Annotated in this window: 43 protein-coding genes and 1 other RNA gene; 18 read left to right on the forward strand and 26 right to left on the reverse strand. The window is 61.1% G+C overall.

Annotated elements, in window-relative coordinates:
• Positions 1–35 precede the first annotated feature (35 nt).
• From ACTJLA_RS02185 to ACTJLA_RS02200, 4 genes are all read left to right on the forward strand, one after another.
• Entirely contained in the window at positions 36–1,010 is a 975-nt protein-coding gene (locus tag ACTJLA_RS02185) for a 2-hydroxyacid dehydrogenase (RefSeq protein ID WP_440840627.1), read from the forward strand.
• 176 nt (positions 1,011–1,186) lie between these two features.
• On the forward strand, positions 1,187–2,089 hold the full coding sequence (locus ACTJLA_RS02190) for a chemotaxis protein CheV (RefSeq protein ID WP_014716988.1): 903 nt from the start codon (positions 1,187–1,189) through the stop codon (positions 2,087–2,089).
• A gap of 3 nt (positions 2,090–2,092) precedes the next feature.
• A complete protein-coding gene (locus tag ACTJLA_RS02195) occupies positions 2,093–2,575 on the forward strand; it encodes a GNAT family N-acetyltransferase (RefSeq protein WP_440840628.1) in 483 nt (160 codons plus the stop codon).
• 108 nt (positions 2,576–2,683) lie between these two features.
• Positions 2,684–3,427 carry a YkgJ family cysteine cluster protein gene (locus ACTJLA_RS02200; protein ID WP_440840629.1) on the forward strand — a complete coding sequence of 248 codons (744 nt, stop codon included), beginning with the start codon at positions 2,684–2,686 and terminating at the stop codon, positions 3,425–3,427.
• 261 nt (positions 3,428–3,688) lie between these two features.
• On the opposite strand, the gene ACTJLA_RS02205 is transcribed toward ACTJLA_RS02200, so the two are convergent.
• Positions 3,689–4,471 (reverse strand): transporter substrate-binding domain-containing protein, encoded by a 783-nt coding sequence (locus tag ACTJLA_RS02205; protein WP_034126351.1) that lies wholly within the window; start codon positions 4,469–4,471, stop codon positions 3,689–3,691.
• A gap of 162 nt (positions 4,472–4,633) precedes the next feature.
• Complete coding sequence (locus ACTJLA_RS02210; protein WP_105225809.1) at positions 4,634–4,867, reverse strand: hypothetical protein; 234 nt, start codon at positions 4,865–4,867, stop codon at positions 4,634–4,636.
• Positions 4,868–5,081: 214 nt separating this feature from the next.
• On the opposite strand from ACTJLA_RS02210, the gene ACTJLA_RS02215 reads away from it, so the two are divergent.
• The 6 genes from ACTJLA_RS02215 to ACTJLA_RS02240 all read left to right on the forward strand — a co-directional run bounded on the left by ACTJLA_RS02215 (position 5,082) and on the right by ACTJLA_RS02240 (position 14,761).
• Positions 5,082–6,248 (forward strand): efflux RND transporter periplasmic adaptor subunit, encoded by a 1,167-nt coding sequence (locus tag ACTJLA_RS02215; RefSeq protein WP_197900827.1) that lies wholly within the window; start codon positions 5,082–5,084, stop codon positions 6,246–6,248.
• Positions 6,245–9,340 (forward strand): multidrug efflux RND transporter permease subunit, encoded by a 3,096-nt coding sequence (locus ACTJLA_RS02220; protein WP_440840630.1) that lies wholly within the window; start codon positions 6,245–6,247, stop codon positions 9,338–9,340. The genes ACTJLA_RS02215 and ACTJLA_RS02220 overlap by 4 nt, the downstream gene beginning before the upstream one ends.
• 7 nt (positions 9,341–9,347) lie before the next feature.
• Positions 9,348–10,040 carry a heavy metal response regulator transcription factor gene (locus ACTJLA_RS02225; protein WP_057976884.1) on the forward strand — a complete coding sequence of 231 codons (693 nt, stop codon included), beginning with the start codon at positions 9,348–9,350 and terminating at the stop codon, positions 10,038–10,040.
• A complete protein-coding gene (locus ACTJLA_RS02230) occupies positions 10,030–11,394 on the forward strand; it encodes a heavy metal sensor histidine kinase (protein ID WP_440840631.1) in 1,365 nt (454 codons plus the stop codon). The genes ACTJLA_RS02225 and ACTJLA_RS02230 overlap by 11 nt, the downstream gene beginning before the upstream one ends.
• A 386-nt stretch (positions 11,395–11,780) precedes the next feature.
• Entirely contained in the window at positions 11,781–13,103 is a 1,323-nt protein-coding gene (locus tag ACTJLA_RS02235; RefSeq protein WP_440840632.1) for an OprD family porin, read from the forward strand.
• Between the two features lie 161 nt (positions 13,104–13,264).
• The gene (locus ACTJLA_RS02240) at positions 13,265–14,761 is read left to right on the forward strand and encodes a GGDEF domain-containing protein (RefSeq protein WP_054898815.1); all 1,497 of its coding nucleotides are present in this window, start codon (positions 13,265–13,267) and stop codon (positions 14,759–14,761) included.
• A 145-nt stretch (positions 14,762–14,906) separates the two neighbouring features.
• Here the strand turns inward: ACTJLA_RS02240 and lpxC are convergent, their stop codons facing one another.
• From lpxC to rsmI, 18 genes are all read right to left on the reverse strand, one after another.
• A complete protein-coding gene (gene lpxC / locus ACTJLA_RS02245) occupies positions 14,907–15,818 on the reverse strand; it encodes a UDP-3-O-acyl-N-acetylglucosamine deacetylase (RefSeq protein WP_003171886.1) in 912 nt (303 codons plus the stop codon).
• Between the two features lie 112 nt (positions 15,819–15,930).
• A complete protein-coding gene (gene ftsZ / locus ACTJLA_RS02250) occupies positions 15,931–17,127 on the reverse strand; it encodes a cell division protein FtsZ (RefSeq protein WP_003188685.1) in 1,197 nt (398 codons plus the stop codon).
• 75 nt (positions 17,128–17,202) lie between these two features.
• Positions 17,203–18,465: a cell division protein FtsA gene (ftsA, locus tag ACTJLA_RS02255; RefSeq protein ID WP_003188682.1), complete on the reverse strand. Its 1,263-nt coding sequence runs from the start codon at positions 18,463–18,465 to the stop codon at positions 17,203–17,205.
• 15 nt (positions 18,466–18,480) lie between these two features.
• Positions 18,481–19,350 carry a cell division protein FtsQ/DivIB gene (locus ACTJLA_RS02260; RefSeq protein ID WP_019816943.1) on the reverse strand — a complete coding sequence of 290 codons (870 nt, stop codon included), beginning with the start codon at positions 19,348–19,350 and terminating at the stop codon, positions 18,481–18,483.
• 4 nt (positions 19,351–19,354) lie between these two features.
• Positions 19,355–20,311: a D-alanine--D-alanine ligase gene (locus tag ACTJLA_RS02265; RefSeq protein ID WP_072447110.1), complete on the reverse strand. Its 957-nt coding sequence runs from the start codon at positions 20,309–20,311 to the stop codon at positions 19,355–19,357.
• On the reverse strand, positions 20,308–21,756 hold the full coding sequence (murC, locus tag ACTJLA_RS02270; protein WP_003188677.1) for a UDP-N-acetylmuramate--L-alanine ligase: 1,449 nt from the start codon (positions 21,754–21,756) through the stop codon (positions 20,308–20,310). Before murC ends, ACTJLA_RS02265 begins: the two co-directional genes overlap by 4 nt.
• Complete coding sequence (murG, locus tag ACTJLA_RS02275) at positions 21,749–22,819, reverse strand: undecaprenyldiphospho-muramoylpentapeptide beta-N-acetylglucosaminyltransferase (RefSeq protein ID WP_200582730.1); 1,071 nt, start codon at positions 22,817–22,819, stop codon at positions 21,749–21,751. Before murG ends, murC begins: the two co-directional genes overlap by 8 nt.
• Complete coding sequence (gene ftsW, locus ACTJLA_RS02280) at positions 22,809–24,032, reverse strand: putative lipid II flippase FtsW (protein ID WP_003188673.1); 1,224 nt, start codon at positions 24,030–24,032, stop codon at positions 22,809–22,811. Before ftsW ends, murG begins: the two co-directional genes overlap by 11 nt.
• Complete coding sequence (gene murD / locus ACTJLA_RS02285) at positions 24,029–25,375, reverse strand: UDP-N-acetylmuramoyl-L-alanine--D-glutamate ligase (RefSeq protein ID WP_200582729.1); 1,347 nt, start codon at positions 25,373–25,375, stop codon at positions 24,029–24,031. Before murD ends, ftsW begins: the two co-directional genes overlap by 4 nt.
• A 6-nt stretch (positions 25,376–25,381) precedes the next feature.
• Complete coding sequence (mraY, locus tag ACTJLA_RS02290) at positions 25,382–26,464, reverse strand: phospho-N-acetylmuramoyl-pentapeptide-transferase (RefSeq protein WP_003188670.1); 1,083 nt, start codon at positions 26,462–26,464, stop codon at positions 25,382–25,384.
• On the reverse strand, positions 26,464–27,834 hold the full coding sequence (locus ACTJLA_RS02295) for a UDP-N-acetylmuramoyl-tripeptide--D-alanyl-D-alanine ligase (protein ID WP_057976881.1): 1,371 nt from the start codon (positions 27,832–27,834) through the stop codon (positions 26,464–26,466). Before ACTJLA_RS02295 ends, mraY begins: the two co-directional genes overlap by 1 nt.
• Positions 27,827–29,290: a UDP-N-acetylmuramoyl-L-alanyl-D-glutamate--2,6-diaminopimelate ligase gene (locus ACTJLA_RS02300; protein ID WP_054919287.1), complete on the reverse strand. Its 1,464-nt coding sequence runs from the start codon at positions 29,288–29,290 to the stop codon at positions 27,827–27,829. The genes ACTJLA_RS02295 and ACTJLA_RS02300 overlap by 8 nt, the downstream gene beginning before the upstream one ends.
• Complete coding sequence (locus ACTJLA_RS02305) at positions 29,290–31,032, reverse strand: peptidoglycan D,D-transpeptidase FtsI family protein (RefSeq protein ID WP_019816949.1); 1,743 nt, start codon at positions 31,030–31,032, stop codon at positions 29,290–29,292. Before ACTJLA_RS02305 ends, ACTJLA_RS02300 begins: the two co-directional genes overlap by 1 nt.
• Positions 31,032–31,325, reverse strand: coding sequence for a cell division protein FtsL (gene ftsL, locus ACTJLA_RS02310; protein WP_003188663.1), 294 nt, complete (start codon positions 31,323–31,325; stop codon positions 31,032–31,034). Before ftsL ends, ACTJLA_RS02305 begins: the two co-directional genes overlap by 1 nt.
• Complete coding sequence (gene rsmH / locus ACTJLA_RS02315; protein WP_440840633.1) at positions 31,322–32,269, reverse strand: 16S rRNA (cytosine(1402)-N(4))-methyltransferase RsmH; 948 nt, start codon at positions 32,267–32,269, stop codon at positions 31,322–31,324. The genes ftsL and rsmH overlap by 4 nt, the downstream gene beginning before the upstream one ends.
• Positions 32,266–32,721 carry a division/cell wall cluster transcriptional repressor MraZ gene (mraZ, locus tag ACTJLA_RS02320; RefSeq protein WP_440840634.1) on the reverse strand — a complete coding sequence of 152 codons (456 nt, stop codon included), beginning with the start codon at positions 32,719–32,721 and terminating at the stop codon, positions 32,266–32,268. Before mraZ ends, rsmH begins: the two co-directional genes overlap by 4 nt.
• Before the next feature lie 355 nt (positions 32,722–33,076).
• An RNA gene (gene rnpB / locus ACTJLA_RS02325) (RNase P RNA component class A) lies at positions 33,077–33,430 on the reverse strand.
• 96 nt (positions 33,431–33,526) lie between these two features.
• Positions 33,527–34,432, reverse strand: a complete 906-nt coding sequence (gene rsmI / locus ACTJLA_RS02330) for a 16S rRNA (cytidine(1402)-2'-O)-methyltransferase (protein ID WP_087149550.1) — start codon at positions 34,430–34,432, stop codon at positions 33,527–33,529.
• A 176-nt stretch (positions 34,433–34,608) separates the two neighbouring features.
• Between rsmI and ACTJLA_RS02335 the strand changes: the two genes are divergently transcribed.
• From ACTJLA_RS02335 to ACTJLA_RS02350, 4 genes are all read left to right on the forward strand, one after another.
• On the forward strand, positions 34,609–36,420 hold the full coding sequence (locus ACTJLA_RS02335; protein WP_054919296.1) for a penicillin-binding protein activator: 1,812 nt from the start codon (positions 34,609–34,611) through the stop codon (positions 36,418–36,420).
• Positions 36,420–36,791 (forward strand): YraN family protein, encoded by a 372-nt coding sequence (locus ACTJLA_RS02340; protein ID WP_440840635.1) that lies wholly within the window; start codon positions 36,420–36,422, stop codon positions 36,789–36,791. The genes ACTJLA_RS02335 and ACTJLA_RS02340 overlap by 1 nt, the downstream gene beginning before the upstream one ends.
• A gap of 93 nt (positions 36,792–36,884) precedes the next feature.
• Positions 36,885–37,478, forward strand: a complete 594-nt coding sequence (locus ACTJLA_RS02345; protein ID WP_007904374.1) for a phosphoheptose isomerase — start codon at positions 36,885–36,887, stop codon at positions 37,476–37,478.
• Positions 37,475–38,056 carry a BON domain-containing protein gene (locus ACTJLA_RS02350; protein ID WP_003188655.1) on the forward strand — a complete coding sequence of 194 codons (582 nt, stop codon included), beginning with the start codon at positions 37,475–37,477 and terminating at the stop codon, positions 38,054–38,056. Before ACTJLA_RS02345 ends, ACTJLA_RS02350 begins: the two co-directional genes overlap by 4 nt.
• Before the next feature lie 202 nt (positions 38,057–38,258).
• On the opposite strand, the gene ACTJLA_RS02355 is transcribed toward ACTJLA_RS02350, so the two are convergent.
• Both ACTJLA_RS02355 and ACTJLA_RS02360 read right to left on the reverse strand, forming a co-directional pair.
• The gene (locus tag ACTJLA_RS02355) at positions 38,259–39,029 is read right to left on the reverse strand and encodes an OmpA family lipoprotein (protein ID WP_019816951.1); all 771 of its coding nucleotides are present in this window, start codon (positions 39,027–39,029) and stop codon (positions 38,259–38,261) included.
• Between the two features lie 178 nt (positions 39,030–39,207).
• Positions 39,208–39,852 carry an MBL fold metallo-hydrolase gene (locus ACTJLA_RS02360; protein ID WP_034126333.1) on the reverse strand — a complete coding sequence of 215 codons (645 nt, stop codon included), beginning with the start codon at positions 39,850–39,852 and terminating at the stop codon, positions 39,208–39,210.
• Between the two features lie 155 nt (positions 39,853–40,007).
• On the opposite strand from ACTJLA_RS02360, the gene ACTJLA_RS02365 reads away from it, so the two are divergent.
• From ACTJLA_RS02365 to ACTJLA_RS02380, 4 genes are read left to right on the forward strand one after another with little or no spacing between them, the layout of a single operon-like run.
• On the forward strand, positions 40,008–40,598 hold the full coding sequence (locus tag ACTJLA_RS02365) for a paraquat-inducible protein A (RefSeq protein ID WP_057976879.1): 591 nt from the start codon (positions 40,008–40,010) through the stop codon (positions 40,596–40,598).
• Complete coding sequence (locus ACTJLA_RS02370) at positions 40,595–41,239, forward strand: paraquat-inducible protein A (protein ID WP_054919304.1); 645 nt, start codon at positions 40,595–40,597, stop codon at positions 41,237–41,239. The genes ACTJLA_RS02365 and ACTJLA_RS02370 overlap by 4 nt, the downstream gene beginning before the upstream one ends.
• Positions 41,220–42,869 carry a PqiB family protein gene (locus tag ACTJLA_RS02375; RefSeq protein WP_054897006.1) on the forward strand — a complete coding sequence of 550 codons (1,650 nt, stop codon included), beginning with the start codon at positions 41,220–41,222 and terminating at the stop codon, positions 42,867–42,869. Before ACTJLA_RS02370 ends, ACTJLA_RS02375 begins: the two co-directional genes overlap by 20 nt.
• A gap of 14 nt (positions 42,870–42,883) precedes the next feature.
• Positions 42,884–43,441, forward strand: a complete 558-nt coding sequence (locus ACTJLA_RS02380; RefSeq protein ID WP_057976877.1) for a PqiC family protein — start codon at positions 42,884–42,886, stop codon at positions 43,439–43,441.
• 9 nt (positions 43,442–43,450) lie between these two features.
• Here ACTJLA_RS02380 and ACTJLA_RS02385 read toward each other — a convergent pair whose 3' ends face one another.
• The 4 genes from ACTJLA_RS02385 to ACTJLA_RS02400 all read right to left on the reverse strand — a co-directional run bounded on the left by ACTJLA_RS02385 (position 43,451) and on the right by ACTJLA_RS02400 (position 51,768).
• Complete coding sequence (locus ACTJLA_RS02385) at positions 43,451–46,180, reverse strand: LuxR C-terminal-related transcriptional regulator (RefSeq protein WP_314547907.1); 2,730 nt, start codon at positions 46,178–46,180, stop codon at positions 43,451–43,453.
• Positions 46,181–46,491: 311 nt separating this feature from the next.
• Complete coding sequence (locus ACTJLA_RS02390; protein WP_034126328.1) at positions 46,492–47,856, reverse strand: DUF1329 domain-containing protein; 1,365 nt, start codon at positions 47,854–47,856, stop codon at positions 46,492–46,494.
• A gap of 42 nt (positions 47,857–47,898) precedes the next feature.
• Positions 47,899–49,758 carry a DUF1302 domain-containing protein gene (locus ACTJLA_RS02395; RefSeq protein WP_003188640.1) on the reverse strand — a complete coding sequence of 620 codons (1,860 nt, stop codon included), beginning with the start codon at positions 49,756–49,758 and terminating at the stop codon, positions 47,899–47,901.
• Between the two features lie 327 nt (positions 49,759–50,085).
• Positions 50,086–51,768, reverse strand: coding sequence for a fatty acid--CoA ligase (locus ACTJLA_RS02400; RefSeq protein ID WP_089041368.1), 1,683 nt, complete (start codon positions 51,766–51,768; stop codon positions 50,086–50,088).
• Between the last annotated feature and the right edge of the window lie 174 nt (positions 51,769–51,942).

Consider the following 51,942-nt stretch of genomic DNA (forward strand, 5'->3'; position numbering starts at 1 on the left):
CAAGCCAGCTCCCACATGTTGAGTGGAGTTCTGTCATGAAAAAGACTGTCCTGGCCTTCAGCCGTATCACCCCGCCGATGATCGAACGCCTGCAACAGGATTTCGAGGTGATCGCGCCCAACCCCAAGCTGGGTGACATCAATGCACAGTTCAACGAAGCCCTGCCCCACGTCCATGGTTTGATCGGTGTGGGTCGCAAGCTGGGCCGCGAGCAGCTTGAAAGCGCGAGCAAGCTGGAAGTGGTGTCCAGTGTGTCGGTGGGCTACGACAACTACGACGTGCCGTACTTCAATGAGCGCGGGATCCTGCTCACCAACACCCCCGATGTGCTCACCGAGAGCACTGCCGACCTGGCCTTTGCGTTGCTGATGAGCAGCGCCCGCCGCGTGGCCGAATTGGATGCCTGGACCAAGGCCGGCCAATGGAAAGCCAGCGTGGGCGCGCCTTTGTTTGGTTGCGATGTGCACGGCAAGACCCTGGGCATTGTCGGCATGGGCAATATCGGCGCGGCCGTGGCCCGGCGTGGGCGCCTGGGCTTCAATATGCCAATCCTTTACAGCGGCAATAGCCGCAAGACCGCGCTGGAGCAGGAACTGGGCGCGCAGTTTCGCAGCCTGGAGCAGTTGCTGGCCGAGGCGGATTTCGTCTGCCTGGTGGTGCCGTTGAGCGACAAGACCCATCACCTGATCAGCACTCGGGAGCTGGCGTTGATGAAGCCCAGCGCGATTCTGATCAATATTTCCCGTGGGCCGGTGGTGGATGAGCCAGCGCTGGTCGAAGCCCTGCAAACCCAACGCATTCGTGGCGCCGGGCTGGATGTGTATGAAAAGGAACCGCTGGCTGAATCGCCGTTGTTCCAGCTGAGCAATGCGGTGACCCTGCCGCATATTGGTTCGGCCACCGGTGAAACCCGCGAAGCCATGGCCAACCGCGCCGTGGACAACCTGCGCAGCGCCCTGCTGGGCCAACGCCCGCAGGATCTGGTGAACCCACAGGCCTGGAAGGGCTGACACCCCACCCCACTGTAGGAGCGAGCTTGCTCGCGAAAAACGTCAACGATAACGCGCAAAATCTGTTTTAACGCGGCGCTTTGAAGTTCTTCGCGAGCAAGCTCGCTCCTACAGTTTTCGAGGACAAGGTCGATAACGGTGTATAGATCGTCATCCCTGATCCACAGAAGGTTTTTATGTCCACCACCAAAGCCCGCGCAGACTCACTCTCGCTTCTGCTCTTTACCTTGCGCAGCGGCAAGCTGATGGCCATCAACCTGTTGAAAGTCAGCGAGATCATCCCCTGCCCGCCGTTGACCAAGCTGCCGGAGTCCCACCCGCACGTCAAAGGCATCGCCACCTTGCGCGGCGCCTCGTTGTCGGTGATCGACTTGAGCCGCGCCCTGGGTGAAATGCCCTTGCAAGACCCGGATGGCGGCTGCCTGATCGTCACCGATGTCAGCCGTTCCAAACAGGGCCTGCACGTGCAGGCGGTGAGCAAGATCGTGCATTGCCTGACCACCGATATCCGCCCGCCTCCCTACGGCTCCGGCGGCAATCGGGCGTTTATCACCGGGGTGACCCAGGTGGAAGGTGGGCTGGTGCAGGTGCTGGATATCGAGAAAGTCATCCATGGCATCGCCCCGGCACCGATTGAAGCGGCGCCGACCGACCTGACCATGGAAGAAGCCGAAGTGCTGGGCAACGCCCGCATCCTGGTGGTGGACGACAGCCAGGTGGCTTTGCAGCAATCGGTCCACACCCTGCGCAACCTCGGCCTGACCTGCCACACCGCACGCAGCGCCAAGGAAGCCATCGACGTGTTGCTGGAGCTGCAAGGCACGGTTGAACAGATCAACGTAGTGGTGTCGGACATCGAGATGTCTGAGATGGACGGCTACGCCCTCACCCGCACCCTGCGCGAAACCCCGGATTTCAAGGACCTCTACGTGCTGTTGCACACCTCCCTGGACAGCGCGATGAACAGCGAAAAAGCACGCCTGGCCGGTGCCGACTCAGTACTCACCAAATTCTCATCCCCAGAATTGACCAAATGCCTGGTCGTCGCCGCACAAACCGTGGCGCAAAAGGGCCTGTAAGCCTTGGGCGAGTATTACCAGCTGCTGCGTCGCGACCTCACCGGCAGCCTGCCCGCCCCGCAGTGGCCAGCGGATACCGGGCTGGATCATTATCGCGATGAACTGGCCCCGGCGATCCATGCCGTGCTGCGCATGACCCAGGACCAGGGCGGCGGCCGTGTCGGCCACCTGGAGGAGTGGCGCCAGCAGTTCGTCACCGATGCCGAGTACGACCCGACGCTGTGTCTGGTGGCCAGTAACCACGACGGTGTCCTCGCAGTGGCCCAATGCTGGACCAGCGCCTTTATCAAGAACCTGGCCGTACACCCCTGCGCCCAAGGCCAAGGGCTGGGCCGCGCCTTGCTGCTGCACAGCTTCCAGGTATTCAAGCAGCGCGGTGAACCCTATGTGGACCTCAAGGTGCTGGAGAGCAACCTGCGCGCCCGGCAACTGTATGAAAGTGCGGGCATGCGATTTGTGCTGCGCGACATCGTATCCAAGGGCTGATCCTCACTGGCGCATAACTTGCTTCCAGAGCCCTTGAGCGGTAGATAGAGGTAAAAACCCGTCACCCCTCAAGCGTGCCCTCTGACCTTGCCTGGTGACAGATCCGCCATGAACACACACTTTTCCTGCGTCGGTTGCGGTAAATGCTGCAGCGACCATCACGTACCCCTGACCCTCGAAGAAGCCCGCAACTGGGCGGCGGACGGCGGTAACGTCATCGTTCTGGTGGAGGGCTTTCTGGGTAACGGCCTGGGCCTGCCCCTGCAACAACGGGAACATGCCGAGCGCCGCTCAGTGATCGTGCCCAGCGGCAATACCGAGGCGTTTGTGGCAATTACCTTTGCCGCCTACAACGCCGGACGCTGCCGGAATCTTGACGAAGACAACCGCTGCCGCATCTACGAACGGCGCCCGCTGGTGTGCCGCATCTACCCGATGGAGATCAACCCGCATATCCCACTGAACCCAAGCGCCAAGGACTGCCCGCCGGAATCCTGGGAGCAAGGCCCTGCGCTGATCGTCGGTGGTGAGTTGATGGATGCGCAACTGGCCGAACTGATTCGCCGTTCACGCCAGGCCGACCGTGATGACGTGCAGACCAAAGAAGCGGTGTGCGCGTTGCTTGGCATTCGCACGACCGCACTCAAGGGCGATGGGTTTACCGCGTACCTGCCGGACATGCAGGCGTTTGCCCAGGCCATTGAGCAGGCGCTTGAACAGCCGGCAATGGCCAATGAATGGGTATTTCATGTGTCGGGGATGGACATCGCTGAACAGGTGCTGGATGCCGGGGCGCGCATTGCCACTGAGGTGCCGGCCAATTATGCGTTTATCTCGTTGAGGGCGGCTTAGGCTACTACAGCCTTATTTTGGCGTAGGTATCTACTCAACTTCAGCGCGACGCTGGACCTGTGGCGAGGGAGCTTGCTCCCGCGACGGCCTACCATTCGACGACAATTTCCCTGACGCCCCTCGATCCAACTGTGGGGTGTCAGCTAGATAGTCGCAGGCTGTCAGGCCGTCATCGCAGCAAGCCAGCTCCCACATTTGGAGCTCGGAGTGTCAGGTAGATAGGCGCCTCTCGGGAGCAGAGTTGCACTCACACAATAGCGCTCATGGATGGGCAGGCAACACATCGAGGCGATAGGGCTGGAGGATGCGTTGGTATTCGCCATTGTGCATCAGTTGCTCAAACGCGTGATTAAGCTCATTACGCAACGCGGTATCGGTTTTTCGCACCGCAATCGCCACGCTATTACCCAGCAGGCCAGACGACACAGGCGGCCCCATGAAATTGAAGTCCAAGCCCTGGGGCGTGTCTAGCAGGGCCTCTCGGATCTCCACGGCGCCTTGAAGGGTCGCATCAATATCGCCCGAAACCAGGCTCTGCACCAGTTGGTCGTTGAGCCAGAAACTCCTGATGATTACCCCTGCCGGCGCCCACTGCGACAGGGCAAAGGCTTCCCGATTACTGCGCACCAGCACCCCGACACGCTTGCCTCTGAGCGACCGTCGATTAGGGCGCAGGCCCGAGGTTTTACGCGCCACCAGCCGAGTGGTGATCGGGTAGAGATCACGGGTGAAACTCACCCGTCGCCGTCGACTGCAGGTGGGCGCCATGCCCATGATCGCGTCGAACTGCCTGGCTTCAAGGGCGGGGAAATTCTCCATGACGATCTGGTCAACCCAGGTACAGCGCACGTTGAGCTGCTCGCACAGGGCATTGCCCAGTTCGATGTTCAGCCCCACCAATTGCCCTTGGGAATTGCGGCTTTGAAAAGGCGGAAAATGCGCGGCGACGGCGAAACGGATTTCACGCCGCGGTTGAACGTCGGCGGCAACGACACTTGTCGAGAGCAAGAGGGCAAGCACCGCACAAAGGTGTATCAGGGCCACGGGAATGTCCTTTTCCGGAAAGCTGACTCACCACGCCCCGATGAGCGTCATCGGGACGAAGCAAACGCTGTGCAAGCTTTCAAGAATCGGTCGCGGACCTACAAGCAGAAATGTCCACGGGCGATGTAGGCAACTGCCTATAACGCACGCAACGCTTTAATCTCAGCGTTTACCCATGGAGCGGCGAGTGCCCGGAGGCGCCATGCCTGGCGTCTTGGTATGGCCGTTCTTGGCGCCGCCTTTGTACCAGGGCTGGCTGGCATTCTTGGCGCCAGCCAGCTCACCCGGTTTGAAGGGGAACTTGAACGCCGGGATCTCGGCTTTTTCAACGCCGTCGGCGGTGGCCGAATCGACGGGGTCAGCCGCGTCGACAGGGGGTTGGGTTGGGGAAGTCATAAGGGCTCCGGCGCAGCTATAGGTGTAAAAGCGCCAGTATACGGGGGCAAAGCGGCGAGCGGTAAGCTTCAAGCCACAAGTAAAAAGCGCTAGCTGTCGCGGCTGTCAGTTTGGCGTCACCGTGCTGACCGCATTACCGGGCTATAAAGCAGCTACCCAACCTTCAACTGGCAGCTTGCAGCTTAAAACGTGCAACTGCGCCCCGGCGCCTCCCATGCAGATAAAACGAAACACGGCCCTGATGGTGGGCATCCTCTTGGTATTGGCGGTGGCCGCCTGGGCAGTAACACGGCCTGCCAAGCCCCGCCTGGCAGCGCCCACGGCGATCCCGGTACGGGTGGTGAACGTCGCGCAACAGGACGTTCCCAGGTTTGTCAGCGGCATAGGCTCAGTGCTGTCGTTGCACAGCGTGGTGATTCGCCCGCAAATCGACGGCATCCTCACACAACTGCTGGTCAAGGAAGGCCAATCAGTGAAAGCGGGCGATCTGCTGGCCACCATCGACGACCGCTCGATCCGCGCCAGCCTCGACCAGGCCAAGGCGCAATTGGGCGAAAGCCAGGCACAGTTGCAAGTGGCGTTGGTCAATCTCAAGCGTTACAAGGCGCTGAGCATCGACGACGGTGTGTCGAAACAGACCTATGACCAGCAACAGGCACTGGTCAACCAGCTCAAGGCCACGGTGCAGGGCAATCAGGCGGCCATTGATGCGGCTCAAGTACAACTTTCCTATACCCAGATTCGCTCCCCGGTCAGCGGCCGCGTGGGGATCCGCAATGTGGACGAAGGCAACTTCCTGCGCATGAGCGACACCCAGGGGCTGTTTACCGTCACCCAACTCGACCCGATTGCCGTTGAGTTCTCGCTGCCACAGCAGATGCTGCCAACCTTGCAGGGCCTGATCGCCGCCCCCACCCGGGCCACCGTCGACGCCTACCTGGGCGCCGACACCGATGGCCAGACCGGCGACCTGCTCGGCGAAGGCCACCTGAGCCTGATCGACAACCAGATCAGTTCCACCACCGGCACCCTGCGGGCCAAGGCCGAGTTCAGCAACCCGGCGCATAAGCTATGGCCGGGACAACTGGTGACCATCAAAATCCAGACGGCCCTCGACAAGAACGCCCTGGTGGTACCGCCGACCGTGGTGCAGCGTGGGCTGGACTCACATTTCGTGTACCGCGTAAACGCTGACAAAGTCGAGGTGGTACCGGTGCAAGTCGCCTACCAGAACAGCGACATCAATATCATCAAAGGCGTGCGGGCCGGCGATGTGCTGGTCAGCGATGGGCAATCTCGGCTCAAGGCCGGTGCGCAGGTGGAGGTGCTCAAGGAGCCGCCGCAAGTGATCCACACCGCCGATGCCCAGGTGCAGCCATGAGCGCAAGCCGGTCGCCCTCAGCCTGGTGCGTTGATCACCCGGTCGCCACCCTGCTGTTGACCTTCGCGTTGGTGTTGCTGGGGATTATTGCCTTCCCGAACCTGGCCGTCGCGCCACTGCCGGAAGCGGAATTCCCGACAATACAGGTCACCGCGCAACTGCCCGGCGCCAGCCCGGACACCATGGCCTCATCGGTGGCCACGCCCCTGGAGGTGCAGTTCAGCGCCATCCCCGGCATGACCCAGATGACCTCCAGCAGCGCCTTGGGCTCCAGCCTCTTGACCCTGCAGTTCACCCTGGAAAAAAGCATCGACACCGCCGCCCAGGAAGTCCAGGCCGCGATCAACACCGCGTCCGGCAAGCTGCCCAGCGACATGCCGAGCTTGCCTACCTGGAGGAAGGTCAACCCGGCAGACAGCCCGGTGCTGATCCTCAGCGTCAGTTCCAGCAGCATGCCCAGCACCGAGCTGAGCGACTACGTGGAAACCCTGCTGGCGCGCCAGATCAGCCAGATCGACGGCGTCGGCCAGATCAACATCACCGGCCAGCAACGCCCGGCGATTCGCGTGCAGGCCTCCCCTGACAAGCTCGCGGCCATTGGCCTGACGCTCGCCGATATACGCCTGGTCATCCAGCAGTCGAGCCTCAACCTGGCCAAGGGCGCGATCTATGGCGAAAACAGCGTGTCCACCCTGTCGACCAACGACCAGCTGTTTCACCCGGAGGAATACGGCCAACTGATCGTTTCCTACAAGAACGGTGCGCCAGTTCAACTGCGCGATATCGCCAACGTCGTCAACGGCTCGGAAAACGCCTACGTACAAGCCTGGTCCGGCGATACGCCTGGGGTGAACCTGGTGATTTCGCGCCAGCCCGGCGCCAACATCGTCGACACCGTCGACCGCATTCAAGCCGAGCTGCCGCGCCTGCAAGGCATGTTGCCGGCCTCGGTGCAGGTCAGCGTGTTGACCGATCGCACCAAGACTATCCGCGCCTCACTGCACGAAGTGGAAATGACCCTGCTGATCGCCATCCTGCTGGTGGTGGCGGTGATGGCGTTGTTCCTGCGTCAACTGTCGGCGACGCTGATTGTGTCTGCGGTGCTGGGTGTCTCGCTGGTGGCCAGTTTCGCCCTGATGTATGTGATGGGGTTCAGCCTGAACAACCTGACTCTAGTGGCCATCGTGATCGCCGTGGGCTTTGTGGTGGACGATGCGATTGTGGTGGTGGAGAACATCCATCGGCACCTGGAGGCAGGCCTGGGCAAGCGCGAAGCAGCGATCAAGGGCTCGGGAGAAATTGGCTTTACCGTGGTATCCATCAGCTTCTCGTTGGTGGCGGCGTTTATTCCGCTGCTGTTCATGGGCGGAGTGGTCGGTCGGTTGTTCAAGGAGTTTGCGTTGACGGCCACCGCGACCATTCTGATTTCAGTGGTAGTTTCGCTGACATTGGCACCGACGCTGGCCGCCTTGTTCATGCGTGCCCCTACCCACCCTGCCCACGCCAAACCCAGCTTCAGCGAACGCCTGCTGGCCGGCTATGCGCGCAACTTGCGCCGTGCCCTGGCGCACCAACGCAGCATGGCCGCGATCTTCGTGGTAACCCTGGCCCTGGCGGTGGTCGGATATGTGTTCATTCCCAAGGGATTCTTCCCGGTGCAGGACACCGGTTTCGTGCTCGGCACCAGCGAAGCGGCGGCCGATGTGTCGTACAAGGACATGGTCGCCAAGCACAAGGCCCTGGCCGAGATCGTCAAGGCCGACCCGGCGGTGCAGGCGTTTTCCCATTCGGTGGGCGTTACCGGCAGCAACCAGACCATCGCCAACGGCCGCTTCTGGATCGCCTTGAAAGACCGCAGTGAGCGCGATGTGTCCGCCAGCCAGTTCATCGACCGCATCCGCCCGCAGTTGGCGAAGGTGCCGGGCATCGTGCTGTACCTGCGCGCCGGCCAGGACATCAACCTGAGCTCCGGCCCCAGCCGCGCCCAGTACCAATACGTGCTCAAGAGCAACGATGGCCCGACGCTGAACACCTGGACCCAGCGCCTCACCGAAAAACTGCGCGCCAACCCGGCGTTTCGCGACCTGTCCAACGACCTGCAACTGGGCGGCAGCATCACCCATATCAGCATCGACCGCCAGGCCGCCGCGCGCTTCGGGCTGACCGCCACCGATGTCGACCAGGCGTTGTACGACGCCTTCGGCCAGCGCCAGATCAACGAGTTCCAGACCGAGATCAACCAGTACCAAGTGATACTTGAACTGAACAGCCAACAGCGCGGCAAGGCCGAAAGCCTCGACTATTTTTACCTGCGCTCGCCACTGACCAATGAAATGGTGCCGCTGTCGGCCTTGGCCAAAGTCGACCCGCCCACAGTCGGGCCGTTGTCCATCAGCCATGACGGCATGTTCCCCGCCGCCAACCTGTCATTCAACCTCGCGCCCGGCGTGGCCCTGGGCGATGCAGTGATCATGCTCGACCAGGCCAAAAACGAAATCGGGATGCCGAGCACAATCATCGGCAACTTCCAGGGTGCGGCCCAGGCGTTCCAGAGCTCGCTGGCCAGCCAACCCTGGCTGATCCTCGCGGCGCTGGTAGCGGTCTACATTATTCTGGGTGTGCTGTATGAGAGTTTTGTGCACCCGCTGACGATCATTTCCACCCTGCCCTCGGCGGGCCTCGGTGCGCTGATCATGCTGTGGGTGCTGGGCCAGGACTTTTCGATCATGGCCTTGATCGGCCTGGTGCTGCTGATCGGCATCGTGAAGAAAAACGGTATCTTGATGATCGACTTCGCCCTGGAGGCGCAGCGGGTACGCGGGCTGCCACCCGAAGATGCGATTTATGAAGCCTGCGTCACGCGGTTCCGGCCGATCATCATGACCACCCTTGCTGCGTTGCTCGGCGCGGTGCCGTTGATGCTCGGCGCAGGCCCTGGGGCGGAACTGCGCCAGCCGCTGGGCATCGCGGTGGTCGGTGGCTTGCTGGTGAGCCAGGCGCTGACGCTGTTCACCACGCCGGTCATATACTTGTACCTTGAACGTTTTTTCCACAGGCCCAAACCAGCGCTGACGCTGGCGACCACACACTGAGGCGGTCATGCGCGTCCTGATTATTGAAGATGAAGAAAAAACCGCAGACTACCTGCACCGCGGCCTGACGGAGCAAGGCTATACCGTCGACGTGGCACGTGAAGGCGTCGAGGGTCTGCACCTGGCGCTGGAGAATGAGTACGCGGTGATCGTGCTCGATGTGATGTTGCCCGGCCTGGACGGCTTTGGCGTATTGCGAGCGTTGCGCGCCCGCAAGCAGACGCCGGTGATCATGCTCACCGCCCGCGAGCGCGTGGAAGACCGTATCCGCGGCCTGCGCGAAGGCGCCGATGATTACCTGGGCAAGCCGTTTTCGTTCCTGGAACTGGTGGCCCGCCTGCAAGCCCTGACCCGCCGCAGCGGCGGCCATGAACCGGTGCAGGTCACCGTCGCCGACCTGTGGATCGACCTGATCAGCCGCAAGGCCAGCCGCAACGGTGTACGCCTGGACCTGACCGCCAAGGAGTTCTCGCTACTCAGCGTATTGGCGCGGCGCCAGGGCGAGATCCTGTCCAAGACTGCAATTGCCGAGATGGTCTGGGACATCAATTTCGACAGCGATGCCAACGTGGTGGAAGTGGCGATCAAACGTCTGCGCGCCAAGCTCGACGGACCGTTCGAACACAAGCTGCTGCACACCATTCGTGGCATGGGCTATGTGCTGGAGAATCGCATGCAGGAAAACCACAGTGGTCGCTAATTCCATCGCCCTGCGCCTGAGTGGCATGTTCACCCTGGTGGCGCTGCTGATCTTTCTGTTGATCGGCGGCGCGCTGTACCAGCAGGTCGACCGTGGCCTGGGGTTGTTGCCAGGTGCCGAGCTGGATGCGCGCTACAGCGTGCTGGAGTCGTCGATCAATCGCTTCGGCACGCCGGAGCACTGGGCCAAGATCAGGTCCAAGCTCAAGCTGTTGGGGGAAGAAGACAAGCGCATCCGTTTCTGGGTGGTCAGCAGCGACCCGAGCTACGAATACGGTGAGCCGGATGCGCAGATTCGTGCCTTTGCCGAGGGCGCCACGGGTAAGCGCGACCTGCGCCTGCCGGGTCACGATTATCCCTTCAAGGTGCTGGTCAGCCAGTTTGCAGCCAAGGAACAGCGCCCGGCGCTGCGCTTCATGATTGCCATCGACACGGAGAACTTCCGCGCCACCCAGCATCACTTGCTGGTGGCATTGGTCAGCCTGGCGCTGGTCGGTGTGGTACTGGCGGCACTGTTGGGGTTCTGGGTCGCGCGTATCGGCCTCAAGCCCCTGGGCAAACTCTCGGATGAGGCGCAAAAGCTTGCACCGCCGAAACTCTCCGGGCGCCTGCACCTGTCGCCGCTGCCGCCGGAATTGAGCCAGTTCGTCAATTCGTTCAACGCCACCCTCGACCGTGTCGAGCAGGCGTATTCGCGCCTGGAATCGTTCAACGCCGACGTCGCCCATGAACTGCGTTCGCCGCTCACCAACCTGATCGGCCAGACTCAGGTGGCCCTCACTCGCGGTCGGTCGGCGGAGCAATATTTCGAGGTGCTGCAATCGAACCTGGAAGAGCTGGAACGGCTGCGCTCGATCATCAATGACATGCTGTTCCTCGCCAGCGCCGACCAGGGCAGCAAGGCCACCAAGCTGATCGAAAGTGCCCTGGCCGATGAAGTGGCCACCACCCTCGACTACCTGGACTTCATCCTCGAAGACGCCCGGGTCGAAGTGCGCGTGCACGGCGATGCCGTAGTGCAGATCGAAAAGGCCCACCTGCGTCGCGCACTGATCAACCTGCTGAGCAATGCCGTGCAACACACGGCGCCGGGGCACGTCATCGACGTGCACATTGAAGTGCAGGCACACCAGGTGACGATTGGCGTGACCAACCCCGGCGAGGTCATTGCCAGCGAACACTTGCCACGCCTGTTTGAACGTTTCTATCGGGTGGATGCATCGCGCAGCAACAGCGGGGCCAATCATGGGCTGGGGCTGGCCATCGTCAAGGCGATTGCGTTGATGCATGGGGGGGATGTGTTTGTGCGTAGTGAAGGCGGTGGCAATACGTTTGGTATCACCCTGCCGATCTAAACAACTCGGTCAAAATGTGGGAGCTGGCTTGCCTGCGATAGCATCACCACGGTAGGCCTGGNCTGGCATACCGAGGTGTCTGCATCGCAGGCAAGCCAGCTCCCACAGAAGATCCCATGGCCCTCACTGTTGCGGTTTGGGCAATAGTTATTATCTTGTTACACTCTGTATCGCACCGCTCGCCTGCGTTACTTTGACGCATCGATGAGCGCGACGGCAAAGGCAGCTGACCACTCACCCGAATTTCCCTCGACTTATTTCCAGGGCTCTACACTGGGAATCTGTCTTAAAGCCGCTGACTTCAGCGGCTTTTTTTTGCCGTGAAAAAAGGCCGGGCACACCCCCACGACACTGGCCGTTCATGATTGACCAAAGGAGCTCCACCGGTGAAGAACTCGCTGACGTTCACCCCGTTATTCCTCGCAATCGCAGCAACGATCATCCCCCTTGCCCACGCGGCAGACGCCCCGCCCGTCGAAGGTTTCGTCGAGGGTTCACACCTCACGATCAACACCCGCAACTACTACATGAACCGCGACCGGCGCGATATTCATACCGATGACAGCAAGGAATGGGGCCAGGGCTTTATCGGCACCTTCGAATCCGGCTACACCCAGGGCACCGTCGGCTTCGGCCTGGACGTCAATGCCATGCTCGGCCTCAAGCTCGACGGCGGTGGTGGTACGGATGGTTCCAGCATCCTTCCGTATGGCAGCGGCAACGGCAAAGCGCCGGGTTCGTTCTCGACGGCTGGCGGCACCTTGAAGCTGCGCGCCTTCGACACCGAACTGAAAGCCGGCGACCTGTTCCTCAACAACCCGGTGATCGCCGGCGGCATGACGCGCATGTTGCCGCAGACTTTCCGTGGCGTGAGCCTGACCAACCACAGCTTTGACGGCTGGATGATCGAAGGTGGCCAGGCCAGTTTTACCAAGCTCTACAACCAGAGCGGCCATCGGCGCATCGGCACCAGCTACGGCACGCTGCCCGCCAACACCGACAGCCAGCACCTGGACTGGGCTGGCGTGTCGTTCAGCGGGATCGAGGGGCTGACCAGCAACCTGTACGCCTCCGAACTCAAGGACGTCTGGCACCAGTATTACTACGACGTGGAATACACCTATGCCCTGAACAACCTGGTCAGCCTGACGCCCGGCCTGCACTACTACCATACCCAGGACACCGGCCAATCGCTGCTGGGGGGTATCGACAACAACACCTACAGCCTGCATTTCACCGTGGGCGTGGGCAACCACAGCGTCACGGCGACTTATCAGCGGGTCAATGGCAACACGCCGTTCGACTACATCACCCAGGGCGACAGCGTGTACCTGGACAACTCCCAGCAGTACTCGGATTTCAACGGGCCCAACGAGCGCTCCTGGAAGCTCAAGTACGCCTACGACTTCGCCGGCCTCGGCGTGCCCGGCCTGACGTCCGCCGTGTCCTACATCAGCGGCAAGACCGACCTGACCAAGGTCGACCCCAACAGTCGTGGCTACAGCAACTGGTACAGCGCCGATGGCAAGGACGCCAAGCACTGGGAGCGCGATATCGACCTGAAATATGTGGTGCAGGGCGGCAAGGCCAAGGACTTGGCCGTGCGCCTGCAATGGGCGACCAATCGCGGCAGCAATGGCTACTCTGCAGTGGACCGCGATGTGGATGAATACCGTGTGATCGTGGATTACCCGATCAACGTGTTCTGAGTACAGGTGGGAGCGAGCTTGCTCGCGAAAAACGTTAACGATAACGCGTGCTTCCTGAATAAACGCGGCGTCTGTGAGTTTTCGCGAGCAAGCTCGCTCCTACAGCCATATTTAAGAGTTGCTACTACGCTAAGGGCATTCTCAACGCAGAAGTGTGCCCGATGAGTTCAAGCCTTACCCGCCCCAACCGCCGCCCGGAGCGCCTGCTGATCCTGGGCAGTACGCTCACGGTGTTGCTGATCGTGGGGGTCGTCACTGCGCTGCTGATTCGTGAACATGCCAATACCCTGCAGACGGCCAAGCGCACCGCCAATACCATCACTCAATTGATCGACGCGGACGTGCTGCGCAATGTCGAACTTTACGACATGGCCCTCAAAGGCTTGATCAGCGCCACCGAGCGCACCGACCTGCAAGACGTTTCAGAGAGCATCAGGCACCTGGTGCTGTTTGATCGTTCCGCAGCGGCGCCCTACAAGGGCGATATCCTGCTGTTGGACCCGGCCGGCGAGGTGATTGCCGATTCGTCCCTGCTCACGCCAAAGCTGGGTAACTTTGCCGATCGGGACTATTTTCAGGCGCACCGCACCAACCCCGACCTGGGCTTGTATATCAGCCGCCCGTTCATGGCGCGCTGCCAGTGTGCCGACCCCTGGCGCATCGCGTTCAGCCGTCGCGTTTCGTCACCGGATGGGCGTTTCCTGGGAGTGGCGGTCGCGTCCATGCGCCTGTCGTACTTTCATCAGTTGTTCAGCAGCTTGAACATCGGCAGCAACAGCACCATCAACCTGCTCAACCACCAAGGCATCCTGCTGGCGCAAGAGCCTCTGCTGGAAGCAGATATCGTCGACAAGGACCTGAGCCAGCGCCCGAATGTGGCGCGCATGCTGCGCGAACGGGACGGCAGCTTCCAAAGTATCTCCAGTGTCGATCGCCAGGCACGGCTCTACAGTTTTTCGAATGTGGGCAACTTGCCGCTGATCGTGGCGGTGGCATTGTCCAGCGATGAAATGTTCGCACCCTGGCGGCGTGCGGCGTGGCTGGTCAGCATCGCGACCGGAGTGTTGTGCGTGGGCCTGTTGTGGCTGACTTGGGCACTGTGCATGGAGTTGCGCCGCCGCCATCGGGCTGAACAGGTGCTGTCAGAACTGGCAGCCACCGACGCCCTTACCGGCCTGGCCAACCGTCGCACGCTGGACGAACGCTTGCGGCTGGAATGGGACCGGGCACAACGCTCCACCGAGTCGTTGAGCGTACTGATGATCGATGTGGACCACTTCAAGGCCTTCAACGACCGCCATGGTCACCAGGGCGGCGATGAGGCGTTGCGTGCAGTCGCGCATGTGATCGCCAGCCATATCCGCCGCCCTGCCGACCTGGCGGCGCGTTATGGCGGTGAAGAGTTCGCGGTGGTGCTGCCCAATACCGACGCCAAGGGCGCGTGGGTGATCGCCGAGCATATCCGCAAGGGGGTCCAGCACTTGCCGAGAGTGGCCGGGGATGAGCAACCGATCACCGTAAGCATCGGCCTGAGTACCTGGCAGAAGCACAGCCGTATTTCCCTTGAAGACCTGCTGCTCAAGGCTGACCAGGCGTTGTATCAGGCCAAGCACAGCGGCCGTAACCGGATAGTGGATGTTTCAAAAACCTCAAACTGATGAGGTCAGGTGTGGGAGCTGGCTTGCCTGCGATGGCGGTGGGTCAGCTACCTATAAGNCCAGCTCCCACATTTGAATCTTCGCCGGGCATAAAAAAAGGCCACCCGAAGGCAGCCTTTCAAAACTAAAGAAAGAGAGTTGTTACTTACACCGCCGCAACGGGACGCATGTAAGAGATCGGTGCGGTGCTGGCATCTTCGAAGGTCACGACTTCCCAAGCGTCTGTCTGCTCAATCAACTTGCGCAGCAGCTGGTTGTTAAGGGCGTGGCCCGACTTGAAGCCTTTGAACTCGCCTATCAGGCTATTGCCCAGCAGGTAGAGGTCACCGATTGCATCGAGGATCTTGTGCTTCACGAATTCGTCTTCATAGCGAAGGCCGTCTTCGTTCAGTACACCATCCGCGTCGACCACAATGGCATTTTCCACGCTGCCGCCGAGTGCGAGGTTGTGCTTGCGCAGGTACTCGATGTCACTCATGAAACCAAAGGTGCGGGCGCGGCTGACTTCTTTTACGAACGAAGTGCTGGAAAAATCCACGCTTGCACTTTGGGTGCGGTCACGGAATACCGGGTGATCGAAATCGATCTCAAAGCTCACTTTAAAGCCTTCGAACGGGACGAAGGTGGCGCGCTTGTCGCCGTCTTCTACTGTCACTTCCCGCAGAATGCGAATGAACTTCTTGGCTGCGTCCTGTTCTTCCAGGCCGGCAGATTGAATCAAGAATACGAAGGGGCCAGCGCTGCCATCCATGATCGGGACTTCGGACGCGGAGAGCTCGACGTAGGCGTTATCGATGCCCAGGCCAGCCATGGCCGAGAGCAAGTGCTCCACCGTGTCCACTTTGACGTCACCGTTGACCAATGTGGTCGACATAGTGGTTTCGCCAACGTTTTCCGCGCGAGCAGGAATCTGCACCACAGGGTCCAGGTCGGCACGCACAAACACGATGCCGGTGTCGACAGGTGCAGGCTTGAGGGTCAGGTATACCTTCTCCCCGGAGTGCAGACCTACACCTGTGGCACGAATAATATTCTTCAGGGTGCGTTGTTTAATCATGGCTTGGACCGCTTCAGCGCAAATTGCGAACTGGTATCAACAAAGGCTGGCGATAATAGCAGACCAGACCTTTGCTGAACACCAATCACCTTCATAGCCCTGATACATTCCATTAATCGGCCTGACGACGCAGGAATGCCGGGATGTCCAGGTAGTCCAGGTCATCTTGCGGATTCGGGCTACGGGACGCCGCAGCACCGGCCTGAGCCTGGTTGCGCATCACGGTCGGACGGTCCAGGTCACGGTAGTTGACCGACGGCAGTTCCTGGCGAGCAGGGGCTGGAGCGGCAGCTGCCTGGCTGGCCTGGCTGGTGTGCAGGGTGTTGTCGATGACCTTCACAGGCTTCTCGATTTTTGCACCCAGGCCGGTAGCAACCACGGTTACATGCAGCTCATCGCGCATGTCCGGATCGATAACGGTACCGACTTTGACCATGGCGTGCTCGGACGCGAAGGCTTCGATGATGCTACCCACGTCGGAGTACTCACCCAGGGACAGGTCGGGACCGGCGGTGATGTTCACCAGGATGCCGCGTGCGCCTTGCAGGTTCACGTCTTCGAGCAACGGGTTGCGGATGGCCGCTTCGGTGGCTTCGCGTGCACGGTTCGGACCGCTGGCGCAGCCAGTGCCCATCATCGCCATGCCCATTTCGCTCATGACAGTACGTACGTCGGCAAAGTCGACGTTGATCATGCCTGGGCGCTTGATGATGTCGGAGATACCGCGAACGGCACCGGCCAGTACATCGTCAGCCTTGGCGAAGGCGGACAGCAGGCTGGCATCCTTGCCCAGGATGGTCAGCAATTTCTCGTTGGGGATGGTGATCAACGAGTCGACGCTTTCAGACAGCAGACGGATACCTTCGTCGGCGATCTGCATGCGCTTGCGGCCTTCGAACGGGAACGGACGCGTCACGACAGCAACGGTCAGAATCCCCATTTCCTTGGCCACTTCGGCAATGATCGGGGCCGCACCGGTACCGGTACCGCCGCCCATGCCAGTGGTGATGAACACCATGTTGGTGCCTTGCAGCACTTCGGCAATACGCTCGCGGTCTTCCAGAGCGGCTTGACGGCCGACTTCCGGATTGGCGCCAGCGCCGAGGCCTTTGGTCACCGCGGTGCCCAATTGCAGGATGGTCCGGGCGCCGATGCTTTTGAGCGCCTGGGCATCAGTGTTGGCGCAGATGAACTCAACGCCTTCAATGTTGCTCTTGACCATGTGGTTGACAGCGTTGCCGCCGCCACCGCCGACACCGATTACTTTGATAACCGGGCTAGCGGGGATGTTGTCTACGAGTTCGAACATGTTCCCTCTCCTTTCATTTTCTCTAGTTTTTTCGCCTACTGCTTATTGCGGGTGTTGCGGTGTCGCGGTAAATCTTTAGAAATTGCCTTTTACCCAAGCCTGCAGCCGCTCGAACAATGGCGCTTTCGCCTCGTCGTCGCTGCGGTAGCTGTCACGGATGCTCGGGCCCGACAGGGAAATGCCGTCGGTCTGCTTTTGCAGCCCGTACAACAGCAAGCCCACACCGGTGGAATAAATCGGGTTACGCACCACGTCGCCCAGGCCCTTCACGCCATGGGGCACGCCCAGGCGCACCGGCATGTGGAAGATCTCTTCGGCCAACTCGACCGCGCCTTCCATCTTCGAGGTGCCACCGGTCAGCACGATGCCGGCCGGGATCAAATCTTCGTAGCCGCTGCGGCGCAGTTCAGCCTGGATCAGGGTGAAAAGTTCGTCGTAGCGTGGCTCGACCACTTCGGCCAGGGCCTGGCGCGACAGCTCGCGAGGTGGACGATCACCCACGCTTGGCACCTTGATGGTCTCGCCGGCACCGGCCAGCTTGGCCAGGGCGCAGGCGTAGCGGATCTTGATTTCTTCGGCGTACTGGGTCGGTGTGCGCAGCGCCATGGCGATGTCGTTGGTGACCTGGTCGCCGGCAATCGGGATCACGGCGGTGTGACGGATCGCACCCTCGGTGAAGATCGCGATGTCGGTGGTGCCGCCGCCAATGTCCACCAGGCACACGCCCAGTTCTTTTTCGTCGTCGGTCAGGACCGAGTAGGCCGAGGCCAACTGCTCGAGAATGATGTCGTCGATTTCCAGGCCGCAGCGGCGCACGCATTTTTCAATGTTCTGTGCGGCGTTGACGGCGCAGGTCACCACGTGGACCTTGGCTTCCAGGCGAACGCCCGACATGCCCAGGGGCTCGCGCACGCCTTCCTGGTTGTCGATCACGTAGTCCTGCGGCAGGGTGTGCAGCACGCGCTGGTCCGCCGGGATCGCCACGGCCTGGGCAGCGTCGAGGACGCGCTCAAGGTCGGCCGAGCTGACTTCACGGTCGCGGATCGCCACGATGCCGTGGGAGTTCAGGCTGCGGATGTGGTTGCCAGCCACGCCGACGAACGCCGAGTGAATCCGGCAACCGGCCATCAGCTGCGCTTCTTCGATGGCGCGCTGGATCGATTGCACGGTGGACTCGATGTTCACCACCACGCCCTTCTTCAGGCCCCGGGACGGATGCGTGCCAATACCGACGATTTCGATCGCGCCGTCTTCCCCGACCTCGCCCACCAGCGCCACCACCTTGGAGGTGCCGATATCGAGACCGACGATCATTTTGCCGCTTTGCACGTTTGCCATGGGTCCTGCCTCTTCTTAATTCTTCGCGACAGCGGGTTGTGCTGCCGTGGGCGCAGCCGGTGTACGCCAGCCGACGGCCAGGCCGTTGGCGTAACGCAGGTCGACGCTCGCAATGTTCGTAATCTGTTCTTTCAAGGTTTTTTCATAGATGGCAATAAAGCGGCGCATCTTTTCCACCAAGCGGTCGCGTCCCAGCAACAACTCGATGCCCGGGCCGGAACTGCCTGCCCCGGTCGTCAAAAACCAGCTGCCCCGCTCACGCAATTCCAGGCGTGCAATGGAGAAGCCCAGTGGCCGCAGCATCTGGCTCAAGGCCTGGTACTGCTGCATCACTTGCTGCTGCGCCCGCTGCGGCCCGAACAGCTGCGGCAGGTGTTCATAGTTGGCCAGCTCACGCGGAGTGAACGCCTGGCCCTGGTTGTTCAACAGCGCTTCATCGCCCCAACGGGCCACGGGCAGTTGTTCTTCCAGGCGAATCGTGACCTGGTCCGGCCATACTCGGCGAACTTCGGCGTGGGCGATCCACGGCATCTGTTCCAGCTCCGAGCGCATGCCGGCCAGGTCGATGGTAAAGAAGCTCGCCGCCAGGTATGGGCCGATGCGCTGCTGTACCGCTTGCTGGCTGATGTAGCTCAAGTCGCCCTGCACGCTGATCTTGGTGATCGGCCGGTCGGCATACGGCAACAGACGCTGCGCGCCTTCGTACGTGCCAAAGCCCAGCACCACCAGCAGCACCGGCCAGAACAGCGCCTTGATAAAACCGAAGTTGGCTTTTGGCAGGCGCGCCGACATCGGCTCTTTAGCCACCATTCGGCTTGCACCCCGTGGCACCGGCTTGCGGCTCGGTGCTTGTGGGGGCTGATGACGAAGCGATGCGCCGTTCATGTGTTTAGCCTCTTGGCTCAATGCTGTCGGCCAGGATCGCCAGCACTAACTGCTGGAAATCCAGACCGGCGGCACGGGCTGCCATGGGAACCAGGCTGTGGTCGGTCATGCCCGGTGCGGTGTTGACTTCAAGGAACCAGAAATTCCCTTGGTCATCCTGCATCACGTCTGCCCGCGCCCAACCGGCGATACCCAGCGCCTCACAGGCTTTCGCCGTGAGGTCCATCAATTCCTGTTCCTTGGTTGCTTCGAGCCCACACGGGATCCGGTACTGAGTATCGGAAGCCAGGTACTTGGCGTCGTAGTCATAAAAGGTGTGGGGCGTGCCCAAAGCGATGGGCGGCAATACCTGGCCACGCAGGGTGGCGATGGTGTACTCGGGACCGGAAATCCACTGTTCCACCAACACTTGCGAATCGTAGGTACTTGCCGCTTTCCATGCGTCGATCAATTCGGCGGCCGAGTTCACTTTGGCCATGCCGATACTGGAGCCTTCATGGGCTGGTTTGACGATCAAAGGCAGGCCCAGTTCCTTGGCCGCAGAAATACAATCGTCTTCACTGCACAGTACGGCGTGACGTGGGGTCGGAATGCCCAGGCTGTGCCACACCTGCTTGGTGCGCAACTTGTCCATCGCCAAGGCCGACGCGAGGATGCCGCTGCCGGTGTAAGGGATGCCGGCGCATTCGAGCAGGCCCTGCATGCTGCCGTCTTCACCGCCGCGGCCGTGAAGAATGAGAAAGGCACGGTCGATCTTCTCGGCCTGCAGGCGGGCAAGGAAGTCATCGCCCACATCGATACCGAACGCGTTCACGCCAGCACTTTGCAGCGCCTCAAGCACCGCATTGCCGGACTTGAGCGACACTTCGCGCTCGGCGCTCTTGCCGCCGAACAACACGGCCACGCGACCGAAGTCGGCAGGCTCAAGGGTGGAAAACAGGGAGCCGTAATCAGTGGTCATTTCGACTTCCCCTTGGCGGCGGCTGCAAACAGCGGGCTCGCCAGCAATTTGGGCGCAAGGCCACCGATATCACCGGCCCCCTGGCACAGCAGGATGTCACCAGCACGCAACAGCGGCTTGACGATAGGCGCCAGGTCCACACCACGCTCGATGTAGATCGGGTCCAACTGGCCGCGCTGGCGGATGCTGTTGCACAGCTTGCGGCTGTCAGCGCCCGGGATCGGTTCTTCACCGGCCGGGTAGACTTCCATCAGCAGCAGCACGTTGGCATCGGCCAGTACATTGACGAAATCGTCGTACAGGTCGCGGGTGCGGCTGTAGCGGTGCGGCTGGTACACCATCACCAGCCGGCGCTCCGGCCAACCACCGCGCACGGCCTTGATAACGGCCGCAACTTCGGTCGGGTGGTGCCCGTAGTCGTCCACCAGCATCACGTCACCGCCTTCGACCGGCAGTTGGCCGTAGACCTGGAAGCGACGGCCCACACCGGCAAAGCGCGACAGGCCCTCGACGATGGCTTCATCGCTGACGCCTTCATCGGTGGCAATGCAGATGGTCGCCAAAGAGTTCAGCACGTTGTGATTGCCCGGCATGTTCACCGACACGTCCAGAGGCTCGCGATCGGGGCGCAGCACGGTGAAGAAGGTTTGCATGCCTTCCTGGCGCACATTGATTGCGCGCACGTCGGCGTCTTCGCTGAAGCCGTAGGTCACGGTAGGGCGTTTGACCTGGGGCAGGATTTCACGCACCACCGGGTCGTCCAGGCACACCACCGCCAACCCGTAGAACGGCAGGTTGTGCAGGAAGTCGACGAAGGTTTTCTTCAACTTGTTGAAGTCGCCGTCGTAGGTCGCCATGTGGTCTTCGTCGATGTTGGTGACGACGGCAACCAGCGGTTGCAGGTGCAGGAAGCTCGCGTCACTTTCATCGGCTTCGGCGATCAGGTAGCGACTGGTGCCCAGCTGGGCATTGGTGCCAGCTGCATTCAAGCGGCCACCGATGACGAAGGTCGGGTCCAGGCCACCGGCGGCGAACACCGAGGCGATCAGGCTGGTGGTGGTGGTCTTGCCATGGGTACCGGCCACGGCGATGCCGTGGCGATAGCGCATCAGCTCGGCAAGCATCTCGGCACGCGGTACCACAGGGATACGGCGCTCAAGGGCGGTCGCCACTTCCGGGTTGGACGTGTTCACGGCGCTGGACACCACCAGCACGTCAGCCTCGGCGGCGTTCTCGGCACGGTGGCCGATGAAGATCTGTGCGCCAAAGGACTTCAGGCGCTCGGTGACCGGCGACTCTTTCAAGTCCGAGCCGGACACCTGGTAGCCCAGGTTCAGCAACACTTCGGCAATCCCGCACATGCCCACGCCACCGATACCGACGAAGTGAATACGACGGATGCGGCGCATCTCGGGTTGCGGCATGGCTTTCTGATTCTCAACCATGGGCCACCTCCAGGCAGATATCGACCACGGTGCGGGTTGCGTCAGGTTTGGCCAGGCGGCTTGCGGTGCTCGCCATGCTGTTGAGTCGTTCCGGTTGCATCAAAACCTCGGTCAGGCGTGCGGCCAAATCGGCGGCGCCAGTCGTTCTTTGCGGCAGCAGGAAGGCAGCGCCCTCCCCGGCCAAATATTCGGCGTTGCGGGTCTGGTGATCGTCGATGGCGTGGGGCAAAGGCACCAGCAAGGACGGCAGACCGGCGGCCGCCAGTTCACTGACGGTCAGCGCACCAGCGCGGCAGACCACCAGGTCGGCCCAGCCATAGGCTTGGGCCATGTCTTTGATGAAGGGCTGTACATTGGCCTCTACACCGGCCTCGCGATAACGCACGGCGGTGACTTCATCGTGGTTCTTGCCGGCCTGGTGGAAGATCTCCGGGCGCACATCCTCAGGAAGTTGCGCAACGGCTTCAGGCAGCAATTTATTCAGTGGCTCGGCACCCAGGCTTCCGCCCAGGATCAGCAGGTGAGCCTTGCGCCCCGCCAGCGCGTCACGCGCAATGGCCATGAACAGTTCGGTACGCACCGGATTACCGGTGGTGCGAAGCTTGTCGGAGGCGGCGAAGGTTTTCGGAAAGGCTTCACACACCCGCGCGGCCAATGGCACCAGCAGGCGGTTGGCGGTACCGGCGACGGCGTTCTGTTCATGGACGATCACCGGCACGCCCGCGAGTTTCGCCGCAACGCCACCAGGGCCGGTCACATAACCACCAAAGCCAAGCACACACACCGGCTTCAACTCGCGAATGATCTTGCGCGCCTGCATGACCGCCTTGAGCAACACGAACGGCGCCTTGAGCAATGACAACTTGCTCTTGCCGCGCAACCCGGTGACGTTGATCAAATGCAGCGGCAAACCGGCATTGGGCACCAATTCGTTTTCGATGCCACGGGGCGTACCCAGCCAGTGCACGGTGTAGCCACGGTTCTGGAATTCACGGGCGCAGGCCAGGGCTGGGAACACATGCCCCCCGGTACCGCCCGCCATGATCAGCACGTTAGCGCCCATGAGTCGGCTCCTCGGCGAAGTCGCTCTCGCTGAACTCCATCTCTTCGCTGCCCAGGTGGGTGCGACTCTCCCACTCGATACGCAGCAACAACCCGAGACAGGCGCAGCAAATCACCAACGAGCTGCCGCCGTAACTGAGGAACGGCAAGGTCAGGCCCTTGGTCGGCAGCAGGCCGACGTTCACACCGATGTTGATCAGGAACTGGCCGATCCACAGGAAGGCCAACCCATAGGCAACGTAGGCCGCGAAGAACTGCTTGGCCTTCTCTGCCCACAAGCCGATGTACATGGCGCGCACACAGACGAATACAAACAGTGCCACGGTGCACAGCGAACCCACCACACCCAACTCTTCGGCCAATACCGAGAACACGAAGTCGGTGTGGGCTTCCGGCAGGTAGAACTGCTTCTGCACACTGTTGCCCAGGCCCACACCCAGCCACTCGCCTCGACCGAAGGCAATCAGCGCCTGGGTCAACTGGTAGCCGGAGCCGAACTGGTCGGACCAGGGGTCGGTAAAGGTGATCAAACGCGCCATCCGATAGGGTTGCGCCTGTACCAGAATGGTCACGGCCGCCACCGCCAGCACCACCATCAAGGTGAAGCGGAACAGCCCTACCCCACCCAGGAACAGCATCGCGGCGGCGGCGCCCATCATCACGACCGTGGCCCCGAAGTCGGGCTCCATCAGCAGCAGGCCAGCCATGGGCAGCAGCACGATGAACGGCTTGAAGAAGCCCATCCAGCTTTCGCGTACTTCTTTCTGACGGCGCACCAGGTAACCGGCGAGGTAGATCACCACGAACACCTTGGCGATTTCCGAAGGCTGCACGTTGAACGCGCCGAAGCCGATCCAGCGCATCGAACCGTTCACCTCGCGGCCAATGCCCGGGACGATCACCATGACCAGCAAGCCGAACGCACCGATCAGCATCAGCCAACCCAGACGCTGCCAGGTGGCAATCGGAATCATCATGGTGACGATGCAGGCGCCCAGGCCGATCACCAGGTACACCAGGTGGCGGATCATCATGTACAGCGTGTTGCCCGACTGCACGGCAGCCACTTCGGAGGACGCCGAAGTGATCATCACCAGGCCCAGGCCGAGCAGCGCCAGGCAACCGGCGAGCATAGGGAAATCAAGGTCAATGCCGCGCCCGGTAATGATCGGCGACGGGTATGGCTTGATGATGTTTCTCAGGTTGAGGCTCATGCCAAAGCCTCCACGGCGCGGGCGAACAGTTGGCCGCGCTCTTCATAGTTCTTGAACATGTCGAAGCTGGCGCACGCGGGCGACAGCAACACCGCATCGCCAGGCTGGGCCAGGGCTTTGCTCTGGGCAATGGCATCATCCAGGGAAGCTGCGCGTACTTGCGGTACAGCGTCACCGAGGGCGGCGGCGATCAGGTCCGAATCGCGGCCCATCAGCACCACGGCGCGGCAATGGGCGGCGACTGGCGCTTTAAGGTCCTTGAAGTCGGCGCCCTTGCCATCACCACCGGCGATCAGCACCAGCTTGCCGTCGATATCGGCACCCAGGCCTTCGATGGCCGCCAGGGCTGCACCGACGTTGGTGGCTTTGGAGTCGTTGTAATAGCTGACGTCATTGAGGTCGCGCACCCACTGGCAGCGATGCTCAAGCCCGGCAAACGTGCGCAGGCTGGCGAGCATGGCGTCGAATGGCAGGCCAACCGCGTGACCGAGTGCCAAGGCCGCCAGGGCATTGGACTGGTTGTGTGCGCCACGGATTTTCAGTTCGCGTACCGGCATCAGGTTCTGGAATTCGAACGCCAGGTACTTCTCGCCGTTCTCTTCACGAATGCCGAAGCCTTTGAAGTCCGGTTTGCCCAAACCGAAGGTCCAGCAGGGCATGCCCTCGCCCATCAGCGGACGGCTCAGGGCATCCTGGCGGTTGACGACAAATTGCCTGGCGCCCCGGAAGATTCGGTGCTTGGCCAGGTGATAAGCCGGCAGGCCGCTGTAGCGGTCCATATGGTCTTCGCTGACGTTCAATACCGTCGCCACTTCAGCGCCCAGGTCGTGGGTGGTTTCCAGCTGGAAGCTCGACAATTCCATCACATACAGCTCGACGTTGTCGCTGAGCAGGTCCAGAGCCGGCACGCCAAGATTGCCGCCGACGGCCACACGCTTGCCCGCCGCCGCTGCCATCTCGCCGACCAGAGTGGTAACGGTGCTTTTGGCGTTGGAACCGCTGATGGCCACGATCGGCGCCTTCGCGTTGCGTGCGAACAGGTCGATATCGCCGGACAGCTTCACGCCACGGGCCGCAGCTGCTTGCAGGGCCGGTGTCGCCAGGGCCAGGCCCGGGCTCACGTAGAGCTCGTCGGCACGACACAGAAACTCGACATCCAGCTCGCCACAACGCACTTCCACGTGCGGGTAGTCACGGCGCAGCGTGACCAGCTCCGGTGGATTTTCCCGCGTATCGGCCACGGCAAACGACGTGCCCCGGTTCGCCAGGAAGCGAACCAGGGACATGCCGCTCTTGCCGAGGCCGACAACGATGCGGAAGTGGTCTGAAGCGATCAAGGACACTCGTTTCTACCTCAGTTTCAGGGTGGCAAGGCCGACCAGTACCAGAATCACGGTGATGATCCAGAAGCGGACAATCACGCGTGGCTCAGGCCAGCCCTTGAGTTCAAAGTGGTGGTGAATCGGCGCCATGCGGAACACACGACGCCCGGTCAACTTGAAGGACGCCACCTGGATGACCACCGACAGAGTTTCCATCACGAACACACCACCCATGATGAACAGCACGATTTCCTGGCGAACGATCACCGCGATGGTGCCCAAGGCTGCGCCCAGCGCCAGTGCGCCGACGTCGCCCATGAAGACTTGTGCCGGGTAGGTGTTGAACCACAGGAACCCCAGGCCGGCACCGATCAAGGCGCCGCAGAACACGATCAACTCACCGGCGCCCGGTACATAGGGAATCAGCAGGTATTCAGCGAACTTCACGTTACCCGAGAGGTAGCAGAAGATGCCGAGCGCACCGCCCACCATCACCGTCGGCATGATCGCCAGGCCGTCGAGGCCGTCGGTCAGGTTCACCGCGTTGCTGGAGCCGACGATCACGAAGTAGGTCAGCACCACAAAGCCCACACCCAGCGGGATGCTCACATCCTTGAGCATCGGGATGATCAAGGTGGTTTCCACGGCACTTGGCGCGGTGGTGTACAGGAAGATCGCCGCAGCGAGGCCGAACACCGACTGCCAGAAATACTTCCAGCGGCTTGGCAGCCCCTTGGAGTTTTTCTCGATCACTTTGCGGTAGTCATCCACCCAGCCGATGGCACCGAACAGCAGGGTCACCAGCAACACCACCCACACGTAGCGGTTATGCAGGTCGGCCCAGAGCAAGGTGCTGACGCCGATGGACGACAGGATCAGCGCACCGCCCATGGTCGGCGTGCCGGACTTGGACAGGTGCGACTGCGGGCCGTCGTTACGAACCGATTGACCAATTTGCAGGTTCTGCAGGGTGCGGATCATCCACGGCCCCAGGAACAGTGACAAAGACAGCGCGGTCAGCACACCCAGGATCCCGCGCAGGGTCAGGTACTGGAAGACCGCGAAGCCTTTGTGGAACTGTTGCAGATACTCAGCCAGCAGCAGCAGCATTAATGTTTCTCCGTACTTGAGCCACACAAGGCTGCGACGACGTTTTCCATCACCGCGCTGCGCGATCCCTTGATCAAAATGGTTGTGTGTTTGTCATGTTCAGCCGCCGTCAACGCCTGGATCAGCTCGGCCTGGCTCGGGAAATGCCGCGCGCCAGGGCCGAAAGCGTTGACCGCATGGGCCATGTTTGTGCCAACGGCGTAGAGCGCGTCCACTTTGCCGGCGGCATAGGCGCCGACTTCACGGTGGCCCTGTTCAGCCCAATCGCCCAATTCGCCGATATCACCCAGCACCAGCACCTTGCGCCCATCAAAGCCTTTGAGCAGGTCCACAGCGGCATTGATGGAGGACGGGTTGGCGTTGTAAGTGTCATCAATCACGCGCATGCCGTTGCCAGCCAGTTGCGCCACGGTGCGGCCCTTGACCGGCTGCACCGCGCCCAGGCCGGTGGCAATACCGAACAGCGACACACCCAGGGCATGGGCGGCAGCGGCGGCGGCCAAGGCGTTGGCGACGTTGTGGTTGCCCAGCAGGTTCAACTGCACGTGCTCATCACCTTGCGGGGTGTGCAAGGTGAAGGACGGGCAGCCACGGGCATCGACATTGATGTTGGAGGCGTGAAAATCGGCTGCAGCATTCAGCACTGCAAACGTCAGGACCTTGCGACCGGCGGCGCGTACACGCCAGGTCTCGAACGCCTTGTCATCCAGGTTCAGTACCGCAGTGCCCGAGGCGTCGAGGCCCTCAAGGATTTCGCCCTTGGCTTCGACGATTTTTTCCGGGCCGCCGAACTCACCGACATGGGCGGTACCGGCGTTGTTGATGATCGCCACGTGAGGCTGGGTCAGCGCCACGGTGTAGGCGATTTCGCCGATGCGCGAAGCCCCCAGTTCAATCACTGCCGCCGTGTGTTCCGGGGCCAGTTCGAGCAGGGTCAGCGGTGCGCCGAAATCATTGTTCAGGTTGCCACGGGTCGCGAGTACCGGCCCGCGCGTACGCAAGACGCCAGCAAGCAGTTCCTTGACCGTGGTCTTGCCGCTGGAACCGGTAATGGCCGCCACCGGCTTATCAAAAGCAGCACGGTTAAGCGCACCCAGTTGGCCCAGGGCCAGGCGGGTGTCGGCTACCAGCAATTGCGGCAAGGCAGAATCGGCCACTTCACGCTGCACCAAGGCACCGACGGCACCTTTGGCGGCAACGTCGTTGAGGTAGTCGTGACCATCGAAACGCGGGCCGGCCAGGGCGACAAACAGCTGCCCCGGCTGGATGTTACGACTGTCGATACTGACGCCGGTGAATGTGCAGTCGCTCGACAGCACACGGGCCGACAGGGCCTGGGCCAGTTCGCTGAACGTCATCGCCTTAAGCATGGGCGACCTCCCAGGCGGTCAGGGCGTGATCCGCCTCGACCAGATCGGAGAAGGCATGGCGTTCACCGTTGATTTCCTGATAGTCCTCGTGACCTTTACCCGCGAGCACCACTACGTCGTCCGCGCCGGCACTGGCGATCAACTGGGCAATGGCGGCGCCGCGACCAGCCACAAAAGTGACGTTGGAGGCGTCTTTGAAACCGACACGGATGTCGTCGAAAATCTGGCTCGGGTCTTCGCTGCGCGGGTTATCGTCGGTGACGAGTACGCCATCGGCCAAGCGCTCGACAATTTCGGCCATCAACGGGCGCTTGCCGCGATCGCGATCACCGCCGCAACCGAACAGGCAAAGCAGTTTGCCTTTGGCATGTGGGCGCAGCGCTTCGAGGACTTTTTCCAGGGCATCCGGGGTGTGGGCGTAATCGACCACCACCAACGGTTGCGTGCCGCCACCCAGGCGCTGCATGCGACCGGCCGGGCCTTCCAGCTTCGGCAATACCCGCAGGATTTCATCCAGGGCGTAGTCCAGGCCCAGCAGTGCACCGATAGCGGCGAGCACGTTGCTCAGGTTGAACCGCCCGAGCAAGGTGCTGCGCAAGTGGTGCTCGCCCTGCGGCGTCACCAATGTGGCGCGCACGCCTTCATCATTGAATTGGGCTTCGCGGCAATACAGGTAGGCACTGGCATCTTGCAGGCTATAGCTGATCAGGCGCGCATCGCTCCCTTCGCCCGCCAGTTGGCGGCCGAATGCGTCGTCGAGGTTGACCACCCGGCACTTCAGGTCATTCCAGGCAAACAGCTTGGCCTTGGCGGCGGCGTACGCCTCCATGGTGCCGTGGTAGTCGAGGTGATCGCGGGACAGGTTGGTCATCACGGCCACGTCAAAAGCCAGTGCGGTGACACGCCCTTGGTCCAGGCCATGGGAAGACACTTCCATGGCTACCGCCTTGGCGCCGGCCTTTTTCAGGTCGGCCAGGGTCGCTTGTACGGCAATCGGGTTTGGCGTGGTGTGCAGGCCGCTTTGCAGCGCGCCATAGAAACCGGTGCCCAGGGTGCCGACGATGCCGCAGTGCTGACCCAGCAGGTCCAAAGCCTGGGCAACCAACTGGGTCACACTGGTCTTGCCGTTGGTGCCAGTCACGCCCACCAGGTTGAGTTGACGGCTCGGGTCACCGTAGAAACGCCCGGCGATGTCGGACAACTGCGCTGCCAGGCCCTTGACCGGAATCAACGGCACATCGGTGATCGGCAACACGGTGGCGCCTTCCACTTCATAGGCGACCGCAGCCGCACCGCGTTGCAGGGCATCGGCGATATGCGCACGGCCATCGAGCTTGCCGCCAGGTACCGCCAGGAACAGGTCACCGGCGCGTACATTACGGCTATCCAGCGTCAGCTCACGAATCAGCAGATCGTGGCCGGCATGGGCAAAAATCTTGTTCAGGCTAAGAGACATCAGCCGCGCCCTCCATTGGCTTTAACAGCGGCAGCCGGTGGACCAGCGTTGGCTTGTTGCGTCGGCGGCAGGTTGTCCGGCGTGATATTCATCAAGCGCAGGGTGCCGGACATCACTTTGCTGAACACCGGCGCCGAAACCAGGCCACCGAAGTAGCCGGCTTTACTAGGCTCGTCGATGACCACGACGATGGCATAGCGTGGGTCGCTCATCGGGCCGAAGCCGGCGAACAACGAACGGTAGGAGTTTTCGGCATAGCCCTTGGTGCCCACCGAGGTCTTACGCGCCGTACCGGACTTGCCAGCAACGTGGTACGCCGGCACCTGGGCGCGGAATACGCCACGCGGTGCCTCGATCACTTGTTGCAGCATGCCTTGCATGGTCTTGGCGACGTTCTCCGGGATCACTTGGGTGGCTTTTGGCGCTTCGTCGACGTGGATCAGGCTCAGCGGAACCATACGGCCGTTATTGGCCAATACCGAGAACGCGTGGGCCAACTGGATGGCGGTCACCGACAGGCCGTAGCCATAGGAAAGCGTGGCAGTCTCGGCTTTTCTCCACTCGCGGTAGTTCGGCAGGTTACCGACCCGCTCGCCCGGGAAGTCGAGGCCGGTGGGTTGCCCCAGGCCGATCTTTTGCGCCAGGTGATAGATGGTCTCGCCGCCGATATCGAAAGCAACCTTGCTCATGCCGACGTTACTGGAGTTGATCAGGATGCCGGTCAGGTCCAGCACTGGCCCCTCGGTGCGGGACACGTCACGAATGGTGTACTTGCCCAACTGCAAGGTGCCTGGGTAAACCTCGACCTTGTCGCTGGGTTTCCAGCGGCCGGTTTCCAGGGCAGCGCTCATGGAGATGGCTTTCATGGTCGAACCGGGTTCGAACACGTCGATCATCGCTCGGTTACGCATCATCGCCGGCTGCAGGTTGCGGCGGTTGTTCGGGTTGTAGGTGGGCTGGTTGACCATGGCGAGGATCTCGCCCGTTTTCACATCCATGATCACCAGGCTGCCGGCCTTGGCGCCGTTCTCGATGATCGCGTTACGCAGTTCGCGGTTGGCCAGATATTGCAGGCGCAAATCGATCGACAACGCCAGAGGCTTGCCGGCCTTGGCGTTCTTGGTGACCTGGACGTCCTTGATCAGTCTGCCGCGCCGATCCTTGATGACCTGACGCTTGCCCGGAACCCCGGCCAGCCATTCGTCATAGGCCAGTTCGACCCCTTCGCGGCCGTGGTCATCGATGTCGGTAAAGCCGACCATATGCGCGGTGGTTTCACCGGCCGGGTAGAAACGACGAAACTCCTCGATGCCGTAGACACCGGGGATTTTAAGGTCGAGCACTTGCTGGCCTTGCTCAGGGGTAAGCCCGCGCACCAGGTAGATGAATTCTTTGTTGGCCTGGGCTTCCAGGCGCTCGGTCAGGGCCTTGCGGTCTTGCCCCAGGGCAGCGGCCAGTTCAGGCCACTTGTCCTTGGCAACTTGCAGTTCCTTGGCGTTGGCCCACAGGGTCGTCACCGGGGTACTGACGGCCAGAGGCTCGCCGTTACGGTCGGTGATCAGGCCGCGGTGCGCAGGAATCGGGATGTGCCGCAGGCTGCGGGCGTCACCCTGGCCGATCAGGAAGTCGCGGTCGACGACCTGCAGGTCGAAGATGCGCCAGACGATCGCGCCCACCATCAATGCCAGCAAGCCGAGCATCAGGCGAAAGCGCCATGGGTAGAGTGCCCCTTCGAGTTTCATCATGGCGCCACCATGCGAACTTCAGCCGCGCCTGGGATGTGCATCTTCAACTGTTCGGTAGCCAGCACTTCGATACGGCTGTGGGCCGTCCAGGTGCTTTGCTCAAGAATCAACCGGCCCCATTCTGCCTGGGCTTTGTCGCGCACGCTCAATTCCCCGTAAAGGGTATTGAGCAACTGACGGTTCCAGTGGGCGCTGTAGGACACCGCTATCGCGGACACCAGCACGCCGACAAACAGCAGCAACATAAAGAAGCTGCCGCCCGGGAGGGGCTTGGCGAAAAGCTTGCTCACCGCAATTTCTCCGCAACACGCATGACGGCGCTACGGGAACGTGGGTTGGCCTTGAGTTCGGCTTCGGAAGCGAACTGCGCTTTGCCATGGATTTTGATTTTCGGCACGAAGGCTTCGAAACGCACCGGCAGGTTACGCGGCAGGTTATCGGACTCGCCCTTGACCAGGCGACGCATGAACAGTTTGACGATGCGGTCTTCCAGGGAGTGGAAGCTGATCACCACCAGGCGACCGCCCACTTCCAAAGCATCCAGAGCGGCTTCGAGGCCGGCTTCCAGATCGCCCAATTCGTTGTTGACGTGGATACGCAGGCCCTGGAACGCGCGGGTAGCCGGGTTCTTGCCCTTTTCCCAGGCAGGGTTGGCCACTTTCAGCACTTCGGCCAGGTCAGCGGTGCGTTCGAACGACTGGATTTCGCGGCGCTCGACCACGGCACGCGCCATTCGACCGGCGAAGCGCTCTTCACCGTATTCCTTGAACACACGGGCGATTTCTTCTACCGGCGCGGTGGCGATGAATTGTGCGGCACTGACCCCACGGGTAGGGTCCATGCGCATGTCGAGGGGGCCGTCGTTCATGAAGCTGAAGCCGCGCTCCGGGTCATCGAGCTGTGGCGAAGACACGCCCAGGTCGAGCAGAACCCCGGCCACCTTGCCCGCCATGCCGCGTTCGCCGACTTCGGCCCCCAGCTCGGCAAAGCTGCGCTGCACAACGACAAAGCGGCCGTCTTCGGCCGCTAGCGCTTGCCCGGTGGCAATCGCTTGAGGGTCTTTGTCGAACCCAAGGAGTTTGCCGTCGGACCCGAGCTGGCTGAGTATCAACCGGCTATGCCCGCCCCTGCCGAATGTGCCATCGACATAGCAGCCATCGGCACGTACGGCGAGAGCCTCGACGGCTTCGTCAAGCAGTACGGTGATGTGGTTAAAGCCGCTATCAATAGTCACAGGATCAAATCACGCAGTTCATCAGGCATGGCGCCCGGTTGTTGAATAGCAGCCAGGTCCGCTGCAGACACAGCATCCCAGGCATCTTCGTCCCACAATTGGAACTTGTTCAGTTGGCCTACCAGCATTGCGCGCTTGTCGAGCCTGGCGTACCCGCGCAGTCGCGGCGGCACCAGGAAACGACCGCTGCCATCGAGTTCAAGGTCGACGGCATTACCGATCAGCAAACGCTGGAGGCGGCGGTTTTCTTCACGCAATGAAGGCAGCGCGCGCAACTTGGTTTCAATCAACTCCCACTCATCGAGAGGGTAAACACACAAACAGGGGTCAACGGCGTCAATCGTGATGATTAACTGCCCTGAACTTCGCGAAATGAGCTCGTCACGATACCGGCTCGGCATGGCGAGACGGCCTTTTGCATCGAGACTGATAGCGTTAGCTCCGCGAAACACAGATGCGTTTCTCCAAATTTTAGCGTTTTACGTTCAAAAAACCCACTTTGTGCCACTTTCCGCCACTTGCGCACACTATAGGAATGCGCCCACCACACCGTCAAGGCGCGTATTCAAGGAAAAGCCTTACAGAACGGAGATTTAGGAGTGCAAAAGGAGGAGAAACGAGAGTTTGGCGATGTTTTTGACTCAACAACGGCATATAGCTCAGAGAGCTAAAGGCTAAAGTTAAAGTAATTTATTAAGAGTAAGATTTTTTTGGTATTACGAAGATGCATCTGCCAATGATTTGGCAGGGAGGGATTCTTGCGTTACTACCGGGTTTGCGCACGAGATTCGAACGCAAGGAAAAAAGGTGGAGAGTCGATCTGTAAGCCGGGTTCTGTCTTGAACAGTCATTCGTCTACGATGGCCATCACTGGACATCTTTAGCAACCTACCCGGTCCCAGCGCGGGCCACGCCTTGGGACCCTATTTGGTCTTGCTCCAAGTGGGGTTTACCTAGCCACGAACTGTTGCCAGTCGTGCGGTGCGCTCTTACCGCACCTTTTCACCCTTACCGGCACCGAAGTGCTTAGGCGGTTATTTTCTGTGGCACTTTCCGTAGGCTCACGCCTCCCAGGCATTACCTGGCACTTCGCCCTATGGAGCCCGGACTTTCCTCCCCCCCCTAATTTTCATAGAGGGCAGCGACTGTCCAATCGACTCTCCGCCGCGCAGGTTAACGGCACGGCGGCTTGAGGACAAGTATTAAAAGTGCGGCATTGCCATCACGTTCAGACGAACTACAGATTTGCCCCTGGAACTATTCGGCCTTCTGCTTATCGAGCGCGACCTGATACAACACGTTCTTGCGCACGCCGGTAATTTCCGCTGCCAGGGCGGCGGCGCGCTTGAGTGGCATTTCCTTGAGCAACAAATCGAGGACGCGCATGGCCTCGCTGCCCACCGCATCTTCATTCTCCGGCGCGGTCCAGCCTGCTACCAGCACCACACATTCACCACGTTGTTGATTGCTGTCGCCCTCGACAAACGCTCGCAGCTCCTCCAGCGGCAGCCCCTTGAGGGTTTCGAAGGTCTTGGTCAACTCTCGGGCCAGCAAGGCCAGGCGCTCACCGCCGAACACCAGCTCCATGTCTTGCAGGCATTCCAGGATGCGATGCGGTGCCTCATAGAAGATCAAGGTGCGCGGTTCTTCTTTAAGTGCCTGCAGACGCGCCCGTCGCCCTACGGCCTTGGCGGGCAGGAAGCCTTCGAAGATAAAGCGGTCCGAGGGCAACCCGGCAGCCGATAATGCAGCAATCAGCGCGCAGGCTCCCGGAACAGGCACTACATTGATACCTGCGGCACGGGCCTGGCGGACCAAGTGGTAACCAGGATCGGAAATCAGGGGCGTGCCCGCGTCGGAAATCAGCGCGACGTCATCACCCGCCAAAAGACGTGTGATAAAGCGGCTACCCTCTTCACGTTCGTTGTGTTCGTGGCAGGCCGCTAATGGCGTGCTGATACCAAAATGCTGCATCAACCGTTGGGAGTGCCGCGTGTCTTCTGCCGCGATCAATTTCACCTCGCGCAACACTTTCAGCGCCCGGGCACTGATGTCGTCCAGGTTGCCAATGGGCGTCGCCACCACAAAAAGCGAGCCAGCAGTGGAATTCAAAAGACCTGGAGCAGTCAAAGCGCACACCTCGATGGTTGGCAAAAGCCACATTGTAGCGCGTAGACGCCTTGAAAATATGCCATCACGGCCGATGCCGTTTCAGCCACCATTAGCTAAACACAACATTTGCACGACCTAAATCCACGGTTTAACGCCATGAACATCGCGCCTGGGCCAGTGCTTGGGTACACTTCCACGCTAATTTGATCGGTATCAGGAACACTTACATGATCGCTTGCCTGCGGCTGCTCTCCGCCCTCTGCCTCGCTGCCTTGCTGGCTGCTTGCGCCAGTTCGCCCTCCTCCAGTCTTGGCGAACTGCCACGCACGCCCGATGCCAGTATCGAGCAACTGCTCGAACAGGCGACGAACGCCAAGACGCCAGAAAAAGCCGCGTTGCTGCGCCTGAGCGCGGCGGACCTGGCTTACCAGCAGAACAACCCCGGCCGCTCCTCGCAGATCCTTGCGCAAGTGCCCCTGGACGCCCTGAAGCCAGCCGCGCAAGTATTTGCCAGCACCCTGGCCGCAGAACTGGCCATGGGGCGCAACCAGCCCAAGGCGGCTTTGGCAGCGCTGAACCACCCCAGCCTGCAAAGCCTGAAGGAACTGCCGACCGACCAGCAGATCCGCACCGGTACCGTACATGCACGTGCCTATGAAGCCGATGGGCAGACCCTCGCCGCCGCTCGCGAGCGGGTGTCCATGGCGCCCCTGCTGACAGGTGAGGCTGCCAACAGCAACCACGAGGCCATCTGGGTATTGATTGCCGCGTTGCCAGCCGAACAGCTGCAAGCCACTGGCAACCCGACACTCGATGGCTGGATCACCCTGGCCCAGGCGGTCAAGGGCGCCGGTACGCTGGAGCAACAACAAGCCGCCATCGACACCTGGCGCGCACAGAACCCGGGCCACCCGGCTGCAGTGCAACTGCCAGCGCCGCTGACCAAGCTCAAGGAACTGGCCAGCCAGCCCCTGAACAAGATCGCCCTGCTGCTGCCGCAGGAAGGGCCGCTGGCGGCTGTGGGCAAAGCGCTGCGCGAAGGCTTCATGGCGGCTCACTACCAGGCTGAACAAGCCGGGCAGAAGCCACCGGTCATCGAGTTCTATGACAGCTCGCGCCTGGGCTCCCTCGACGACTTCTACGCCAAGGCCCAGGCCGCCGGCGTGCAACTGGTGGTCGGCCCGCTGGAAAAACCGCTGGTCAAGCAACTCAGCGCACGCCCGCAGCTGCCGATCACCACCCTCGCCCTGAACTACAGCGAGACCGATCAAGGCCCGGCGCAGTTGTTCCAGTTCGGCCTGGCCGCTGAAGACGAAGCCCGCGAAGTGTCGCGCCGTGCACGTGCCGACGGCCTGCACCGTGCCGCCGCCATGGTGCCCCGTGGCGAATGGGGCGAGCGCGTCTACAAAGCGTTCCGCCAGGATTGGGAAGCCAATGGCGGCACTGTCATGGGCGTTGAATATGTCGATCAGCCTGTTGCCCTGGCCCAGCAGATCGCCGATCTGTTCCAACTGCGCAAGAGCGAAGGCCGCGCCAAGAGCCTGCAAAGCACAGTAGGCACCGACGTAGCCGCCCAGCCTTCGCGTCGCCAGGACATCGAGTTCATCTTCCTGGCTGTCACGCCACAACTGGCCCAGCAGATCAAGCCGACCCTGAACTTCCAATACGCCGGCGATGTGCCGGTGTACGCAACCTCCCACGTGTTCAGTGCCAGCGGTGACCGTAACCAGTACCTGGACATGACCAACGTGATGTTCTGCGAAACCCCCTGGTTGCTCAACACCACCGACCCACTGCGCAACCAGGTTGCGGCGCAATGGCCGCAAGCCAATGGCAGCCTGGGCCGCCTCTACGCAATGGGCGTCGATGCCTACCGCCTGGCACCACGCCTGGGCCAGCTCAAGGCACTGCCTGACACCCGTGTCGACGGCCTCTCGGGCAACCTGGGCATCAGCGCCAACCAGCGCGTGGACCGCCAGATGCCGTGGGCGAAGTTCGTCGGCGGCGAAATACAGCGCCTGCCCGATACCCCACGCTGATGCCCCAGCGGTCCAGCGCACAAAGCGGCAAGGATGCCGAACTGCATGCGCTCGATTACCTGCAACAACAGGGTCTGCGCCTTCTGGCGCAGAACTGGTTATGTAAACGCGGCGAGCTTGATCTGGTCATGCTTGACGGCGATACAGTAGTATTCGTCGAAGTCCGCTACAGAAAACACGCACAATGGGGTGGCGCGCTCGCCAGTATCGACGGGCGCAAGCGTCAAAAGCTGATACTCGCTGCGCAGTTTTTTCTGCAAAAAGAGCATCGCTGGGCTGACTGCCCCTGCCGTTTCGATGTGGTTGCCATGGAAAGCACCCCGTCAGGCACAGCTGATCTGACCTGGCTCAAAAATGCCTTCGACAGCTGATTCGCCGGGCACCTTCACCACTCATTTTTGCTCTTTGCTTTGCGGGCTGCACATTACCTGTGCCAAACAGCCGCGCTACTTAAGGTCACACAGATGGACATGCAATCCCGAATTCGCCAGCTTTTCCAGGCCAGCATCGACACCAAGCAACAGGCGATGGACGTACTTGCACCGCACATCGAGCAAGCCAGCCAGGTGATGGTCAATGCCTTGCTCAACGAAGGCAAAATGCTTTCGTGCGGCAATGGCGGTTCGGCTGGCGATGCCCAGCATTTTTCCTCCGAGCTGCTCAACCGTTTCGAACGTGAGCGCCCGAGCCTGCCGGCTATTGCCTTGACCACCGACTCGTCGACGATCACCTCGATTGCCAACGACTACAGCTACAACGAAATCTTCTCCAAGCAAATCCGCGCCCTCGGCCAACCGGGCGATGTATTGCTGGCGATTTCCACCAGCGGCAACTCGGCAAATATTATTCAAGCGATCCAGGCCGCACATGATCGCGAAATGATTGTCGTAGCCTTGACCGGTCGCGACGGCGGCGGCATGGCTTCGCTGCTGCTGCCAGAGGACGTGGAGATTCGCGTCCCGGCCAATGTCACTGCACGTATCCAAGAAGTTCATCTGCTGGCGATCCACTGCCTGTGCGATCTGATCGACAGCCAACTGTTCGGGAGTGAAGAATGACCGTTAATCGCCTCAGTCTTTTGGCCATTACGCTGTGCGTCGCCATCAGCGGCTGCAGCTCGGCTATCACCGCTACACGGGACACCCCTATTCAGGACGACCGGGGCACGCGCACCTTCGGCAGCACCATTGATGATTCGCTGATCGAAACCAAGGTTAAGGTCAACGTCGCCAAGGCTGCTACCGACCTGGGCAACGGTGCCTCGCGCATCGTGGTGACCAGCTTCAACGGCGTGGTCCTGCTGGCAGGCCAAACACCCCGCGCCGATCTCAAGGCCCAGGCCGAGCAAGCCGCTGCCGGCGTGCAACGCGTCAAGAAGGTCCACAACGAACTGCAGGTCATGGACCCGATCACTCTGCTGGCCATCAGCAACGATGCCTTGCTGACCACCAAGATCAAGGCCCAGATGCTGACCGACAGTGCAGTGCCAGGCTCGCGAATCAAGATCGTCACCGATAACGGCATCGTCTACATGATGGGCCTGCTGACCCAGGCAGAAGCCACCCGCGCCGCCAACCTGGTGCAAGGTGTGTCGGGCGTACAGAAGATCGTCAAGGTATTTGAATACATCGACTGATGTAGATCGAAGCTGCCTGATCGTTCCCACGCTCTGCGTGGGAACGCATCCCGTGACGCTCCGCGTCACCCCACAAGCCTCGACTTTTGCGCCATCAGTGGGACGCGGAGCGTCCGAGCGGGCATTCCCAGGCAGAGCGTGGGAACGATCAAAAAAGGGCGCCGTGCATTGACTGCACGGCGCCCTTTTTAGTGCCCAGGGTTTACTGGTATTGCTGGTACGGATTGCCCTGGAACTGGTTGTTCTGCTGTGGCGCCTGCTGCTGACCAGGCTGGCCGTATTGCTGGCCAGGGATCGGGCCGAGGTTGACTTCGACGCGACGGTTCTGCGCACGGCCATTCACGTCGGCGTTGCTGGCAATCGGGTTATCCGGACCGGCACCGCGTGCGCTCAGGTTGGCACCATTGACGCCTTGGGAGGTCAGGTAGTTGGCCACGCTCTGCGCACGGCGCTGGGACAGGTCCATATTCAGTTGGCGGCTACCGGTGCTGTCGGTGTAGCCAACGATCTGGATGGTGTTCTGGTTGAACTGCTTGAGAGAGTTGGCCAGGTTGTTCAGCGGCTGGTAGAAGCTGCTGGAGATCGCGTCCGAGTTGGTGGCGAAGGTAATGTTGCCCGGCATGATCAGCTTGATCTGGTCACCCTGGCGCTGCACCTCGACCCCGGTGTTCGCCATGCTTTCACGCAGCTTTTTCTCTTGCTGGTCAGCGTAGTAGCCATAGCCCGCCGCACCGGCACCCGCAACGACTGCGCCAATCAGCGCGCCCTTGCCACGGTTGTTATGGTCGATGGCCGCACCGGCCAATGCACCAGCCAGCGCACCGAGGCCGCCGTACTTGGCGGTTTTGCTCATGCCGCTTTCGGAACCATTGCTGGCCTGTCCCTGGCTGCCGTCATAAGGGTTAGGTGAGGCGCAGCCAGACAACAGGGCTACGGCGGTAGCGACAACAAGCAGACGACGCGGAGTGAACATGAAGGAAGCTCCTACTTTTGCATTCTGTGATGCAGAGGACATTGGCAATGGACCTGTGCCGAGTTTGGAACGCGACAAACGGCAAAAATTCCGTGGAGGGGAGCGTAAAGCATAGCTGTCTTTGGCTCGGGCCTGTGTCTGTGTGTCTGTACCGGTTTGTATCAGAGCCGACAACCCATCACGCACGCACGAAAGGATTCTCCCGCATCTCATCGCCCAGCAACGTATCCGGCCCATGCCCAGTGACCACCGTCGCGCCCTCGTCCAGCGTATACAAGCGCTGCTTGATCGACCGCACGATCGTCGCCTGGTCGCCGCCCCATAAGTCCGTGCGCCCTACGCCGCGACGAAACAAGGTATCGCCGGCGATCAACAGCTTGGCGTCGGCGAACCAGAAACTCATCGAGCCCGGCGTATGCCCTGGGGTGTGCAAGGCTACGCCACAGCCGCAGGCCAGTTCTTCGTCATGCTCCAGCCAGCGATCCGGCGACGGTACCGGGACGTAGGGCACGCGAAACATCTGGCATTGCATTTCCAGGTTGTCCCATAGAAATTGATCATCTTTGTGCAGATGCAGCGTGGCGCCGGTCTTTTCTTTCAATTGGCCGGAGGCGAGGAAATGATCGAGGTGAGCATGGGTGTGGATAATGCTCACCACCTTCAGTCCCAGCGCATCAAGGCGCGCCAGGATCAACTCGTGATTGCCACCGGGGTCGACCACGATGGCTTTTTTAGTGATCGGGTCGCCAATGATGGTGCAGTTGCACTGCAACGGGCCGACGGGAAAGGTTTCGCGAATCAACGGTTGTTTTTCAATAGTCATGGGTGTCCTGCAAGCTCTCTGGCGCGTTCCAAGTGCAGTATGGTGTAGCTTGGCCCTGCTCTGGAAGGAGTCGATTACGCGGTCCATCCGCTGCTAAGCTACGCAAGCGCCATTGAAATCCCCTGCTGCAGTCAGTCGCATTTGGAGCAACACCCATGGCGAATCAACAGATCATCTGCGAACACTGCGACTGCGTGTACGAGAAAGTCACGCTCGCCAAACATCAAAAAGCCCTGTGTGTGCGTTGTTCTGGCGTGCTGCAGCGCTATAACGGCCTGTCGGTGCAGCAACGCCTCGCCCTGACGGTGACCGCCGCAGTGCTGTGGACCTTTGCGAACTTTTATCCGGTGATGAGCATCAGCCTGCAGGGCTTGAAAAACAGCGCGACGCTCTGGGATTCAGTCGTTGCATTGAGCCTGGGGCCGATTACGTTCATTGCTTTGGTCGCGGCGATTTCCATCATTATCGCGCCGGTGTTTCAGCTGCTGTTGCTGATCTGGGTGCTGAGTTTCGCGTTGGCCGGCAAGCGCTCGCCGGCATTCAAGCTGTGCATGCGCTGGCTCGAAGCACTCCGGCCCTGGAGCATGCTGGAGGTGTGCCTGCTGGGCGCGATGGTCGCGGTCTTCAAGCTGGCCGGCATGCTGGATGTGATCCCTGGCACCGGCCTGTTCGCCTTGGCCGCCCTGAGCCTGTTGCTGATCCGCATTGCCGGGCGCGATGTACGCGACCTGTGGGACACCGTATGAATTCACCACCCACCGCCCGCGAGCTGAACCTGTGCCTGTGCCATACCTGCGGCCAGCCCTGCGACATGCGCCGTGAGCCCACCGAGTGCGATCGCTGTGGCGCCGCACTGCATCGGCGCAAGGTGCAGTCCCTGACCCGAACCTGGGCCTACATGCTCACCGCCCTCGCCTTTTATGTCCCGGCCAACTTACTGCCGGTGATGAACACCACCATGCTCGGCTCGGGCGCAGACAGCACCATCATGAGTGGCGTGCTGGAGTTCTGGCAGCATGGCGCCTGGGACATTGCGCTGATCATTTTCATCGCCAGCATTGCCGTGCCGGGTATCAAGTTCCTGTCGCTGGGGCTGCTGCTGGTCACCGTGCAGCGTAATAGCCAGTGGGCGCGCAAGGAGCGTTCAAAGCTGTTTCGGTTTATCGAACTGATCGGCTACTGGTCGATGCTCGATGTCATCGTGGTTGCCCTGGTGGCCGCGCTGGTGAAGTTTCAAGCCCTAGGCACGATCGAACCGCGCCTGGGCATTCTGTTTTTTGGCCTGGTGGTCGTGTTTACGATGCTGGCGGCCATGAGTTTTGATCCCCGGCTAATCTGGGAAAATCCACATAACGAGGAGACCTCGGATGAGCTCATCCAAGGCTGACACCCCTGCGGGGCAACCCGTGATCAAGACGCGTCGTTTCAGTGTCTCGCTGGTCTGGATCGTGCCGATTGTCGCCGTACTGGTGGGGATCTCGCTGGTGATTCACAGCGTCATGCAACAAGGGCCGACCATCGTCCTCAACTTCAAGACCGGCAGCGGGCTGGTTGCCAACAAAACCGAGGTCAAATACCGCAACGTGGTGATCGGCCAGGTAACCGCCGTGGCCCTGAGTGATGACCAGAAAAGCGTCAATGCCACCGTCGAGCTGGTCAAACAGGCCGAAAGTTTCACCCGCGAAGATTCAAAATTCTGGGTGGTGCGCCCGCGCATCGGCGCAGGCGGCGTGTCGGGCATCGACACGTTGTTGTCCGGCGACTACATCGGCGCAGACATTGGCCAGTCCGAGACTCGCGCCAAACACTTCACCGGCTTGGAAAACCCGCCGCCCATCACCTACGGCGAGCCGGGCAAGCGCTTCACCCTGCACACCCAGGCCTTGGGCTCCCTGGATATCGGCTCCCCCGTCTATTACCGCAAGATCCCGGTGGGCCAGGTAGTGGCCTATGAGCTGGACAACGAGGGCAAGGGCGTGAATGTCGAAATCTTCGTGCATGCGCCCAATGATGTGTACATCACTGAGAACACGCGTTTCTGGAATGCCAGCGGCGTCGACTTGAGCGTCGGTGCCAATGGCTTCGCGCTGAAAACCGAATCCTTGTCCTCCATGTTGATGGGCGGGATCGCCTTCCAGGCGCCGCCCTACAACCCCAATGACAAACCGGCCGAAGAAAGTCGCAGCTTTGACTTGTTCGAAGACCAGCAAAGCGCCCTCGCCCCGCCCAACGGCAAGGGGCAATACATGGTCCTGCGCTTCGATCAGGCCCTGCGTGGGCTGAAAGTCGACGCGCCGGTGGAGTTCCTCGGCGTCGAGTTCGGCAGGGTTGTATCGATCAACCTGGATTTCGATGCGAAGAAACGCACTTTCCCGGTCAATGTCGGCATCGTGATCTACCCGCAACTGCTCGGCGAGGCCCACACCAAGTTGCTCAAGGCCATGAACAATAACCCTGACGATGAGGCAGCCGGCGTACGCCTGATCGGCACCTTCATCGAAAACGGCCTGCGCGCCCAGGCCCGCAGCGGTAACTTGCTGACCGGCCAGCTGTACATCGCCCTGGACTTCTACCCCAAGGCCGAGAAAGTCGCGTTCGACCCGAACCAGCGCCCCGTGGGCATCCCCACGATCCCGGGCAACCTGGAACAACTGCAAGAGAAGTTCGAAGGCATCGTCAACAAGATCAGCCAACTGCCTGTCGAGCGCATTGCCGGCAACCTCGACGCCAGCCTGGTCGAACTGCGCAAGGGCCTGGCGCAATTCAACGCCAAGACGCTGCCGGGTGTGCAGACGACCTTGGCCGACGTGAGCAAGACCCTGCAATCGGCCAGTTCAACCTTGGCCGAAGACTCGCCGCAGCGTGAACAACTGACCCAGACCCTCGACGAGTTGGGGCGCATGTCGCGCTCCCTGCGCGAGCTTTCGGATTACCTGGGCCGGCATCCGGAGTCGCTGATTCGCGGCCGCCCCGATAACGCCGCACCGACGGACCTGCAAGGGCCACCCCGCAAATGACCATTGGAGCCGCCATGACATTGCCGTTGAAGATCACGTTGCTGAGCACCCTGCTGCTGCTCGGTGCCTGCCGCAGTGAACCCATCGCTTTTCATACCCTGACCCCGGCGCACTTGAGCCCGAGTACGCGAGCAGAGGCCGGCGGTGTGCGCATTGAGAGCATCAGCGTGCCGCCTCAGGTAGACCGCGCGCAGATCGTTATCCGCCAGGGCGACAGCGGCCTGGCGATTCTTGAAACCCAGTGGTGGGCCGCCACCCTCGCCGATGAACTGAGGAGCGCCTTGGTGGATCAATTAGCCAACAGCAATGCCCGGCAAGCCGTGGCTTTGCGCGTAGACGTGCAGCGGTTTGACTCGGTACCGGGGCAGTACGCATTGCTCGATGTGCGCTGGCGCGTGAGGCAAGTCAATGGCGATCGCCCGGCCTTGACCTGCCGCACCACCTTGCAATCACCTGCCGGGCCGAGCATCGACGAGTTGGTGGTGGCGCATCAGAACAACCTCAAGCGTTTCGCGGCGCTGATCAATCAGACCGTCGACACCTCACTCAAAGGCTGCCCGACCACGCCATAAACCCAGGGCTCAGGCCAACAACCCCATGGCCTTGGCCCGCGCCACCGCCTGGGTACGACGCTCCACGCCGAGCTTGCTGTTGATATGGCTGGCGTGGGTCTTCACCGTGTGCAGGGAGATGAACAGCTGGTTGCTGATTTCCTGGTTTGAACAGCCTTGGGCAATCAGTTGCAGCACCGCCAGCTCTCGAGTGCTGAGGGTTTCCTGTTGAGGTGTGGCTTCAACTGCGCTGGCTTGGGGCAGCAACTCCAGCAAGCTCTGATTGAGCAGCCCATGGGAATCCTTGCCCAACTGATCGCGTATCCACTGCGGATAACCCTCCAACAACCGTTGAAACGGCTGCAACGCACCGCCCGAACCGGCTTCCAGGGCACGGGCGAATACCGGCCGGGCCTTGGCTTCCAGGCCATTATCCAGAAGTAACTGCACCTGCTGGACCAGCGCCATCAGGGCAATCATCTGGCGCCCACTGTCATGGGCCTGTTGGGCCAACGCTTCCAGGCGTTGCAGCGCGCTGTCGGGCTGATGGCGCGTGGCATCGAGCGCAGCTTGTTGCAGCTCGATATGTTGCGGCAGGTGCGGATGAAACTCGGGGGCCGCCGCGGCGTGCTCGCCGTTGTAGGTCTGCCCCAGGCGGGCCAGCCAGGCGTCGGCCAGGTCAGTGCGCCCCTGGGCCAGCCACAACTCGCATTTGATCAGGGTGATCATCGCCAGGTAATAGATCGGCGGCACATCCCAGATGTGCATCAAGCGCTCGGCCTCGGCCAGTTCGGCAAAAGCATTGGCAAACTCCCTACGCCGCCCTTCGAAGCTGGCGATGACGCAGTGCCCGATCAGCACGCTGATATCGCGGCAGGCACGGGCCTCGGCCAGGCCGGCGCGCAAACGCGCCAGGCCGGCCTCGGGCTGGTAACGCACCAGCAGCAGGTAGCCTTCGTACAGCGACAGGCGCGCGCGCACGGCATATAGGCGTTGGGAGGCGAGCCCATGCAAGCGCTCCAGGCCCTGACGGACTTCATCCAGGGAACGCAGGATCTCCCCCCGCGCCTGCAGTACCCGGGCCCGGTCGTAATGGGCCAAGGCTTCAAACAAGGGGTTACCGACGCGCTGCGCCAGTTCCAACGATTCGCGGTTCAGGCCACGGGCGCGCCACAGGTCGGCATCGACGATCGCCAGGTTGGACAGGGTCGAAAGGCACATCAGGCGCTGGCCGTAACGCTTTTGCGGCAGGCTTTCCAACGCCTCTTGGCAATAGCGCTGGGTCAGCTCACGGTCCCCACGCCCACGGGCAATAATCCCGCTCAGCGCCAACCACTGGGCCAACATGGATTTTTGCGCGGTGGCCGACGGGGCAGGCAGGAAGCGGCTGAGGTAACTGGACAGCTCCTGTGCCGCATCCAATTGGCACGCCAGCCCCAACGCCCAGCTATACAGCACGATCAAACGTGGCGTGCTGATCAGCAGGCTGTCGGGCAAATCCATCTTCCAACGCAACAGCATGCCCACATTCTGCTCTGCCAGCAGTTGCTCTTCGGACAGGTTCTGCACTAGGTTCGCCGCCACATCCAGATGCCCGGCCCGCAGCGCCTGCTCCACCGCCTCGTCGATCAAGCCCTGGGCGTTAAACCAGCGACAGGCGCGCAAGTGCAAACTGGCCGGCGGCAAGGTGGCGCTTTTCTCGCGGCGGGTGCGCAGCAGGTCGGAGAACAAGTGGTGGTAGCGGTACCAATGGCCCTGCTCATCCAACGGCACCAGGAACACTTGATGAGCCTGCAAATAGCGCAGGATTTCTGCGCTGTCATGGGCCTCGCGGACGGCGTCGCATAGTTCGCTGCAAAAGCGCTCCTGAGGTGCGGTGTCGTACAGGAACGCTTGCACCTCCGCAGGCAGGCAGTCGATGACTTCTTCGAGCAGGTAATCGCGAATCAGACCCTCGCCACCGTGCAGGCTTTGCGGCAAGGCGCTCTCACTGCCGGCTTCGGAGGCCGCCAACAGCCAGAAGCGCAGGCCGGCGACCCAGCCCTCGCTACGGCGGATCAGGTTTTCCAACGCCTCGCCGCGCAATGCATCGCCGTGTCCATCCAGCACCGCCAGGGACTCGTCATGGGTCAGGCGCAGGTCTTGCTCATGCAGTTCCAACAGGTGCCGCGACAGGCGCAGGCGTGCCAGGTGCCAGTCCGGACGCTGCCGGCTGGTGACCAGCACCACCAGGCCATCAGGCAAATGATTGAGAAAAAACTGCAGGCAGCGATCCAGCACCGGGCCTTGGGCCAGGTGATAGTCATCCAGCACCAGCAATAACGGCGAACGTGCAGACAGGTGCACGGCCAGTTCGTCGAGCAGGCCATCGAGCCATTCTTCGAAGGCAAAGGGTTGGTGACGCTGGCGCATTTTCAGCAACCCCAGGGATTGGGCGCCGAGTTGCGGGAAATACTGTTGCAAGCCGTCGAGCAGCCGCTCCAGGAAACGGCCGGGGTCGCTGTCCCGAGGGCTCAGGCCCAACCACAGGCTTTGCCACTGGGCAGGCAAGCCCTGGCAGAACTCCACCGCCAACGAACTCTTGCCAAACCCCGCGGGCGCGCTGACCAGCAACAGTCGCCCATCAAGGCCCGCATTCAGCCGTTCGCACAGGCGCGGGCGCAGCACGTAGCCGTCAGGCAGCGGGGGCCGGTAGAAGCGGCCTTCCAGGGTCGGCATCACCACACTGGCAGGCCCATGGGTTCGGGACAGATCAGTCATCGCCGGGCTCTTGTAGAAGGCTGTTGTCGGCATTGCAGATGTCCGCAGACTAGCGGTAAAAGCGGCGGGATTGTAGATCTTTGCAACAAATGGCTGAAAAAGAACTGCGACAAGAAATATCCCTTCCAGCCTCCTGGAAAGAAGTAGGAGCGAGCTTGCTCGCGAAGCGCTCAAAAACAACGCGCCCATCCAGGAATGATCGTTCCCACGCTCTGCGTAGGAATACAGACTTCGACGCTGCGCGTCGACTTTTGAGGCGTGACGCAGAGCGTCACGGGAAGCGCTCCCACGCAGAGCGTGGGAGCGATCAGTTAGCGAACACCGTCCTGACGCAGGGCCGCTGGGGTGAAGTCGCTGGTGCTGGCGGTGAAGCCGAAGTCATAGGCCTGCTTCTCTTCGTTCTTCATGCCCAGGGCCAGGTAGCGGCCGGACTGCAGGTCGTAGAGGGTTTCCAGGGCGTACCACGGCACTTGCTTGTCGTAGTAGTTCTCGGCATGTGCTTCGGCAACGCGCCACAGTTGGCCGCGACCGTCGTAGTGGTCGATCACCGCTGCTTGCCAGGTGTCTTCGTCGATGTAGAAGTCACGCTTGGCGTAGATGTGGCGCTGGCCTTCCTTCAAGGTGGCGACCACGTGCCAGACCCGGCGCAGCTCGTAGCGAGCCAGGTCCTGGTTGATGTGGCCAGCCTTGATGATGTCGGCATACTTGAGCTTGGGATCGTCGACCTTGTAGCTGTTGGAGGCGATGTACATCTCTTTCTTGCCTTCCAGCTTCCAGTCGTAGCGGTCCGGCGCACCGTTGTACATGTCGAGGTTGTCGGAGGTACGCAGGCCATCGGCGGCAGTACCCGGCCCGTCATAGGACACTTGCGGCGCCCGACGCACACGGCGCTGCCCGGCATTGTAGACCCAGGCCGAACGCGGCTCTTTGACCTGGTCGAGGGTTTCGTGCACCAGCAGTACACCACCGGCCAGGCGCGCTGGCGCAGTCACTTGCTGCTTGAAGTAGAACAGCACGTTGCCTGGGTTTTTCGGATCGAAGTCCTTCATCTTGTCGCGGAACACGAACTGGTCGCGGAAGTACACCAGGCTGTAGGAACCGTTGGTTTGCGGGGTGGCCTGGGTGACCAGGCGGGTCACGCTGCCGCCGCGATAACGGGTGATGTGGTTCCAGATAACCTCGACGCCGCTCTTGGGAATCGGGAACGGGACGGCGGTTTCGAAGTTTTCCAGGCCGTTGCCGCCGGACACCAGGTTGGTGGTGGTGGCGTTTTTCTTGATCGAGGCAAACACCTCGGCCGGTACGGTGGCGCCGCGATGGGTCGGGTACACCGGCATCTTGAAGCTGTCCGGGTAACGCTTGAACATCGCGTATTGCCCGGGGGCCAGCTTGTCTTTGTACTGCTCGACGTTCTGCGCAGTGATGGTGAACTGCGGTTGCTCGCTGGCATACGGGTTGGCGAGGAAACCACGGGCGTCCACCGCGCCGGCATTGGTCGGCAATGGCGACCATTTAGGAATGGTGCCGGCCGCGTTACCCGCCATCTCGGCGCCCATCGGGGTCAGGGTCGTGCCGAGCTTGGCGGCTTCATCTGCCGAGACTGCCGCCATGACGTTACTCGCCAGGATCGACAGCCCAAGCACACCCACGTGCAACAGACTTTTTGTTATTTTCATGCTCTGGTCTTCCTGAATACATGCCACTTGAAAAGAGTGTGCTTAGAAGTTGGCGCCGAAGCTCAAGGCGACAAAGTCGCGGTCATCCACGGTGCTGAACTTGCCACCAAAGAAGTTGGTGTACGCCAGGCTCGCGGTGTAGGTGTTCTGGTATTCGGCATCCAGGCCCAGGCTGACCGCCTTGCGACCTTCTTCAAAGTTGCCGCCAGGGCCTGGCGAGTAACCTTTGACGTCGTGGGACCAGGCCACGTTGGGCTTGAGGTTCACGCCTGCGAACACGTCCGGGTATTCCCAGATGGCACGGGCGCGGTAGCCCCATGACGTTGCGGTGGTATAGCCGTCGTTATTGCAATTGGTGTTCAGGCCAGCAGCGTTGGGCAAGCCGGCGCCGTTGGCGGTGGAGTTGTTGAGGGCGTTGCAGAACCCACCTGGCAGCGTGCCTGGGCCGAACACCGGATCGCGGCCGTAACGAGCCTGGGATTTGCTTTCCAGGCCACCCACGTGGGTCACGCCGATTTCACCGACGGTGGTGAGGCGGCTGGCGCCCATGACCTGGTCGAAGAAGTGCGTGAAAGTGGTCTGGAACTGGGTGACTTCCTTGCGGTTGTAGCCGTGCAGGTCCTGGCCTGGCGTGCCCTTGAGCACGGACGCATTGCCAAAGCCGGGGATCGGCGTGACGCCGGCGAACAGAATGTCAGTGGTGCTCAACTGCACCGGCGCATTCGGACGGTAGCTCAACTCACCGCTCCAGGCGGTGCCGGTAGGCAAGGTGGTGGAGAAGCTCAGGCCGTAGAGGCGAATATCTTCCGGGTACTCGACGAAGTAGTTCGAGCTACCCGCCACGATCAACGGCCGCAAGGCCCCCAGTGGCCCCAGCGGACGCGTGTAGGCCGCCGATGGCGCGCCCTGCGCGCTGAAGATCGGCGCGCGGCTGTGGTAGTTCATGAAGTACGCGCCGAATTCGGTATCCAGCGGTTCGAAGTTGTAGCGCATAGCGACGCCGAACTGGCCGCTGTCGCGTGCATCACGGTCCGGACCACGACGCACCAGTACGCCTTCGCTGTTCACGTCCACACCCAAGGCACCCAGAGTTGGCAGGGCGGCAGCAGGAATGGTGGAACGCTTGTTCAGTACCCGCAGGTTGTTGCTGCAACCATCGGAGATCACGTCCGGCTGCGAGAAGAACGTGCCGCAGTTATCGGTCACGGTCTGGTCCCACTCCAGTTGGTAAAACGCCTCGGCCGACAGGTTGTCGGTGAGCGACTGGGACACGTAGAACATGTTCACCGGGATCAAGCCTTCCTTGATCTCGGCCCCCGGACGACGAAACGCCGACACGTCGATCGGGTTGATGGAGTTGATGCCGCCGCCGATGAAGGTACTTTCGCCCCAGCTCACGACCTGCTTACCAAAACGCACGGAACCCGGCGCATCGGCAATCGAGTAGTTGTGGTAGACGAATGCATCGAGAATCTGCCCGCCCGAAGACTTGGCGCCTTCCTTGCGGTTGTTGTCGCTGATGTCCTTGAACGGACGGCTTTCGTCCTTGAGTTCGAAGTCGTACCAGTACTTGCCCCGCACAAATACACCGGTGTCGCCGTACTTCAGTTCCAGGTCGTGGATGCCCTTGAAGATCTTCGAGAACGTTTCGCCGCGCTTGAAGTTCAAGTGCCCGTCATCGGAGGTCTGGGACAGGCCCTTGCCGCCGTTGTTGGCACCGATCAGGTCACGATTGGGCTTGGCCGTGGACCAGCTCGCCCCCACGGAAAGCGACGAGTCAAAGCTCCCTTCGATTTCACCAATGTTGAAACTGACGCCGAATGCCGGCCCGGCGAGCGTAGAAGCGAGGCTGACGGCCAGGGGCAGTCTTGCCCGGCGCCAGAACTGGTTTACTGAGGTCATCGACGCTACTCCATGTGCATATTTTATTGTTATGGCAGTGAGCCCTTTCTTCAGATGTAACGGCCGGGATACAACGATTCCAATGCCGCATCGCCACCGAGCCTCCATGGCTCGAAGCGCAACATCCGCGAAAAACTCTGAAAGGGACTATAGCCAGAGGGGGGTAGTGCTTGATCCCTCTAAAGTGTGATTTGCATCACCAACCTGTCTGCCACAACCCTTTCGCCACGCCGACGAAGGTCGACGCGGGAAGGATGGCTGAAATTCGGCAAATCACAAGTAAAGGCTTGATATAGAGCATTGNCCGAACGGGCGCGGCGAGAGGGTTTAGAGCGTGGACAGGAACGTGCTGTTGTTGGCCTGCCATTCGATGATGTCGACACGGATACGTTTCTTGTCGAGTTTGCCGACACTGGTCTTGGGAATTTCAGTAACAACGGCGATCTGGCTCGGGATCGCCCACTTGCTCAAATGGCCCAGCTCGACAAAAGGCTTGAGGTGTTCCTTGAGCTCTCGCGCATCGATCACATGCCCTTCACGCACCACCAACAAGGCGAAGGGCCGCTCGCCCCATTGCGGATCGGCGATGCCTACCACCGCCACTTCCCGTACGGCGGGGTGACGGCTGACCAGATCTTCGAGGGCCAGGGAGGAGATCCATTCGCCGCCGGTCTTGATCACATCCTTGATGCGGTCGCGGATATCAATCACACCGAAGGCATCCAGCGTGGCCACATCACCGGTGTGCAGCCAGCCACCGGCCCATAGCTCGGCGCCCTTGTGCGGCTCGTTGTAGTAACCCTCGGTCAGCCACGGCGCGCGCAGCACCAGTTCGCCCTGGGTTTCGCCATCGGCGGGTAAGAAACGACCGTCGGTGTCCATGATTGCCGCTTCGACCAACGGCCCCGGGACACCGGCCTTGATGCGGTAGGTGGTGCGCTCATCTTCGCTGCCAGCCATCAACTCATCATTGAGGTGAGCGCAGGATACCAGCGGCCCGGTCTCGGACATGCCATATGCAGCGGTCAGTTGAATGCCTCGGGCCTTGGCGGCTTCGTACAGCGAACGGTTCAGGGCGCTGCCGCCGATGACGATTTTCCAACCGCCGAAATCCACGTTCTGCGCAGCCTTGGCGTTGAGCACCATTTGCAGAATGGTCGGCACACAGTGGGAGAACGTCACCTTCTCCTTGCGCCACAGTTCCACCAGGTATTCCGGGTCGTAGCGGCCGGGGTACACCTGTTTCAGCCCGAGCATGGTCGCCACATACGGCAAGCCCCAGGCGTGTACGTGGAACATCGGCGTGATCGGCATGTACACGTCGTTGGTGCCCAGCAGCCGCACGCTGTCGACGCTGCCCATGATGGTCGCTACGCCAATGGTGTGCAGCACCAGTTGCCGATGGGTGAAGTACACGCCCTTGGGGTTGCCGGTGGTGCCGGTGGTATAGAAAGTGGTGGCGACCGAGTTTTCGTCGAAATCTTCGAAGTCGTAGGTGGGGCTGGCGGCGGCCAGCAGGGTTTCGTACTCACCTACCAGGTTGGGTAGCTCGGCGGTGTGGGTGTCACCATCGGTAATCAATAAGGTCTTGTCGACGGTAGTGAGCTGCCCGGCAATCGCCTGGTAGAGCCCCACGAACTCACTGTTGACCAGCACAAAGCGGTCTTCGGCGTGGTTCATGGTGTACAGAATCTGTTCTGGCGACAGGCGCACGTTGATAGTGTGAATCACCGCGCCGATCATCGGGATGGCGAACATACACTCCAGGTAACGGTGGCTGTCCCAGTCCATCACCGCCACCGTGTCACCGGCCTTGACCCCGGCTTCGGTCAGCACATTGGCCAGGCGAGCGACGCGCTCGATCAGCGTCGGGTAGCTGTAGCGCAGCTTGTCGCGATAGATAATTTCCCGGGTTTTCTCGTAGCGAGTCCCGGACATCAGCAGACGCTTGATCAACAGCGGGTATTGGTACGCACCTTCGGCGGGCGGGATAACACGGGTCTGCAACATAAGAATCCCTTTAATGACTGCACGGTCTTGGCTTGAAGACCTGCACTGTAGAGCGCTTATGTTTCAGCCAAATCAGCCAAAGGAATGATTTGCAGGGGCCAGTAAATGCTAGCGTTACGCCATTACCGAGGACCTAATGAAACCCAATGTGGGAGCGGGCTTGCTCGCGAATGC

Source organism: Pseudomonas sp. 22072 (assembly GCF_052046095.1).
Classification (GTDB): domain Bacteria; phylum Pseudomonadota; class Gammaproteobacteria; order Pseudomonadales; family Pseudomonadaceae; genus Aquipseudomonas; species Aquipseudomonas paracarnis.

Excerpts from the sequence above, each read along its gene's own strand:
- ACTJLA_RS02185 (WP_440840627.1), top strand. The coding sequence starts at position 36 with ATGAAAAAGACTGTCCTGGCCTTCAGCCGTATCACCCCGCCGATGATC.
- ACTJLA_RS02190 (WP_014716988.1), top strand. The coding sequence starts at position 1,187 with ATGTCCACCACCAAAGCCCGCGCAGACTCACTCTCGCTTCTGCTCTTT.
- ACTJLA_RS02200 (WP_440840629.1), top strand. The coding sequence starts at position 2,684 with ATGAACACACACTTTTCCTGCGTCGGTTGCGGTAAATGCTGCAGCGAC.
- ACTJLA_RS02210 (WP_105225809.1), bottom strand. The coding sequence starts at position 4,867 with ATGACTTCCCCAACCCAACCCCCTGTCGACGCGGCTGACCCCGTCGAT.
- ACTJLA_RS02215 (WP_197900827.1), top strand. The coding sequence starts at position 5,082 with ATGCAGATAAAACGAAACACGGCCCTGATGGTGGGCATCCTCTTGGTA.
- ACTJLA_RS02220 (WP_440840630.1), top strand. The coding sequence starts at position 6,245 with ATGAGCGCAAGCCGGTCGCCCTCAGCCTGGTGCGTTGATCACCCGGTC.
- ACTJLA_RS02225 (WP_057976884.1), top strand. The coding sequence starts at position 9,348 with ATGCGCGTCCTGATTATTGAAGATGAAGAAAAAACCGCAGACTACCTG.
- ACTJLA_RS02240 (WP_054898815.1), top strand. The coding sequence starts at position 13,265 with ATGAGTTCAAGCCTTACCCGCCCCAACCGCCGCCCGGAGCGCCTGCTG.
- lpxC (WP_003171886.1), bottom strand. The coding sequence starts at position 15,818 with ATGATTAAACAACGCACCCTGAAGAATATTATTCGTGCCACAGGTGTA.
- ftsZ (WP_003188685.1), bottom strand. The coding sequence starts at position 17,127 with ATGTTCGAACTCGTAGACAACATCCCCGCTAGCCCGGTTATCAAAGTA.
- ftsA (WP_003188682.1), bottom strand. The coding sequence starts at position 18,465 with ATGGCAAACGTGCAAAGCGGCAAAATGATCGTCGGTCTCGATATCGGC.
- ACTJLA_RS02260 (WP_019816943.1), bottom strand. The coding sequence starts at position 19,350 with ATGAACGGCGCATCGCTTCGTCATCAGCCCCCACAAGCACCGAGCCGC.
- ACTJLA_RS02265 (WP_072447110.1), bottom strand. The coding sequence starts at position 20,311 with ATGACCACTGATTACGGCTCCCTGTTTTCCACCCTTGAGCCTGCCGAC.
- murC (WP_003188677.1), bottom strand. The coding sequence starts at position 21,756 with ATGGTTGAGAATCAGAAAGCCATGCCGCAACCCGAGATGCGCCGCATC.
- murG (WP_200582730.1), bottom strand. The coding sequence starts at position 22,819 with ATGGGCGCTAACGTGCTGATCATGGCGGGCGGTACCGGGGGGCATGTG.
- ftsW (WP_003188673.1), bottom strand. The coding sequence starts at position 24,032 with ATGAGCCTCAACCTGAGAAACATCATCAAGCCATACCCGTCGCCGATC.
- mraY (WP_003188670.1), bottom strand. The coding sequence starts at position 26,464 with ATGCTGCTGCTGCTGGCTGAGTATCTGCAACAGTTCCACAAAGGCTTC.
- ACTJLA_RS02295 (WP_057976881.1), bottom strand. The coding sequence starts at position 27,834 with ATGCTTAAGGCGATGACGTTCAGCGAACTGGCCCAGGCCCTGTCGGCC.
- ACTJLA_RS02300 (WP_054919287.1), bottom strand. The coding sequence starts at position 29,290 with ATGTCTCTTAGCCTGAACAAGATTTTTGCCCATGCCGGCCACGATCTG.
- ACTJLA_RS02305 (WP_019816949.1), bottom strand. The coding sequence starts at position 31,032 with ATGAAACTCGAAGGGGCACTCTACCCATGGCGCTTTCGCCTGATGCTC.
- rsmI (WP_087149550.1), bottom strand. The coding sequence starts at position 34,432 with ATGTGGCTTTTGCCAACCATCGAGGTGTGCGCTTTGACTGCTCCAGGT.
- ACTJLA_RS02335 (WP_054919296.1), top strand. The coding sequence starts at position 34,609 with ATGATCGCTTGCCTGCGGCTGCTCTCCGCCCTCTGCCTCGCTGCCTTG.
- ACTJLA_RS02340 (WP_440840635.1), top strand. The coding sequence starts at position 36,420 with ATGCCCCAGCGGTCCAGCGCACAAAGCGGCAAGGATGCCGAACTGCAT.
- ACTJLA_RS02345 (WP_007904374.1), top strand. The coding sequence starts at position 36,885 with ATGGACATGCAATCCCGAATTCGCCAGCTTTTCCAGGCCAGCATCGAC.
- ACTJLA_RS02350 (WP_003188655.1), top strand. The coding sequence starts at position 37,475 with ATGACCGTTAATCGCCTCAGTCTTTTGGCCATTACGCTGTGCGTCGCC.
- ACTJLA_RS02355 (WP_019816951.1), bottom strand. The coding sequence starts at position 39,029 with ATGTTCACTCCGCGTCGTCTGCTTGTTGTCGCTACCGCCGTAGCCCTG.
- ACTJLA_RS02360 (WP_034126333.1), bottom strand. The coding sequence starts at position 39,852 with ATGACTATTGAAAAACAACCGTTGATTCGCGAAACCTTTCCCGTCGGC.
- ACTJLA_RS02365 (WP_057976879.1), top strand. The coding sequence starts at position 40,008 with ATGGCGAATCAACAGATCATCTGCGAACACTGCGACTGCGTGTACGAG.
- ACTJLA_RS02370 (WP_054919304.1), top strand. The coding sequence starts at position 40,595 with ATGAATTCACCACCCACCGCCCGCGAGCTGAACCTGTGCCTGTGCCAT.
- ACTJLA_RS02375 (WP_054897006.1), top strand. The coding sequence starts at position 41,220 with ATGAGCTCATCCAAGGCTGACACCCCTGCGGGGCAACCCGTGATCAAG.
- ACTJLA_RS02380 (WP_057976877.1), top strand. The coding sequence starts at position 42,884 with ATGACATTGCCGTTGAAGATCACGTTGCTGAGCACCCTGCTGCTGCTC.
- ACTJLA_RS02385 (WP_314547907.1), bottom strand. The coding sequence starts at position 46,180 with ATGACTGATCTGTCCCGAACCCATGGGCCTGCCAGTGTGGTGATGCCG.
- ACTJLA_RS02390 (WP_034126328.1), bottom strand. The coding sequence starts at position 47,856 with ATGAAAATAACAAAAAGTCTGTTGCACGTGGGTGTGCTTGGGCTGTCG.
- ACTJLA_RS02395 (WP_003188640.1), bottom strand. The coding sequence starts at position 49,758 with ATGACCTCAGTAAACCAGTTCTGGCGCCGGGCAAGACTGCCCCTGGCC.
- ACTJLA_RS02400 (WP_089041368.1), bottom strand. The coding sequence starts at position 51,768 with ATGTTGCAGACCCGTGTTATCCCGCCCGCCGAAGGTGCGTACCAATAC.